Below are 55,937 nucleotides of genomic sequence, written 5' to 3'. Positions count from 1 at the left end.
TTTTTCCGTCATTGCGAGCCTGCCGACAGGTAGGCGAAGCAATCTCGTCTTTTGCCTTTTACGTCTCACGTCTTACGTTATTACATCATATTAGAGACTGCTTCGCCACATCGAGTGGCTCGCAGTGACGAATTGTTGGATTTCTACGCTGTCGCTCTGTAGCACTGTCGCTCTATGGTACTATGATGGCGAGATTGCTTCCTCCTCGCTTCGCTCGGAGTCGCAATGACGGAGAGGGGGTATCCTCGCAATTACGGAGAGGTGTTCACCATCCACGAATCACCATTCACCAGTCATCAATTAGAGACTGCTCCGCCCCAGATTGCCACGCTATCGCTCGCAACAGGGGGGCTCGCAGTGACGAGTGTATATCTCTTTATTTTTCGGAACTTCTAAAGATTGGACATATAAGGGAATACTCTGAAGAAGTAATACAACAGACAAGACAGATGCTATTGGGGATACTGAAATTGATACTTAAGCAATTTCCAACTCCCTTTAAGAGAGCTGCATACAAAGGCAATGCATTTATCTACAGGCATGTCCCGTGCAAAGCAGATTTTAATAAATATGCCTAATCAAGGAGGGTTATTGAAAGTGAAGGGGTCTATTATGAGTTAAAGGAAAGGCTAAAACAAATGAGAGAGCAGCTAAGTAGGGTAGAATTGAGAGGGATAATGAATTGTTAGAGGAGTTGATAGGAGAAAAAATTCACGGACAAAAATTTTTATCTAATACGTGTACTTGACAAAAAACATCATTTTCGGGTAATTTTAAATGTTGAGGATGGGCCTATAGCTCAGTAGGTTAGAGCGCACCCCTGATAAGGGTGAGGTGGTTGGTTCGATTCCAACTAGGCCCATTCAGAACGGGGGTGTAGCTCAGTTGGGAGAGCGCCTGCTTTGCACGCAGGAGGCCATGGGTTCGAATCCCTTCACCTCCATTTTTTATTTAATCTTTCGGTCTTTTTTAAAGGGCAGGTAGCTCAGTCGGTAGAGCAGGGGCCTGAAAAGCCCCGTGTCGGCGGTTCGATTCCGTCCCTGCCCATTTATGACCTTTCTGATGTTTGACAAAAATTAATATGAAATTTTAAACTATTTAAGTAAGTTAGTTTAGGGCCGCTAGCTCAGTCGGCAGAGCACCGCCCTTTTAAGGCGGGTGTCGTTGGTTCGAATCCAACGCGGCTCATAAAACTGTCCCCATCGTCTAGCCAGGCCTAGGACATCGCCCTTTCAAGGCGGTAACAGGGGTTCGAATCCCCTTGGGGACGTTAAAAAGCCGTGGATTAAATCCACGGCTTTTTTTATTAGCTTTTTATTGGACTGGAACAAATCCTGCTTTTTTGGATTTACAAATGGGGCATCTATAATCCTCAGGTGTTTCTTCGAAAGGAGTTTGAGGAGCAACTTTGTTTTTAGGACATCCTTTTTCTGGTTCGTATATGTATCCGCAATGTGTGCATCTGTATTGTTGATTTTTCTTGCAATCAGATTTTTTTTCCATTTTTCCCTCCAGCTTTTATCTCACTTGGAATATTCTCAAAAAGTAATTTCGACGCTTATCAGAGATAAGTAAGCAATTTAAAATTTTCAGATTACCTCACCGTCCCTTTGTACTATTTGCAATGACAAGCTAAAAAAGGTTTCCTAATAAAAATCGCTTAAATTAGATTTTAGGCTTTTTCCATTGTACCTGTTTTTCCACAATTAGGACATTTCTTAGGTTTGCACCTTCCTTCCTTTGTCGCGCCACAATTACTGCATTTGAAAACTGCCATTTTTTCACCTCCTTTTTTTATTTATATATTTTATATATAAAATATCATTGCTGTCCAAAATAATCTAAACTCATAAAAAACATCCGCATAAAATAAGACTTTTGGACAAGAAAATTTGCTTTTTCAAAATCAGGTTACCCCCTTTCTTTTTATTTGCTGTCCAATTAAACAAGTCTAAATTTTAACTGTTCTATTTGAGGCTCAATTTGCAGTGTCTCTGTCGGTTTATTTATCCATTCCCATAAATTCCTATATGTAAATAGGTTTAGTCTCAACAATGCAACTAGATTACTTAATGACCATCCAAATGTTGATAACTCCTTCAGATACTTCAGTATCAGTATCGCTATTAATGCCGTCCATATCTGTATCTTAAGTGCATTCGCTGATGTCCCTACAAAGGTTTTTACTCTTAGATTTTGTTTCAATGTCTTAAAAAATCTGCCCTGCCATCTGTCTTTGTATATCTCTGATATGGTCGTTGCACCAAAGTTCAGTTGGTTCGTGAGTAGCACAACTGTATCTTTTGTTTCCTTATCCATGACCTCTATCCTCCGTAGCTCATATGGACAGTCTTGCTCTGCATAAAAACCCTTAAGCTTGATTATCTCATCCCGAATTATGTTTCTGTTCTTTGGCACTGGTAGGCTCTTTATCACTTTATAAGAGGCGTTGTCCTTTAACCTTGTTACAAAATATACCCCCTCCTCTGTCCATCTACCAAATAAAGCATAGTCAACACACCCTCTGTCTATTACTACTATGTCACCAGAACAAAATTGAAGTCTCCTTAATATGTTTACTTCGTGCACTTTACCTTCTGTTATATGCGCATATTCAGGTAAATATCCTGAGTGGTCAAGTAGTAAATGCAACTTTACCGCACCTTTAGTCTTTCTGAATTTTGCCCAGTCAAATACTGTTGCACACAACTCTATTACAGATGCATCAAAGCTCATTAGCTTGTTCTTAAATCTGAATTTCCTCTTGCCAGTAAATTTAGACTGACATCTCTGAAGAAGCATATAAAATACTGCTTGAAAGAGTTCCCACGGTCTGTGTTCATTTGCATAGGCAAGGGTAGAGCTCTTTGGAGCTTCTTTTATACCAAGATGCCTTAACTTGCCAACGCAACTGGCAAGTCCATTACATATCTCTCTTAGAGAATGCGCCTGCCCAAGTTGACAAAATAACATAGCTACAAATTGCCCCCAACTCGTAAACCCTTTTGCTCTACGCTCAGCTTCTGTCTGCTTTGACTGACTTCTCAAATTCTAATCTTGGAAAAAGGGATAGAATTTGACTGAAAATACTGCTATACTTATTCATATACATCTCCGATCTGGGTCTTTAATTTTTAAGCTAAATGTTTATCTATTTTACCCAGATCGGAGCTTTTTAAAAAATTTATTTTGGACAAGAGTGATAAAATATCTCTTTTTATTTTAAAATAAATTTAATATGTTATTGCAAGCTAAGTGATTATTGCTCAAAAATAATAGACGCTTTTCACTGCAAGAGCTCCTGTTTGTAATCATTTGCTTATCAAAACATGTCCACTTTTTTCTCCCTTAGAATCTTTACTGCACTAAGAGCACTTATTTCCTTGTCTCTTACCTCAAGCATAATGTCAGCCTCTTTGTTGTATAATTTGCCTATGAATTCTCTTAAGTCTTTCTCATCAATACTTTCTCCATGAACGCATTTTGAAACATCTCCGTTGCTAAAGTCAATCATTGGCGGCATATCCTTCCATGTTAACATAGCATTATCTAAAGCTGAATCAAAATCTAATTTTCCTGAATTGCAATTATAATGAAATGTATCAAAAACAATGGGAATTCCTGTAGCTTCATGAATTACTAAACATTCATCTAAGCTGAATAACCTATCATCATTTTCAATCACAAGTCTATCTCTAAGATTTTCAGGTAAAAACTTATAATTTTTAATAAATCTCTTGATACTTTTTATCTTATCTCCATAAACTCCGCCAACATGAATCTGTATTTTATGTTCAATATCAAGCTCCATTTCCTCCAGTAATTCGCTGTGATAAATAAGTTCTCTGACACTGTTTTCAAAGACTGCTTTATTTGCTGAATTTATAACTACAAACTGACCAGGATGCATACTTACTCTTATTTTGTTATTTTTAATAAAAGCTCCAATTTCCCTAAGAATTCCTCTGAAGTCTTTCTTCCAGTTGAATTTATTCATTGGATGGGAGGCAAAGGGGATTGTGTGAGAGCTTATCCTAAAAAAGAAGATTTCATTTAAAACATTCCACTTCAGTGTCTCTAATAAACAGTTAAGATTCTCTTGTGTGATATGATAAAACTTTTTATCCAGTGAACTAAGCCTAATTGTTTTGTTTGCTTTGCATCCTGTAAATCTTCTTGTTGAAACATAGCCAATTCTTATCTTCACAGTATCTCCAGATTTTTGTATTTTTCTCTAAAAATCTTCGCTCCCTCTTTACTGCTTAGCACAGTGTCTTTTATGTCTTTAAAGTAAAATTCAAGTTTACTTTGATGCACAGTTTTAATTTTGCTTACCTTTTCAAGATTTATAAGATAGGAACGATGAACTCTTTCAAAGTTTTCGCTGGAAAGCACACGCTCCAAATCAGATATTTTTGCAGGATAGTAGTAGAACTCCTTTGCAGTTCTTAATACACAATCCTTAAGTTCAGCCTTTATGTAGTAAATCTCTGATGAAAAAACAATTTTGTATGAACCATCAAAGTCCTTTATTAAAAATGACTTGCCCCTTCTTTTCATATAGCTTTTTGCTCTCTCAACAACTCTTTTTATCTCCTCAGTGGAATAGGGCTTAAGGATGTAGTAAATAGCACCAATTTTGAAAGCATCAAGAGCATAATCAGGAAAGGCGGTTACAAAAACTATGAAAATGTTAGGATTGATTGCATTAATTTTTTGCGCAAGCTCAAGTCCTGAAATTTCTGGCATTTTAATATCAACAAATGCAATATCATAGTCTTTGTCCTTGCTTAACTCATCCAATAAACTACTTGCTGAGGTAAATGCAGAGATGATAAACTCTCCAACTCTTCTTAGTTCAATCATAAGTCTTTCAACTGCCAAAGGTTCATCATCAATAACCAATACCTTCATTTCTTTTTAAACCTCATTTTAAACTCTGTCTTGTCAGAAATTTCCCATGTTAATTTTCCATCAAGCAATATTTGGAGTCTCTCAGAGAGATTTTTAAGACCTGTGCCAAGTTTAAATGAGTCAATTCTTTTTCCGTCATTAATAACGATTATTTCAACTTTTTCTCCATCTACCCTTGCTTTAATTTCAATATTAAGAACTTTATCAGTTAAAAGTCCATGTTTTATAGCATTTTCAACAAGAAGCTGAACAGAAAACTTTGGCACCTTTATTTCAAGAGCCTCAGATTCCTCTGGATATACTACTTTGATTTTTGAGCCAAATCTCACATTTTCCAGATAAACATAATCCCTTATGTTTTCAAGCTCCTCCTTAAGTGGAATCAGTGAAGCCTCTTTCATGAGCCTTCTTAAAAAATGACTAAGCTTTATCAGAGCCTCAATAGCTCTTTGCTTGTCAATCTCTATGAGGGCAATGATTGCATTAAGAATATTATGAATGAAATGAGAGTTTAGCTGGGTCTCAAGGCTTTTAAGTCTGGTTTCAAGAAGCATTTTTTCAATCCTTTCCTTGTTTGCCTTCATTCTTACTATAAAAAAAAGAAGAAGACCAATAAGATAGTTAAGAACACCAGTTAAAAGGGAAAACAAATAAGTTTTTTCTGTGACAATCTGAGGCACGGATATTTTTAAGCCTGATGTTATCCATAGAGCTGAGATAAATCCAAAGGCACCAGCAAAAAAAGAGAAAAATGCTGAGAGAACCCACCAAATAGCTTTACTTTTAATCTTTGGAAGTATAAAATTATTATTTAAGCTTACAAGGGAAAAGGACATTAGTCCAAGACAAATTCCAAGTATTAATCCTGCAATCAATCCTTGAAGGCTTGAAATTCCTGAAACTTCATATATAATGAAACAAAATAGACTTGAAATAACAATGCTTAAAAGAACAATAGAAATCCAATCCCTTAAGCTTATCTTAAGCTCAAACTCCCTCAACATCCAATCCTCTCATCAAATTTAACACACCAATGCTAACTCCAATCCAACCCTGATAAGCAAAGCTCATATCTCCAACAAGATAAAGATTTTCAAAGGGTGTGAAATTCTGCGGAATTCTCCAGAATGTATTGTCTCTTGTTATTGGAATTCCACCCTGAGAGACTCTTCCAAGATATCTCTTAAAAGTTATTGGAGTGGAAAGAAAGCAGTGGTCAATGTTATCTTCTTTCAGGTTCAAGTATTTATAAAGAACCTCCTTCATCTCTATAATTTTTTCAAGCTTAGCCTTATCATACTGCTCTTTACTAAGATGTATCCAATTTTTCAAAGGAACATGAGTTGAGACTGTGAAAATTGTCTCTTCTCCACATGGCATAAAAGAAACAAAGTAAGTGCTAAATTCCTTTGTTTTCGGATTGGTCTTAGGGATAAGATAAAAATAATGCTCAGGTATGAAGTTTTTTAAAACTCCATATAAAACACATGCACCCTTGTCTGAATTTTTTTCTTTAAATTTCTCCAAATACTTTTTGATTTTTTCATCCTCAATAATTTCAAGATTTTCAATAAAAGGAAAAGCAAGAACAATTTTATCATAACATTCTGAGCCATTTTCAGTATCAATAACAAATTTTTTGCCTGAAATTCTGATTTTTTTTACAGGAGTTTGAAGGTAAACTGGAAAACCATTAAAAAGTTCTTCAATCATTGTTCCCATTGGCTTTTCAGGATAGGCAATTCCAGTGAATGGATATCCAAGTGCAAGAAACATAGTGAGGGCATTGACATTTTCAATATTTGCTTGCGCTGTAACGAGAACATGGGCTCTTATAAAATCAAGATAATCCTGATTTAGAGAGTTTCCATAAAAACATTTAAGCACCTGAAGTGCAGGCAAAAAATAGTATTTTGATAAAGGAAGCAGTTTAACGAAGCTTTTTAAAGACTTAATAGGTTTATGTATATTTATAAACGGAATTTTTCCTCCTAATATGGTATCTGTTACATTCCAAACCTCTTTCCAGAATTTTTCATGTCCCTTAATGGGAAAAGCTCTATTTACTTCATCAATCGTTTTTTCTAAACTTAAATATCTTTTTACATGATATCCTTTTCCAATTACAACAATTGAAGGATCAGCAATTCTTCCAGAAAAGCTTTTACCAAGCTTTTTAAGTACTCTGTCAACAGGATATCCCTCAAGAAGTCCTGGCAGTGTAGTTGCTCCAATGTTAAAGAGTCTGCCTTCTCTTTTAAAACTTCCTGAACATCCACCAATATTTTTAGATTTTTCAAAAACTTCAACTTCCAATCCCTTCTTGCTTAGTAGAGCTCCAGTAAGAAGCCCTCCTATTCCAGCTCCAACAATTCCGATTTTCTTCATTTTTCCCGTATTTTTTCTTTTTGTTTTAATTTATCTTTATACATTAAAAGATCAGCCTGATTAAGTAAATCTTCAAGATTTGGATCTAAGTTAGGATTAATTTCTACAAGACCATATGCAAAACTTACAATTTCACCCCACTTCATCAACTTTTGAATAAAAAAATTTTAAAATCAATGAGTTATAATTTTTAGATTAGCCTACAAAATTCTCTCGCACTTTCGTAAGTTCTGAAAATCTTATCCCCTACTCCCAATATTCTAAGTATCTTTTTATGTTCCTCCTTAGCTTTGCTCATAATCCTTATTTTCTCCCCCTCTATCTCAAAACCTCCTATCCCTATCTCATAAAATTTGTCCAAACACTTCTTCAGACTGTTTTCTTTGCTCTCCCTTAACCATCCTTTCTCCTTCAACTCATCCATTAGCCTGTTTAACACTGTCTGGGCTACCACACATAAAAATATATGCGTCCTTACTCTCCTGTCTTTATAATGATATATCGGTCTTATCTCTACAAAATCCTTTAACTGCTTGAATGCATCCTCCACTGTCTGTAATTCCTTATACTGCCTCTCTATCTCTTCATCTTCTTCCTTTATTAATGTCGTCTGCAAAATATACTTCCCACACATATCATATGCCTTCTTTATAGCTTCTTGCTTTGCTATTATCTGAAATCTGCCTTCTTTGTATCTGAAATTATAATAATTCTCAGCTCCACTTTTTGTCAGTTTCCTCTGCGCCCTCCTCAGTATTTTCTCCCTGTCTCTTAGCTTTCCTCTTTCTACCATCTGCCTTACTTTTTCCAATGCCTCCCTGCCCCTTTTAAGTATACTTTCCAATGTCTCCCTGTCATGGCTTTCTCTGTATTCAGACCCACATAGTACATATCTGCTCTTTACCCCTTCCTCTTCACTTATATAGATGGTCACTGGCAACTCCTTCTGAAATATATCTAACTGTATACCCTTCTGCACTACCATTTTCTTTGCTTCCCTAAATCTCATCGCTAATATGTAGTTTATCCCCTCTCTCTCAAGATACTCTATATTCTGTAATGTCACCATCCCCCTGTCTCCTATAAATACTGCCTCCTTGATGTCGTATCTCTTCTTTAACTGACTTATTAGTCCCTTTACTGTCTCCTTATCTGATATGTTGCCTTCTATAACATCAAAATGCACTGGAAATTTATTCTCGTTCAAACATAAACACAACAATACTTGCTTTTTATCGGGCTTCCCATCCCTTGAGTATCCATATCTTGCGAGCCCCAGAGGTCCTTGACCCTCAAAATATACTGAGGTAATATCATAAAGCAACAACTTTGTCCCTTGTGCTCCCGTCTTATAAAAATCATCTAACACATTATCCATCTTCTCATACAACTTGTCCATTGCCCTGTATATCTCATTTACATGCATATCCTCTTCCCTTAAATCAAACAGTTCCATAAAACCACTTCTTCGTATCCATCCCACTGATGCATACTTACTCCTTGGCTCTATTATCCTGTTAAGCACTACTGCCAAAAGCAAATCTCTTACCTTCTTTGGAAAATGCCTTAACCATCCCAGAAATCCTATCTTCATCATAAATCCTAACAGTATATGCCCTACTGAAGTTGCATCCTCAAAAAACTTGTCTTTGTCCACTACAACCTTTTTCTCAGGTGACTTAAGCAGTTGCCTTATTTTGGAAATAAGAGGCTCACCTAAGTGAGTGATATTGGCAATTTTTTCATGCCTAACCTTTTTAGTTTTTTTGTCTCTGTAAGCTTTAGATATTTCGTAGGTTTTGTATTTTTTACCTTTTTTTTGTTGACCAAGATTCTTTTACGAACATAGTTACCTCCTTTTTATTTAGCATACAAAAATTAGACAAAAAAGTCAATATTTAATGGAATAAATAAGCAAAAATAATAAAGTTAGATTAGACTACAAAATTGAATGAAAAAAGATATAACTTATTGAATTATAAAGCTTTTGATATTTTTAAAGGCTGAAAATTGATGAAGTTGGGTTTCAATATCCTTTTTCATTTGATTTTTTATTCTTTCCATAATTTTTTCTGCATCTGAAATATTTGAATTTATAAAAAGAATTACAAATTCATCTCCTCCTAATCTGAAGACATAGTCATAATTTTTTCTTATATTTTTCTGTATAAGATGAGAAAAATTTTTTAGCATTCTATCTCCTTCAATGTGACCATATGTGTCGTTGATAAACTTTAGGTTATTTAAATCAAGTAAAGCAAGAACGAGCTTGTAATTTTGTCTTTTTGCTATTGTGATTTCTCTGTTAAAAACTGAGTGAAGATACCATCTATTGTATACTCCAGTTAAGGGATCACATAAAGCTAATCTTTGTAACTTCAAATTTAATTCTTTTAATGAATTTGTTGCTACTTCAAGTTGTAAATTTTTCTTGTAAAGTTCTCTTTGGGTGTTTAGCAATTCATTATTTAATCTACTCATTTCCTCAAGAACTTCAAGGTACTTTTTTTGAAAAAAGCTTTTTTCCTCTTCTGTTCTTTTTAACTCCAAACGGCAAAGATTTATTTTTTCATTCTCTAATCTTAAAAATTCCTGTTCAAGTTCATTGTTAATAAGTTCGTCCTTTCTTATTTCAAAAAATATTTTGTTATCAGAAATTTTTTTACGAAGGATGTATGCATGGGAAGAACCTGAGTAATCATTTATAGAAAGCATACACTCACTCTCATCTTTGAGTAGGATATTAAGAAGTTGGTCAAATAAAGTTTTGCAGAGCTTCTCAATTATTAAAGAAAGGGTATTTCCATGTGTATCATCTGCAAGTAATAGGGAGTCTTCTATTGTCTTAAGTACTTTTCCTTCATTAGATATAAGAAAAATGCTTGTTTTATTCCTATCTTTCATTGTTCATTCTCCATTGAAAATTTTACATCCTCTAAAGTTACTGCATATCCATCAGCTCCTAACTCTTCATGTAGAGTATCGTTTATAACGAAAGGTCTACCTCCAACAATAATTTTTGTATCCTTGATACTATCATTAGCTTTTAATTGTAAAATCAATTCTCTTAGAGCCTGTAAATTTTTATCATAAGTCACTGAAAGTAAAATAATTTTTGCATTTTTCTTTTTAGCAAACTCTATTATTTTATCTGCTGAGGAAGAGACACCAAGATAATGAGTATTGTAGCCTTCTAATTCAATAAGGTCACAAATCATTCTAATACCCATTTCGTGCAGTTCTCCCTTTACACTAGCTCCTACAATAGATTGATTTTTATTGCTTCCACTTAGTATATAAGGATACAATCGTAGCGTGATTAATTGAGTGAGAGCTGTAATGTAATGCTGTTCCGCAAAGGTAATTTCTCCTAAATCCCACATAAAACCAGCTTGATATAGGGCATCTCTGTTTTAAATAAATCTCCTTTATGCTTATGCCTTCCTTTATTAATCTTTTTATAAATTCAAAAGCCTTTTCTTTTTCTTTTTTTAAAGCAAGTTTTAAATATTCCTCTCTGTAATCCTTGAATGTATCAAAAGCATATAATCTTGACATTAAAGCGTTATTGCTTAAAATTATAGTTGATAATTCAATGATTCTATTGCTTTCAATGCATATTTTGTTTTCATACTTTTCATTAAGACAATCGCATAGAGCTTTAAGCATTGCACAAAATTTTTCTTCACAAATTTCATATTTCTTAATTTTTCTTTTAAGGACATTAAAAAACCCTATCAAAAGAACTGGAGAATTAAGACGAATTGCTTGAATAATACAGGATGCGCAATTGTTGAATAAAAATCTCAGCTTAATCCTTTTATCTTCAATTAATTCATCCTTATAATCAATTTTTTTTACAAAATTGTCAAGGGTTAATAAATTTTTTTCCATTTTAAATCCTTATAACACGCATACCTCTCTTGTCGGTTCAGGAGAGGGTCTTCCAAAAAGATAACCTTGACCAAGGCTGATGCCAAGAGAAGTAACAACTTCAAGTTCTTCTTTTGTCTCAATTCCTTCTGCAAGAGTTATTATTCCTAAGTCATTTGATATATCCACTAAGGCTTTTACAATTGACCTTTGATGAGGATTAATATCAATATTTCTTATGAGTTCCATGTCAATTTTCATGTAATCAGGTTTAAGTTCCTTTAACATTAAAAGACTTGAAAATCCTGAACCAATATCATCTAATGCTACTTTAAGTCTATTTCTTCTGTAATGATCAAAAATGCTACATAGATGGCTTATGTTTTGGACTCTTTCAGTTTCAATAACTTCAAAGACTATCTTTTCAGGGCTCATTTTTGTCCCTTTTATAGCATTTATTGTTGTTGAAAGACAAAACTCAGGATTATATATAGAGCCGGGATTAAAATTTATAAAAAGATAAAAATCTCCCAAACCGTGTTTTTTAGAATAATTAATTGCTTGTATTCTACATTGTCTGTCAAGATTAAATAGCATTTTCGTTCTTTCAGCTAAGGTAAACATCTCACGAGGATTCATTATGCTTCCATCTTTTTTTAATCCCCTTGCAAGACATTCATATCCATAAATTTTGAAATTCTTCAAATCAATGATTGGCTGAAAATAAATGATTATTCTTTCATTATCCAAAATCCACTTTAAGTCTAAGCCTTTGAAAAGGGAAATCCAATATGATAAAGGTTTAAACTTTGGAAGTTTCTCTATGTTGATTTCATCTCCTTCTTTAATGGGAAGAATATGGATATTTTCAATTTCTACTTCAGTGAAAGAGTTGTCGTTTAAAATACTATTTATAAAAAATTCCATACTCCTTGTTTTTAATTCTAAATGTTTTTCAAATTTTTGAATTTCAAAAACACTGCCTAACAAATATACAATCTTTTGAAGCATGTAAGGATGAGAAGCTGTAATTACTAATTTGTCAATTCCATCTGGTATTTCTGGAGTTGTAGTGCATACTTTACAATCCATACTTTTCTCCTTTTACATTTAGAATATTCTATTTTTTCTTTGCAGTTACCACATAAAGGGGGTCTGAAAAAAGCGTGCATCCGAAATACTTGTCATCAAAGGGTCTTCTCCATCCTCTGTATGAGTAAGTAGCGTAGTCAGTGAATTTCTCATTTTTTCTTAAAAGCTCTATTACATAACCCATCCTTTCAAATTCATGCAGATCAATCCATAATCTTATTACTTTCGGTGGAAAATATCTGTTTGAAAAGCTAAAACTTACTCCACCACCTTTTTTAAGCACTCTTGCTATTTCATTAACTATTTCAATAGGATGAGTTATATATTCAACAGAAAGGTCACAAACTATCCAATCAAAGCTTTCATCAGGAAATGGAAGCACGGGTTCTTTGTTTATATCCTTTACTACAAAATCTTTAAGTATTTTGTTATTTTTCATCTCCTCTGAATTTAGTCCAAGCCCTGTAACTTCAAGATTAAGCTCCTGTGGAAGGTGTGATTCATAACTGCTCATTAAGTCAAGCACTTTAGAGTTGGCAGGAATAATTTTTCTGTAAAGCTCAACAAGATTTGCATGACACTGTCTGTCTATATGATATGTAAAGCGAGGCTCTTTGTAGAAGACTTCGTCATCGGTTTCATCTTCTCTAAGGAAGCTTTCTCTTTTTTCAATTTCAAAGTCTGTTGATTTGCCCTCAATGGGCACTTGCATTCCTGGTCCATATTCAAAGGGTAGATTACACCAAGCTCTGCATTCTCCGCCTGCAATTGGTGCAATTTCAATGATATCAACAATTTTTCCCTTAAGATTGATATCATACTTAGCAATAGGATTGTTAATATCAATAAGAAGCTTAGAGTCGTATATATTAACTACCCTTGCAGGATTCATATTTTCTGGAAAAACATTTGCTAATCCCACAAAAAAACCAAGAGGATAAAATCTGCCCATCTTAGGCTTTAACGTAAAAAGAAAAGGTTTTATTGGACGAAAACTATCATATGGCACTTCAAAGATATTGCCTTCATTGTATTTGAAAAGTTCACCTGCTTTGAAATTTAAATTGAACTCATCACCAACTTTTTTTCCTATTAAGTTTTCTCTTAATTTCGCAGGCATGACATCCCAGTCTCGCCACATGTTAATTTTGCACAGGTAATTTTCCTTATGTTTACCTATCCATGAATTCCAAGAAAATTCAAAGGCTGTAATTACTTTACTTTTTTCCTTTACCTGTTTCATAGCACACCTCACAATTTTTTTAAAATCTAACCTTTAAAAGATGTAATTTTGTATGCATTTTTTGTAACTTTATGCAAAGCCCAAAAATAGCGATAGACACTCATCACTGCGAGCCCCCCTGTTGCGAGCGATAGCGTGGCAATCTGGGGCGAAGCAGTCTCTGATTGGTAATTGGTGAAAGTGAGTGGTGGATGATGAATGGTGAACACCTCTCCGTAATTGCGAGGATACCCCCTCTCCGTCATTGCGACTCCGAGCGAAGCGAGGAGGAAGCAATCTCGTTTTTATATTCCCCGTCACAACAAAGAGAGATCACTTCGGCTTGCTAAAGCAAGCCTCGTGATGACGGGAAAAAGTTACTTCGCAAGCCTCGTGATGACAAAAGAGGGGTCATTGCGAGGGACGAAGTCCCGAAGCAATCTCGTTTTTTCCTTTCAACAAGGAATGGATTGCTTCGACATCCTTACGGATGCCTCGCAATGACAGCAAAAAATACTTAATTTTCAAATGGTTATACCAATTATTGGATTTCTATCTCTATTTTTATGCAAAGATGCAAGAATGCATTTTTTCAGAAATTTTGTTATAATTTTTAAATGCAATGAAAAAAATTTTCCTAATTTTCCGCAATAAAAAGTTTTTGCTTATTACTCTTTTGATTCTCATATTCATGGTTTCAGTCCTCATTTATATCTCTATTCCAAAGGAAAAAACATATACAGTTAAAAAGCAAAAGATTGTGAGGGCTGTTTTTGCAACAGGATATTTAAAAGCAAAAGACCAAGTTACCCTTAGAGCTGAAGGTTCTGGCTATGTTGATAAAATTTTTGTAAAGGAAGGAGATTTTGTAAAAGCTGGCTCAATATTAGCTCAAATAAGAAATGAGGTAATCCCTCGGCAGATTGAAGAGGTGAGTGCTCAATATGAGCTTGCATACAAAAGAGCAAAAGAAGGCTCTGACTACATTGAAGGACTTAAGGCAAGAATAATTCAAGCAGAAGAAAATTACAACAAGGCAAAGCTTGATTATGAGAGAAAAAAGGCACTGTATAGTGAAGGTCTTGTTTCTCAGAAAGAATTTGAAACAGCAGAAAAAAACTTGATATACACAGAAAAGGAGCTTAAGATAGCAAGAACAGTTTACAATGACAGTTTAATAGCTTTAAAAAAAGAACTTGATTCTCTTTCAGCAAGAAAAAAGGGACTTGAAAAGGAACTTGAAAAATATACTGTTAAAGCTCCTTTTGATGGATATATTTTAAGTGTTCTCGTTGATCCCGGAGATTATGTTGATCCTTTTAAAGAAAACAGACTCTTGGTAATTGGAAATAAAAATGAAATAGAGGGAGTTCTTATTATTGATGAAGAGTATGTTCCACTTATAAAAATTGGACAAAAAGTTTTGGTTTCCTTTGATGCCTTTCCAGATAAAAACTTTGATGCAACCATTAAAAGTATTGACCTTGCCTCTGAAAGAACTTCAAGAACAGTAGAGGCAAAAATTGATTTAAAAATAACTGATAGCATTCCTCTTAATTCGGTTTTTGAGGCAAGTATAATTCTTGAGGAAAAGGAAGCCATTGTAATTCCTAAGGAAGCTTACAAAGATGGCTATGTTTGGATAAAAAATGGACTTCGTAAAACAAGGCAATCTGTTCAGATAGGAAATTTATATCAGGGATTTTACGAGGTAATTTCAGGACTTAGCGAAGGGCAGACTATCTTAATAAAATGAAACACATCATTTTTATTGCCCTTAAACTTATACTTGCAAGAAAAAGGCAAACAGCCATATCAGTTTTAGGGGTAGCACTTGGAATCACCGCATTTGTTGCCATGAGTTCATTAATGTTCGGATTTCAGAAGTATTTTATTGAACAGGCAGTAAACATTGAACCCCACATTGAAGTAAAACCAAGAAAGGTGTTTTCTGAAACAAGGGTTCTTGAAAAAAGTTATCCATCTGGAACGATATTTGAGGTTTTGTCTTCAAAACCAAAAGATGTTAAAGATAAAATTATTGATTATAAGTTTTTGATTGATAAATATTCAAAGGACTCTCTTATTGAAGGTGGAGCACCACATCTAAAAAGTCAAATCATTATAAAGTTCGGCTCAGTAGATGCAACAGCATCGGTAATTGGAATTAATCCTACTCAAGAAGTTAAAGCAACATCAATAGAAAGTATGCTTGAAAATAAAAGACTCTACACTTTAATACAAGACCCTCAGAGCATCATTTTAGGAAAAATTCTTGCACAAGACATCGGAGTTAAAAAATTAGGTGATAAGGTAATTGTTGTTGCACCAAGCGGAAACATATTTGTTTTGAAGGTCGTTGATTTTTTTTACTCTGGAATAGTTGGCATTGACAAATCAAGGGCTTATGTGAACATAAAGACTCTTCAAAAGATACTTGAGGTTACAGATCAAGTCAATGAAGTTGTATTTAGGGTGAGAGACCCAAAATTGGCTGAAAAGGTAGCAAGAAAAATGCAGGATGAACTTCCAAAATACGAAGTCAGAAGCTGGCAAAGGTCTTTGGCTAATGTTCTCAGACTCTTTTTAGTTCAAAATATCATTACCTTCATGATAGTTTTTGCAATTCTTACTGTGTCAGGTTTTGGAATTTTCAATATTATGCTGATGACAGTGATGGAGAAAAGAAGGGAAATAGCAATTCTTAAGGCAATTGGCTATGAGAGAAAAGAAATTGTTTATGTTTTTCTTTTTCAGTCCCTTCTCATAGGAGTGGCGGGAGCAATTTTTGGAATTTTGGGTGGTTATCTTGTTCAGCTTTATCTTGAATCAGTTGACATTACTGTTGAGGGAATTCTAAAGAGTCGTGGCTTTATACTTGATAAAAATCCGCTTTATTTTTTGTATGGAAGCCTCTTTGCTATTGGATTTGCTGTGCTGGCAAGCATTTATCCTGCATATAAGGCAGGCAAACTCAATCCTATTGAAATATTCAGAGCAGGAGCATGAAGTTAATTGAGCTCAGAAACATTAAAAAATTCATAAAAGATGAGTTAATTCTCAAAGATATAAATCTTGAAATCAATGAAGGAGACTTCATAAGCATAATTGGAGCCTCAGGCTCTGGTAAAAGCACACTTCTTTATATTATGGGTTTACTTGACAGTCCTTCTGAGGGGGATGTGATATTCAGAGGTGAAAAAATTGATCCAAACGATGAGAAAAAAATCTCAACATTAAGAAACAAACACATCGGATTTGTTTTTCAGTTTCACTATCTTATCAATGAGCTTACTGTTCTTGACAATGTTGTCCTTCCAATGATTAAAGCTGGTACAGAAAGGGAAGAAGCAGAGCAAAGGGCATTAAAGCTTTTGGAAATTGTAGGGCTTAAAGGTAAAGAAAAAAGAAAGCCATACATGATATCAGGTGGAGAGGCTCAAAGAGTTGCAATTGCAAGGGCTTTGGCAAACAATCCTGATGTCATCATGGCAGATGAGCCAACTGGAAATCTTGACTCAAAAAACACAAATCTTGTCATGGAGCTTTTTCTTGATTTAAACATACAAGGTGTAACAATTGTTATGGTTACCCATGAATATGATTTGGCAAAAAGAACAAATCGCATAATAGAGATGCTTGATGGAATGATTATTCGTAGCTTTACTCCCTAATCTATTTTTTAAGAGTAATATGAGCTATTTTTATAGAAATTATTTGTTAGCTTTTCATTGCTTTGGCTTCATTAAGATGCCAAAGCAATCTCTAAGAAAGAGATTGCTTTGTCGCTATTGCTCCTCGCAATGACGAAGTGGGAGGTCATTGCGAGGAGCAAGATTTTTTCCTGTCATTGCGAGGCTCACCGTATGTTTTTTTGTCATTGCAAGCCTAACCGAAGTGAAGCGTGGCAATCCCTTTGTTGTATGTGAAGAAAAAGGCGATATTGCTTAAGGACTAACGTCCTTCCAAATTACAAATAAGAGAATTCGTAATTATAGGAAATAATCTACAACTAAAACGAATAAAAATTTAAAATCCATCATTCACAACTCACTATTCACCATGCACTAAGCACCAACCACTAATTAGAGACCACTTCGCCTCATGTGGAGGCTCGCAGTGACAAAATAAAGCAGGGGTTTTCAGCGACAAGTTTCTGCCTATTTTAGGGTTTTCAAATATTTGAAAAAATAGGCTTTTAATATGATAGAATTTAGTAGATAGTAGAATTTAAACATGAGGTTATGAGATGGAAGAAGTTTTAGTTATAAGAACCATTGAGGATTTTGAAAGAATTTTGATAGAGAAACCTGAGTGGAAGGAAAGGATAAGGAAACTGATTCTTACTGAGGAGCTTCTTGAGCTTCCTTCCAAGTTTGAGAAATTTAAGGAAGAAGATTTCAAACCACTCAAACAAAAGGTTGACAGAATTGAGCAGGATGTTGAGATTCTTAAAAAAGATGTAAAAGAACTTAAGCAAGATGTGGCTAAATTAAAAGACGATGTTGGAGACTTAAAAGGTAAGTTTTTAGAGCTAAAGGTAAGAGACAATGTGGGTGCATTTTTTGGTAAATTGTTAAGAAAAGCAAAACTTGTAGATTCTGCTGACCTTGCTGACTCTCTATATGAAATATTTGAAAAAGGTTTAATAAGCGAAGCTGACATAGATGAAGCATTGAGAGTAGATGCAGTTGTGAAGGGATATTTAAGGAAGGATAAAGAAAAGAAAGTGATGGTAGCAGTTGAAGTTTCTAATGTTGTTGACAAAAATGATGTGCTGAGAGCTAAAAAAAGAGCAGATATTATATCAACAGCATTCAAGGTTGAATGTATTTCAGCGGTGATTGGTGAAGATTTTACTGAAGGTGCAAAACAGACTGCTGAGGAAGTAGGAGTTCTCTTAATTTAATTTCATATAATGCTGTTCATGCAAAAAGTTAAGCTCTGAATTGAGAGATTATCTTTAGTCATTTTGAGTAAAGCAATCTCTAAACATTCGTAAAACGTAAGACGTGAGACGTAAAAGGCAAAAGACGAGATTGCGTCGGCATCCTTACGGATGCCTCGCAATGACGTTGTAGTATGTCATTGCGAGGATATCCTCTTCTCCGTCATCGCGTCCCTCTTCCTGTCATTGCGTCCCTTTTTCCGTCATTGCGAGCGAAGCGAAGCAATCTCGACTTTGTCTTTTAATAAGGAGTTGGATTGCCACGCCTCACCTTCGGTGAGGCTCGCAATGACAGGAAAAAAATAAACGGTAAGGCTCGCAATGACAGAAAAAAATAAACGGTGACGCTCGCAATGGATAAAAAAAAGACATTGAGATTCACAATGACCACACTCCTCTCGTGATAAATTAATGAAGTCTTACCATGCATTATCCATTGAGATTCGCAATGACCTCTCTTCTCGTCATTGCGACTCCGAGCGAAGCGAGGAGGAAGCAATCTCCGAGTTTTTTATCTTTACTTAATAGACCACATAACAAATGGTAAGCCAAATCAAGACTGCCCTGTGGAGTGTTAAACTTTTTTTGGGAGGCGACGATATAAATAATTAAGACAGCAGGGTGGAAGGGAGGTGAAGAGAGGTATCTACCCGATAAGCTGTCAGCCCACAGGAGGTGGGAATAAAAAATAACATGGAGGTTTAAACCATGGCACTTAGAATTAATTTTAACGCAGAATCAGCAGTAACACACACAGCCCTTCTAAGAAATGAAAGGGCAATGAACAAATCCCTTTTGAGGATTTCAACAGGTCAAAGAATCCTTTCTGCAGCAGATGATGCAGCAGGACTTTTTATTGCAGATCAGCTAAATTTGGTTGGAGCTGCACTTGATCAAGGTAACAGAAATATTCAGACAGGTATAAGCGCGCTTCAGATTGCTGAGAACAACGCTGCACAGATTTTTGAAAAACTTCAGACAATCTACACAAAAGCACAGTCTGCAGCAAACGACATCAATGACCCAAATGCAAGAGCAGCACTTCAAAGAGACATTCAAAATCTTGTTGATTCTATTCAGAAGCTTGGAACTGATACTGAGTATAACGGAATTAAACTTCTTGATGGAACATTTGCAGGAAAAGTAATTCATTACGGTGCAAGAGCTGACCAGACCATTACAGTCGGTATCTCTGACTTAAGAGCTCAAAGCATCGGAGCACATGTTGTTAAGCCTGATAATTATCAGTATACATCTTCAGCTACTTCAGCGTATTCCGCTTTGATTGTTAATAACTGGCAATATGATCCATCAGCTGATACGGTCCGAGTCAATGGAGTTAACTTGGTTAACACTGGACAATTATCTTATACAGGTGCTGTTGATGCTAAGGCAATAGCAGATACCATCAATCGTAATGCACAGTTACAGCAAACAGGAATATCTGCCAGGGCAGTCAATCAAAGCACAGCCTCAGCTGAATGGTCAAACATCAGCTCAACAGGAACTACCACAATTAATTTCTATGTAGGTGGTTCCACAACGGCAGCTATTACTATTACCATTGGTGCAAATCAGACATTAACCCTTGAACAAGCTATTTCCCAAATTAATACTCAGGCATCATCGGCAACTTTAAATATAACTGCCTCTCAGGAAGGAAATAAGCTTGTCTTGAAAACTTCAGGAGAAACTATCGGAATACAGGTTGTAAATAACTCAGGTGCGAATATAAATCTTGGTCAATTCTTAGGTGTTGGTACTGTAAATGTTGCAGATGGAGCTACAGGTTCAGCTGTTCAGGTTGGAAAGCTTATCATTACAGGAACTGACAGCTATTCCTACGACTTCACTGGTATATCTACCGCATCTGCAGGTCTTGGAGTAGCAGCATCAGGCAATGCATCATTCTATAACTTAAACACAATCAATGTTACAGACAATACTGGCGCTGAACTTGCAATTGAGATTGCAACCAAAGCACTCCAAAAAGTTGACACAGTAAGAACCCAAATCGGTTCTGTTATGAACAATCTTCAGGCTATATGGGATGGACAGAAGACAGCCTATGACAATACAAAGGAAGCTGAGAATGTCATTCGTAATACAGACTTTGCAGCTGAGATGAGCACGTTTACAACAATGCAGATAAGGATGCAGGCAGGTATGGCAATGCTTGCACAGGCTAACTCCTTACCTCAGCTTGTGCTTCAGCTTCTGAGATAATTAGATTTGAAGCTCTTTCCCCCTCCGTATGGAGGGGGGTTTTAAAAGGAGTTGACAATGAAGCTGGACAGGATAAATGCAAATGAACAGATTTTAATAAATCCATTCAGACAATCGCAAAGGTCTGTTGAAAATTTTGAGATATCAACTTCTTTGAGCAAGACTACTGATATTGAATTTTTTAGAAGACAGGATAAAGGTTTAGATGCACAGAGAACTGATTTATTAAAAATTTCTCAAGAGGAATTAAAAAAGCTCGTTGAAGAGCTAAGGCACAAATTCAGTATGCTTGAAAAATATTTAAAAATTGACATTGACAGAGAACTTCAAATGCCAATTTCAAAGATTATTGATATGAGAACAGAAGAAGTCATAAGGCAAATTCCACCTGATTATATAGTTGAACTTTTGAGAAGACTAAATGAACTAAAAGGCGTTTTTGTATCAAAGGAGGTATAAAATGGCAGACCTTTATATAAGTGGGCTTACAGGAAAGTTAGACACTGGCACAATGATTGACAGCATTTTGAAAGTTAAATCTCAGCCTTTGCAGGTTCTTGCTCAGAAAAAAGCAGTGCTTCAGACAAAATCTGCAAGTCTTTCAAATCTTCTGGGAGTTTTGAAGGACTTTCAATCAACCCTTAACTCTATTGACACAAGTAAATTTGCCCAGAAAAAGGCAACAGTATCTGATACAAATATTTTGTCTGCCACTGCCTCAAGCTCTGCTCCTAATATTTCAATGAATGTAAGTGTATTAAAGCTTGCCCAGACTGAGATAAGGGCTTCATCTCAGGGTGTTTCATCTTTGAATACCACTTTTTCCTCATCTGGAACTTTGACTATTAATTACAGAACAAGTGATACAGCAAGCGAGAGTTTTCAGATAGACTATTCAGCAGAAGATACTTTGAATGATTTGGTCAGCAAAATAAATTCTTCACAAAGCAGAGTAAAGGCATCTGTTTATTATACAGGCAATGACTACAGGCTAATGCTTACTGAGGCTGACCCTGTAGGCTCAAGTCTTGAGACAACTGCTACAGATTTTGCAATTAACGCAACAGGGCTTCCCACAGAGCTTGGTGATTTAAATGATACAATTCAGAATGCACAGAATGCAGAGATAAAAATTGGCAATTCAGAAAATACTATAAAAAGTTCAACTAATACATTTACTCAGCTCGTTTCAGGACTGGATGTTACAGTCAAAACAACTGGCACAGCTCAGATTAGCATTTCTGATGATTATTCAGCAGTTGACAGCACTTTAAATAAGATAGCAAGCTCATATAATTCTGTCATATCCCTTGTAAACTCACTTACTGGTAAAGGTGCTCAGTTTCAGGGAGACAGCTCTGTTTCACAAATAAAAAACTCAATGTTGGCTGCAATACAGCCACTTTTTAATGCGGGTCTTATTAACTATTCAGAAAAAGACGGCACAATATCAATAAATACAGATAGGCTTAATGCTTTGAAAGAATCAGACATCAGCAAAGTGCAAAGTTTGGTGGAACAAACAGTTTCAAATCTTAAAAAAACAGTTGATGCAAGAGTAACTTCCTTAAGCAATATTGTCTCTACAGCAGATAATCAGATACAAAAAATTGACAGCCAGATTTCTCTTATGCAAGAGCGGCTTGCAAAGGAAGAGGAAAGGCTTCGTAAAGAATTTGCCCAGCTTGAAAATTTTATCAATAAAATGGATGAGATAAGCACAAAGCTTCAATCATTTATCGTATCATTATCAGAAATGACAAAGGGAGGAAAATAATGCAAGTAAATGATGCATATCTTCAAAGCAAAGTCTTTGGTGCAGATGGATTAGAGCTTATTATAATGCTTTATGATAAAGCAATTGTGTCGCTACAAATTGCAAAAGAGGCAATCGAGGCTGGAGTAAACAATCCTGATAATCTCAAAAGAAAGGTTGAAGGGCTAACAAAGGCTACAGATATCATTTACTACCTCAATGACATTCTTGACAGGCAGAGGGGTGGAGAGATTGCAAAAAATCTTGGGACAATTTATTCAATTTTGGCAGATGAGCTTGTAAGGGCAAATCTTTTCAATGACTTAGATATTATCTCCAAAAGCATCACAATACTGCAAAATCTCAAAACCGCTTGGCAGGATGTAAGAAAGCAGTTGCAGGCTGAAATTTCACAGGAGAGGAAAACCGTTGCAGCCTCAATCTGACATAAGAACACTTCTCATTCAAATAGAACTCGCACTTGAGGAAGGCAGATACGAGGATGCAAATGTGATGCTTGGAAGCATTGATATGGAGAGCTTGAAGGCTCTTTCACACGAGGAAATTGTAGCTGTAGGCAGAGTTCTAAATCATTTAAAGGAAACTGCAGAGAAAAAAAGGGACGAGCTTATAGGTAAAATGAAAGAGATTCAGGCTGGTAAAAAATATGCTGAATAGTTCTATGCCCTGTCACAGGAGCGCCTTGAAATCAGCTCCCATGTTTCCTCATCAATTTCATCTTTGTATTGGGATATTTTGAATTCTGCTCCGCAATCCTTGCAGAGAAGCAATACTCTGCTTCAGTAGAAAAATATGAAAATCTCGCTTCCGCAGTATCTGCATTTTGCATTTTTAATGAGCCTTTTTCTCAATTTCTGCCCCTTCATCCATTCTTCTTGCAAGTTCAATCCAGGGATAATTCTGAAGTATTTTTACAAGGCTGTTTAGCTTGCCAGAGTTTATAAATTCAATTTTCTCCTGCTCATTAAATACTCCATAAAATACTGTGGTTTCATAAAGGGCTTTTCCAAGATAGTTGTTTTGCGGTTTAAGTACATCACCGGGTCTTGTGTAAAATGGGTCTTCACCGGGCTCGCAAGATTTATCAAAAACATTAAACTGTCTGCAGGCAAGGGGTCTCATTGGATAAATTGAGCATGCATTATTGATTAGAAAAGGGCATGGCTCACCTTTTTTATGTTTGATTAATGAGCTTTTTATCTGTGTGCGAAGCGGTTCTTTTACTTTTTCCATAACAAACCAGTAAATGCCAACAATCTCAATGGGATAGACAGGAATGTCTTTGTGAGTCATGCAGCAGTTGCTACAGCCTTTTCTGCAGGCAAGGTTTTTTCCTTGTTTTTCAGCTGTCTTTATATCTTTTGCAACACCCTCATCCATAATTGCATAAGCATTTAAAAGTAAAGGCAACCAATGATGGAATTTTTCATCCTTTGGATAAGAAAGCCTGAACTTATTCTTTTTCAATCCTTATCCTTCTTGCTCCCTTTAGTTTTTTAAGCAGAGCAGGGTCATCAATCAGTCTTCCAACAAGGTTTACCTCACTTGCAGGGACAGGGTCGTCTCCTTTGCTTATGGGTGTTTTTCCAAAGAATATGGCAAGAGCCTCGCCGGGAGGCCAATAGCCTATGTCTCCAACTTTTACACGAGTTGTAGCAGTTGAATCAAGCGGCATTTTTATGCCAATGGAGAAGTAAAATTCATCTCCCCATTCATTTATTTCGCTTTCAATGGGAAGGGCATTGTAAATTTTTTCGGCACACTCTGTGTTGTCAAGCTCTGCTTTTATTTCTTTGCCATCAATAATGATTTTGATTCTATGCATTTTTTATTTTTTCCTTCTGCTTGTAAATCAGAATTGGCGATGCCTTTTTTTCAACAACTTCATCATTTATGATGCACTCTGTAATTCCCTTCTCCGATGGAATGATGTACATGACATCAAGCATTATGTCTTCAAGAATGCTTCTTAAAGCCCTTGCACCAGTTTTTCTCTCTATAGCTTTTCTTGCAATTGCCCTGAGGGCATCATCTGTGAAGGTGAGCTTCACGCCATCTATGCTAAAGAGCTTTTGATATTGCTTGACGAGAGCATTTTTAGGTTTGGTAAGTATCTCAACAAGTGCGTCCTCATTTAGCTCATCAAGGGATGCTACTACTGGAAATCTTCCGACAAACTCGGGAATCATGCCGTATTTTATTAAATCCTCAGGCTCAACATGGGCAAGAATATTTTGCTCTTGCATTTTTGATGTCTCGGACATAAATCCAATGGTTCTCTTTCCTATCCTTCTTTTTATGATATCCTCAAGTCCAACAAATGCTCCACCGCATATGAAAAGTATGTTTGTCGTATCCAGCTGTATGTATTCTTGATGGGGATGCTTTCTTCCACCTTGAGGAGGTATGTTTGCCACTGTTCCTTCAACTATTTTTAAGAGTGCTTGCTGAACTCCTTCTCCAGATACATCCCTTGTAATGGATGGGCTATCAGATTTTCTGCTGATTTTATCTATTTCGTCAATGTAGATTATTCCTATCTTTGCTCGCTCTAAGTCAAAATTAGCATTCTGAATTAGCTTAAGCAAAATGTTTTCAACATCCTCTCCAACATATCCTGCTTCTGTAAGAGTTGTTGCATCGGCAATTGCAAAGGGAACATCAAGAAATTTTGCAAGCGTCTGAGCTAAAAGAGTTTTTCCTGTACCTGTCGGACCTATCAGCATTATATTACTCTTTTGTATCTCGTCTGATGGTGTTCCTTTGAATATTCTTTTGTAGTGATTGTAAACCGCAACTGAAAGAATCTTTTTAGCCCTCTCCTGACCAATTACATAATCGTCAAGAAAATTTTTTATCTCCTGCGGAGTTGGTAATTTTGAGGGTTTATTTTGAATTTCTGCAAGTTTTTCCTCTTCAAGTATTTCATTGCAAAGGGATATACATTCATTGCAGATATAAACACCATTTCCTGCAATGAGTTTTTTTACTTCTTTTTGGGATTTACCGCAGAAGGAACATTTGTAAATCTCATCATTTTTCTTTGCCATGTTTTTCCTGTTCCTCTCCTTTTAAGGATGTTATTACTTCATCAACAATTCCATACTCCTTTGCCTCAATTGCAGACATAAAGAAATCTCTTTCTGTGTCTCTTTGAATTTTTTCAATAGGCTGTCCTGTATGTTTTGAAAGTAGGGAATTTAGAATGTCCTTCATTTTGAGGATTTCCCTTGCATGAATCTCAACATCTGTTGCCTGTCCGTAAAATCCTCCGATTGGCTGATGTATCATTACGCGGGAATGGGGAAGAGCAAATCTTTTTCCCTTAGTTCCTGCTGCAAGAAGTATTGATGCCATTGAAGATGCCTGTCCAATGCAGTAGGTGGCAATGTCTGGTTTTACATATTGCATTGTATCGTATATTGCAAGTCCGCTTGATACCATTCCACCGGGAGAATTGATGTAGATGTGGATGTCTTTTTCAGGGTCCTCAGTTTGCAGAAAAAGTAGCTGGGCAATTACAACATTTGCTATCTGGTCATTAATCTCAGTGCCGATGAATATTATCCTGTCCTTAAGAAGTCTTGAGTATATGTCATAGGCTCTCTCTGTTCGTCCTGTTTGTTCTATAACAATCGGGATAATACTCACTGTGATGCCTCCTCTTTTTTGACTAATTTAGCTTTCTGTTTTAATAAATCAAGCACTTTTTGCTCAAATACGCTGTTTCTGATGGGTTCAAGGGAGCCATATCTTGACATGTAATACTGAACTACTGCATTAGGTGCAATTGCGTATTTCCTTGCCATTGACATAATTTCCTGCTTCATATCTTCTTCTGTTACTGTGACTCCTTCCTTTTCTCCGATAATTTCAAGCAGGATATACAACTTTATATTTCTCTTTGCCATTTCTGAGATTTCATTCATTTTTTCAGTGATATCAACGCCCATTGCTTCGTATTCTTGGGCAAGTCTTTGTATCTCTGCTTCTATTAGCCCTTCAGGTAACTCAAAGTCGTGGGTTTCAAGAAGTTTTTTGAGGATATCGGATTTTTGCTTTGTATCAATTTGGTCTTTTTTGGCGTTTTCAAGGCTTTCTTTGACATAATTCTTAAGTTGCTCCATATTTTCAAAGTCGAGTTCATTTGGAAGTTCTTCGTATGGAATGTCTACTCTTCTTTTTACTTCCTTAACAGTAATCTGAAATGTAACTTTCTGCCCGGCAAAATCAGCAATTGACTGCTCTGGAAAATCAATAGTTACGCTAAAGCTATCGCCCTTCTTTTTTCCTTCAATTGCCTTTGAAAATTCCTCAGGAAAAGGACCTGCACCGAGCTTGAAAACATAATCCTTTGCTTCTTTTCCATTGTCAGCAGTGTAATCTATTATTACAAGGTCTTCTGGTTTGGCAGGCTCTTCAGTTGGCTCATATGTTCCCCTTTCCTTTGAAAGCCTTTTGAGAACATCTTCAACTTCTTCATCCTTGACTTCAGCAGAGATGTCTTCTATTTCAATATTTTCATAATTGAGGTCTGAGATTTCTGGTCTTGTTTCAACGATAAGTTCAAAATAAAGTGGCTCATTTCTGCGAATATCAATAGCATCTTCAGCCATTGGAGGAAGAACGGGCTTGAGATTTGCCTCTTTTATGGCATCGCTGTATGCTTGGGATACAAGTTTTTCCAAAACATCTGATTCTGCGTCTTTTCCAAATTTCTTTTCAATTATTGAAAGCGGAGCTTTGCCCGGTCTAAAACCCGGAATTTTTGCCTTTTTTTGGATTTCTTTTAGGACTTTTTGGATTTCCCCTTCTACAACATCTGCAGGAATTTCAATTTTTAATCTTTTTTTGGTGGCTGAAATTTCTTCAATTCCCTTTAACACATTTCCTCCTTGCAAATAATAATTGGTTTAATTTTTAGTTTAAAAGCCATAAAGCTTTTTTGTCAATGAAATGCGGATTCTTCCAAGAAAGAGATAGATACTTGTCACTGCAAGCTCCTGTTGCGAGCGATAGGAAGCAATCCTTTTTTCCCTTTCAATAAGGAATGGGATTGCTTCGGCATCCTGACGGATGCCTCGCAATGACGAAGAAGGTAGTCATTGCGAGCGAAGCGAAGCAATCTCGGTTTTTATGACTTATAAGGAGAGATTGCCATGCCTGTCAGCAAACTCCAATGACAACGAAATGAAGCCCCTTGCAATGACGAGTTGGTAGGATGCCGCGTAGGGGCAAATTAAAAAGAGTTTTATAAAAAATCGCTCAACATAGGTATAATAAAAAATGTTGCGGAGATTAAGAGGAATACTGAAAAAGGAATTCAAGGAACTACTTCGTGATCCCCTTTATCTTACATTTGCCCTTATTGTCCCAATAGTTATAGTTTTGCTTATGGGATACGGATTAATTCTTGATGTAAAAAATATAGCAATAGCTTTCATTGATAATGACAGATCTCAATTAAGCAGAGAATATCGTTACTCTTTTACTAATTCTGAGTATTTTCGCCTTTACAGTCTGATTGACTCATATAAAGATGCTGAAGAACTTATTAAATCTGGGAAATGTAGAATTGTTGTGGTAATTCCGCCAGATTTCTCGCGTAAGCTTTATTCAGGAAAGCCTTCTCAGGTTCAGATTTTAATTGATGGTTCATTTCCAATGAGAGCAGAGGTGATGAAAGGTTATGTATCTGCAATCAACAATCAGTTCAATGAAAGGCTTCTTAAAGAGTATGCTAACAGAGTTGGTAGTTCTGGAATAGATTTTCCAGTAACAGCTGAAATGAGAGCTTGGTATAATCCTTCCCTTGAAAGCAAAAATTTTATTCTGCCGGGAGAATTAGTCACGACTCTTATGTTTTATTCAGTGCTTTTGGCATCCCTTGTCGTTGTCAGGGAAAAGGAATCTGGAAGCATATTCAATCTATACTGCAGTCCTGTAAAAGCATGGGAAGTCGTTTTTGGAAAAGCAATCCCTTACATCTGCATTGCCTTTGTTACATATTTGATTATATTCGTGCTTTCGGTTGGTTTGTTTCAGACAAAGTTTATTGGAAGTTTTACTCTTCTAACATTGGCAACTATTATTTATCTTTTCTGTGCAGTAGGAGTTGGTATTTTCATATCAATTCTTGCTAAAACTCAGATATCAGCCATGCTAATTGCTTTCATTGGAACTATAATTCCAGCTTATCTTTATTCTGGATTTTTCTCACCAATTACAAGTATGTCAGCCTCAGCACAGTTTATAAGCAAAATTATCCCTGCATCTTACTTTATGGGAATTGTGCGAGGAGTTTACTTAAAGGGAATTGGGTTTGAAAGTTTTACAGTTGACCTGATTTCAATGACTGCTTACGCAACAGCTGTTTATTCAATTGCAATACTGTCATTCAGGAAAAAAGTAGAATGAGAATTTTTTCTCTCATAAAAAAGGAAATTCTTCATCTAATCAGGGACAAGGCTTTAATTTTTATTTTATTCTGGGCATTCACTGGTGCTGTTTACACTGCTGGAAGTGGTTTTACAATGGAGGTAAAGAATTTCCCAATTATCATCTATGACATGAGCAAAACAAACGAAAGCAGAGAATTGGCAAGCAGATTTCAAAAGCCATATTTTAAAATCCTATCTTATATTGAAAACGACAAGGAGCTAATTAAATGGCTTGATTCAGGAAAAGCATCAATGGCAGTTGTTATTCCGGCTGATTTTAAAAGAAAGATTGATAAAAGCGGAGCAAAGATTCAGATTATTATTGATGGAACAATGTCAATGTCTGCAACGGTTGCAGTTGCCTATGCATCAGAGATAATCTATGATTATTCAATTGAAATCCTTGAAAGAAAAATTGGAGTTACAGGAAAGTTTATCAAAAATTTGCCAATCATTGATGAGAGAACAAGAATTGAATTTAATCCAAATACTTTAAGTTCTTGGTTTATGAGCATGCTTGAGTATTTCAACATGATTACGATGATTTCCCTTTTGGTAACAGCTGCTGCAATGGTAAGGGAAAAGGAGCAAGGAACAATTGAACAGCTTCTTGTAACACCTGTAAGAACTTGGGAGATATTTATTGCAAAGATTATCCCTACAGTAGTTTCAATTTCATTGCTTTCTTTGCTTACAATTTTTGTTATTCTTAAAGGTGTTTTTGGAGTTCCTATTCGTGGAAGCATTCTATTCTTTTACCTCGTAATGCTTTTTTATGCATTCACTATTTCAACTTTGGGCTTAGCAATTTCAACAATTGCAAGAAATCTTGCACAGGCAATGATGCTTATGCTTGTTATTTTAATTCCAATGCTATTTTTATCAGGAGCATGGACTCCGCCTGAGTCAATGCATCCGCTGATGAGATATTTAAGCCTTATCTCTCCAATGAGATATTTCATTGACTTCGGCTACAGTGTTCTTTTTAAAGGAAATGGTATAAGTTATGTATGGCATGATATTTTGGGAATAATTATTCTTGGTGCAATTTTATTTGCCTTTTCGGTATATCGTTTTAGAAAATCCTTTGCTAAGTAGATTTCTTTATATAATCAACGAAAGCTTCCTGAAGGGGAACAGGGATTTGGGAAATTTCAAAATTCTCAATTTTAGCATTTTTCAACATTTCATTTAGCTTATTTTTTGTCTCTTCAGGCTCAAAGCTTCGTATAAAAATTTTGTTTCCGTAAACTGAGATATCTTTGAAGGTTTTCAATAAAATTTCATAGGCTTCTGCAAATCTTGGTGTTTTCAGTTGAATTAGGCTTCCTGAAAGTTTTTCAGAATTTTTCTTGATTTCTTCAGGAGTTCCTTCTGCAATTTTTCTTCCCATGTGCATTAGACAGAGGCTATCGCAGTATTCAGCTTCATCCATGTAATGGGTGGATACGATAACTGTTACATTTTTTTCCCTTGAAAGACTGTATATGATTTCCCAGAAACTTCTTCTTGCAATTGGGTCAACTCCACTTGTTGGTTCATCAAGAAAAAGAATAGGTGGTTCATGAAGAAGCGCACAAGCAAGGGCAACTCTTTGTCTTATTCCAAGAGGAATGTCCTTTGTAAACCTGTTTTCAAAGCCTTCAAGCCCGAGCATTGATATGATTTCTTTAAAATTTGCGTTTTTTGCACTATAAAGTCCTGCATAAAGTTTCATATTTTCAAATACTGTCAAGTCTCTGTAAAGCGAGAATTTTTGAGACATATAGCCAATTATTGACCAAACCTTATCCCTTTGCTTTTTTACATCATATCCTGCAATACTGATTTTGCCATCTGTTGGCTCAAGCAGTCCGCACATCATTTTTATAAGTGTTGTCTTTCCAGCACCATTTGGTCCAAGAAGTCCAAGTATTTCTCCCTTTTTTACAACCAGATTTACAGAGTCTACCGCCTTAAACTTTCCAAATTGTTTTGTAACATTTTCGCATATAACTGCTGGAGATTGCTCTTTAGTTTTTACAGACACAAATAATGACTTCAAAGGCTTAATTTCTGAAACTCCAGACACTTCTTTTATAAAGAGCTCATCCAATGAGCCAAGTTCATCGGGCTTTCCTTCAAGTAAAATTCTTCCTTCATGCATAAGGGCAACTCTGTGGCATCTTTCAGCCTCATCCATATATGATGTTGTAAGTAAAACAGTCACTTTTCTTTCTCTTACAAGGCTGTGTATTATGTTCCAGAAATCCTGCCTTGAAAGAGGGTCAACTCCTGTTGTTGGTTCATCAAGAAGAATTATATCTGGAAGATGCAGCAGAGTGCATACAAGTGCAAGTTTTTGCCTCATTCCTCCTGAAAGGGCTTTTGCCTGCCTTTTAAGAAATGGAGAAAGTCTTGTGATTTCAAGCAAAGTATTTTTGTTTTTTTCAAATATTTCTTCAGGAATTAATCTTAAGTCTTTAAAAAATTCAATGTTTTCCTCTATTGAAAGGGAATCATAAAGATTAAGCCCAAGTCCCTGAGGCATATAACCGATAAAGGCTTTGACTTTCTCAGGCTCTTTTGTTACATCTATACCATTTACAAATGCTTTTCCTTCATCTGCCTTTAAAACTCCAGCAAGTATCTGAATTATTGATGTTTTTCCTGCTCCATCAGGTCCAATTAATCCAAAAACTTCACCCTTGTTTATTGAAAAAGAAACGCCTTTTACTGCTTTTACTTTTTTGTAGCTTTTGCTAAGATTTTCAACTTTAATGACAGGATTTATTTGGGCTTTATCCAATGAGCTGACTCTTTCCACTTTATTACTACATCAGCTGGCATTCCGGGTTTAAGAAGACCTTCAGGATTTTCCACTGAGACTTCAACTCCGAAAACAAGCTTTACTCTTTCTTCCTTTGTCTCAACATTTTTAGGAGTAAACTCTGCTTGTTCATAGATTTTTGTTACTTTTCCATTGAAATATTTATCTGGATATGCATCTATGTAAACCCTTGCGGGAAGTCCAAGTTTGAGTTTTCCTATGTCTGGTTCAGGAACATATACTTTTACATAAAGTCTGCTTAAATCAACTAATACATAGACAACGCTTCCGGGATTAACAACCTCTCCGACTTCAGCTAGTCTGCTTAGCACAACTCCGCTAATTGGAGAATAAAGCTTTGTTTCATTTAAATCTGCAAGCACCTCTTTAAGCCTTTGCTGTGATGCCCTGTAATTTGCTTCAGTCTGTGATATGGCTTTTGACAATGCCTCAACCTCTGCCTTTGCTGATTCATACTGCATTTTAACCCTGTCAAACTCGCTTTTTGATACAAGTTCTTCCTTAAGAAGACTGCTGTAACGCTCAAAATCTTTGCTTGCCTTTTCATAATTTGCCTTAGCTTTCATTAAATTTGCCTGAGATTGTAAAATTGCGTAATAGGCTGATTGAGAATTCTCCACGGCAGTCTTATACCTTGCATTCAGCTGTTCAGAGTCAACTTCACAAATAAGCTCACCCTGAGATACCCTGTTTCCTTCATCTTTGTAAAGTTTGAAAATCCTTCCCTGAATTTTCGGTGCAACATTTACTTCTCTTCCTTCAATCCTTCCACTTAAAATGATTAATCCTTCAGGGATTTTCTCAGACTTTGATATGATCAGGTAAGCTAAAACAACTAAAAAGCCAAGAATAACAATGAAAGCTGCGAGTTTTTTGAGTTTAGTTTGCATTCCAAATATTATAATTTGAAATTTGTTGTTAAATCAATTTATCATTTAATTAAATTGAGCGATTTTATATTTTGTTAACCTGTCATTGCGAGCCTCACCGAAGGTGAGGCTCGCAATCTCATAAAGAAGAGATTGCTTCGCTCGCAATGACGATTTAGAAGCGAACAATTTAGCATTTAATTTATTAAGCGAATACATAAGGAGGCATAAGATGGAGATTCCGTTGAAGAAAACACCTGAAACCCCTGAAGAAAGAAAGGCTCTTATTGCTGAAATAATAAAGCAAGAGGAAGAGATATTTGCTATGAGTTTGGGTTTTTTGCAAAAATTCATGGTAGAAAAGCTTTTAGAAAAAGGATATTCTCTGAATGATATTGAAATTAATAAAGGTTATGAAGTGATTGTTTCTGAGACTGAGAAATTCGTAACTTCTGTTGATATTTTGATAAGGCTTGATGGGAAAACAGTATTTGCAATTAAATGCACTCCCGCATCAATTGATTCATGGCAAAGATTTATGCTTGCCTTTTGCAGAACAGTTGAGCCATATCAGATTCCCTTTGCATTTATAACTGACAGCGAAGAAGGAAGACTTATGAACATTCTTACCGGTGAGGTAAAGGAGACAATGGATTTCCCATCTAAAGAGGAATTAATGAAAGAACTGTCAAATCTGAAATTCATTCCCTATAATGAAGAAAAATTGCCTAAGGAAAGAAGAATACTTTATGCCTTTGATGCAATAAAATGTTGTCCAATAAATGTTAATGTAAAATGCGGACTGTCAGATTAGCACTTTGCCAGATAAATCCTACTGTTGGCGACATTAAGGGAAATACTGAAAAAATTCTCTCATTTATGTACGAAGCTACAAATTTTGAACCTGATATTGTTGTCTTTCCTGAGCTTGCACTTTCAGGCTACATTCCAGAGGACCTTCTTTTCTATCCTTCATTCATAAAAAGAGTGAGAAATTCTCTTGATAAAATTAAACAAAACATCAAAAATTTTATCGTAATTTTAGGTTTGCCATTTAAAGAAGATGACCTTTACAACTCTGCAGTCCTTATTTCAGAGCAAAAGCTTATAGATGTTTATCATAAAGTTTATCTTCCCAACTATAGCGTTTTTGATGAGATGAGATACTTTAAAGCAGGATGCAGAGCTCCTGTTTACAAGTATGATGGAGTATTGTTTTCTGTTAATATATGCGAAGACATTTTTCATTCAACATTTCCCACTCCAATTCAGGCTCAAAAAGGTGCTGAATTGATTATCAACATTAGTGCATCACCTTTTTATGCAGGCAAATTTTCAAAAAAACTCAAAATGCTTTCAACAAGAGCCTATGACTTAGGAGTTTTCATTGCTTATCTGAATGCTGTTGGTGGACAGGATGAGATGGTTTTTGATGGAAGAAGCATTGTTTTGTCACCTGAAGGAGAAGTTATAGCATCAGGTAAAGCCTTTGAGGAGGATTTGATAGTCATAGATATTGACCTTGATGAGATAACAAGAATAAGAATGAGAGAGCCAAAAATAAGATGGGAGAGGCAAAATTTTGCTGAGGCTGAAGTAGTAAAAATACCTTTAAAAAGAAAAATAAAGCAATTGCCTTTGCCAATGCATAAAAAAGAAAATTTTAATCTCTCTTTTGAGGAGGAAGTTTTTAAAGCTCTTGTTACTGGTGTAAGGGACTATGTGAGGAAAAATGGATTTAAAAAAGTTTGTCTTGGCTTAAGTGGTGGAATAGACTCATCATTTGTTGCACTTATTGCAACTGAGGCATTGGGAAGTGAAAATGTTACAGGAGTTTTTATGCCTTCAAGGTATACATCAAAAGAAAGCAGGGAAGATGCCTATCAGCTTGCAAAAAATCTTGGAATAAATCTCATTGAAATTTCAATTGATGATATATTTGAACAATACCTTCATGAGCTTTCAGATGTATTTAAAGGGCTTCCTCAGGGTGTAACAGAAGAGAACATTCAAAGCAGAATTCGTGGAAATATTTTGATGGCTCTTTCAAATAAATTTGGCTGGCTTGTTCTTACAACAGGAAACAAATCTGAGCTTGCAACAGGTTATGCAACCCTTTATGGAGATATGGCTGGAGGATATGCAGTTATAAAAGACCTTTATAAAACTCAGGTTTACAAAGTAGCAAAATGGGCATCTAAAGGAAGAATTCCTGAAAGGGTATTTACAAAGCCACCTTCAGCAGAGTTAAAACCGGAGCAGACAGACCAAGATACTTTGCCTCCTTATGAGATTCTTGATAAAATTTTATATTTTCAAATTGAAAAATGCATGGGACAAGATGAAATTGTTGAGCAAGGATTTGATGAAGAAACAGTAAAAAAGGTTTTGAAAATGGTAAAAAGGGCAGAATTTAAAAGAAGACAAGCAGCACCCGGAGTTAAGCTTACACCAGTGTCTTTGGGTAAGGATTGGAGATTTCCTGTCACAAACAAATTTAAATGGGAGGCTTAAAATGAAGGGCTTGTTTGCAATATTTATGTCAGCCTTTATAATTTTATTCTCTATTAATACAGCTTTTGCACAAACTCAGACACCAATACAAAGCAAAGACAAAGTTCTTCAGTATGCAAAACCTAAAAAACCTGTTAAAATAAAACTTCATAGAGACAAAAAAGGTGAATATAGCTGGGACATAACTGGTGAAAATGTTGATGATATAATAAAGGCAGATAAAAGACTTAGACAACTTTTAAAGGAAGAGTAAAATGGCTGGAAGACTTTATATTGTATCAACTCCAATTGGAAATCTTGAAGATATTACACTAAGGGCACTTGATACATTAAAAAAAGTTGACTATATTGCTTGTGAAGACACTGAACACAGCCTTAAGCTCCTTAATTATTATGAAATCAAAAAACCCCTTATAAGCTATTGGTCAGCAAAGGAGAAGGTTAGGGCTGAAGAGATTATTCAAAAGCTTAAAGCAGGATACTCAGTTGCCCTTATAACTGATGCTGGAACACCAGGAATCTCTGATCCCGGAGCAATTGTAATTTCAAGGGCAATTGAAGAAGATATTGAAATAATTCCAGTGCCTGGTCCAACAGCACTTATCACAGCCCTGAGCATATCAGGACTTGACACAACTGAGTTTACATTTATTGGATTTCTGCCTGTAAAGGAATCCCAAAGAAAGAAAAAACTTCTTAAGCTCAGCTCTGAAAAGAGAACCCTTGTATTTTATGAAGCCCCTCACAGAATACTTAACACCCTTGATGATATGCTTGAAGTTTTTGGAGACAGAAAAATCTGTATTGCAAGGGAACTTACCAAGATGTTTGAGGAAGTTGTAAGGGGCAGGCTTTCAGAGGTTATTGAAAAACTTGAAGAAGGAAAAATAGCAGGTGAATATGTAATAGTAGTTGAAGGTGAAAAGCATAAAGAAGTATCTTTGGATGAAGCCTTGCATGAGATAAAGGAACTCATGAAAAAAGGGAAGGGCAGAAAGGAGGCAGTTAAAATAGTAGCAGAATTATACAGTCTAAGCAAAAAAGAGCTTTACGAAAAAAGTTTGAAGATGGATGAAATACAATGAAAACAGCCTATTTAGTTGAGCGTCAAAAAATAGAAATTGTTGAAAAGCCAATTCCTTCAATAAAAGAAGGTGAGGTTCTTATCCGTGTAAAAGCAGCACTTACCTGCGGAACTGATTTGAAGGCTTATTTAAGAGGACATCCTTTAATTCCAATGCCGGGACCATTTGGACACGAGTTTTCTGGCATAATTGAAAAAATTGGAGAAGGAGTAGAAGGTTTTAAAAAAGGAGATGCGGTAATGCTTGTTCATACTGCTCCTTGTGGTGAGTGCTCATATTGCAGGCATGGACTTTTCAATCATTGTGAAATTTTAACAAAGGACATGATGCTTGGAGCTTTTTCTGAGTATATTGTTGTAAAAAATAGAGTTGTTAGGCAAAATATGTTTCATAAACCAGATGAAGTAGATTTTGAAGAGGCTGCCTTCCTTGAACCTCTTTCATGTATTGTACATGGTGTTAAGTCACTTGGAACAACTGCTGGAGAAAAAATTCTTATCATCGGAACAGGACCTGTAGGACTTTTATTTTTGCAGGTATTGAAAATAATGGGAGTAAAAGTTGCTGTTTTAGGCAGAAACAAAAATAAGTTAAATTTTGCTGAAAAACTGGGTGCAGATAAAATTTATTGCTCAAATGAGAATCCATTAGATTTCACTGATGGATTTGGCTTTGATAGAGTGATTGAATGCACAGGTCAAAAGGAGATTTGGATTAAAGCTGTGGATTTTGTCAGAAAGGGTGGAACTGTTTTACTTTTTGGAGGGCTAAAGGCTGGTTCAGAAGTTTGCTATGATGCAGGAAGGCTTCATTATGATGAGATAACGCTAAAAGGAGTTTTTCATTACATTCCCGATGATGTAAAGGAAGCTTTTCAGTTAATAAAAACCAAAAAATTGAAGCTAAAAGAGCTTATATCAGGGAAATTCAAGCTTGATGAAATATCTTTGGCTTTTGAAAAACTATCAAGAGGGGAGGGAATTAAGTTTTTAATTGAGCCATGAAAAAGATTAAAAGAGAGCAAATTGTAAATGTAGTTAAGGAACTTTACAAAAAAGCTACAGTTGAACTTCCTGAAGATGCAAGCCTATCAATTAAGCAGGCTTATGAGAAGGAGGAGGGCTTAGGAAAAGAAATTTTAAGACAAATAATTGAAAATCAAAAAATAGCATATGAAGAAAAAATTCCACTTTGTCAGGACACAGGAGTTGCAGTTATTTTTGTTGAGTGGGGAAGTGAGGTTTTATATGAGGATGGAGATATAATGGATGCATTTAACGAAGGGGTAAGATTAGCGGTTAAAGAAGGATATTTAAGGGCAAGTGTAGTTGATGACCCTGTTTTTATGAGGAAAAATACAAGAGACAACACTCCATGCATAGTTCATTTTGAAATTGTAAAAGGAGATAAAGTAAAAATTATTGTTGCTCCAAAAGGTGCAGGAAGTGAAAACATGTCTGCCCTAAGGATGCTTAAGCCTGCTGAAGGACTTCAGGGAGTAAAGAATTTTGTAATTGAAACTGTAAGAAAAGCTGGGGGAAATCCATGTCCACCAATAATTGTTGGAGTTGGGATTGGTGGAAATTTTGAAAAATGCGCAATTTTGGCAAAGAAAGCCTTGTTAAGAAAAATTGGTGAGCAAAATAAAAATCCTGATTATGCTCGTCTTGAAAAAGAGCTTTTGCAAGAGATTAACGCATTAAACATAGGTCCTATGGGAATTGGAGGAAAAACAACAGCCCTTGCAGTTCACATTGAATATCATCCATGTCATATAGCATCTTTGCCAGTAGCAGTAAACATTCAATGCCATTCAGCAAGACACATGGAGGCTGAGCTATGAAAAAAATAGAAACTCCCTTAACTGATGAAATTGTTTTAAGCCTTAAAGCGGGAGATATAGTTTCAATTAGTGGATATGTCTATACAGCAAGGGATGCTGCCCATAAAAAAATCGTTGAATTAATTAATAACAATCAGCCTTTACCCTTTGACATAAAAGGGCAGGTAATCTACTATGTTGGACCAACACTAGCACCACCCGGAAAAGTAATAGGCTCTGCAGGACCTACAACTTCATCAAGAATGGATTCATATACACCGCTACTTCTTTCATTAGGACTTAAAGGAATGATAGGCAAGGGAGGTCGCTCTCAAGAGGTAAAGGAAGCAATGAAAAAATACAAGGCTGTATATTTTCTTGCTACAGGTGGCGCTGGAGCACTTCTTAGCAGGCACATAGTTGAGGCAACAGAAATAGCATTTCCAGAACTTGGACCAGAATCAATAAAGAGACTGCTCCTTAAAGAATTTCCCGCTATTGTAGCAATTGATTGTTACGGAGGAGAGATTTTTTAGAGAGGTTAATGCTATTTTTCATCATATTTTTTATCTTTTATCTTCTTAATAACTTCTTCCACTTCTTTTTCTTCCAGCCATTGCTCTCTTTCTTTTGTATAGTCTCCGTATCCTTTTTCAAATTGCTGTATAAAACGAACCATACCTATTGGACCTAATGCTTTTGAGAGCGCTTCAATGCCTAATCTTTTTAATTCTGTCGGAGTCAGATATTGTCTATTCATTTTAATTAATCTCCAATAACCATATTAAAGGATTTGCTATTTTTACAAAAATTTTTTCCTTATTATGTGATGCCTTTTTAACCCAACTTCATCAATTTTCAGCCTTTAAAAATATCAAAAGCTTTATAATTCAATAAGTTATATCTTTTTTCATTCAATTTTGTAGTCTAACCTAATTTTATTATTTTTGCCTATTTATTCCCTTAAATATTGACTTTTTTGTCTAATTTTTGTATGCTAAATAAAAAGGAGGTAACTATGTTCGTAAAAGAATCTTGGTCAACAAAAAAAGGTAAAAAATACAAAACCTACGAAATATCTAAAGCTTACAGAGACAAAAAAACTAAAAAGGTTAGGCATGAAAAAATTGCCAATATCACTCACTTAGGTGAGCCTCTTATTTCCAAAATAAGGCAACTGCTTAAGTCACCTGAGAAAAAGGTTGTAGTGGACAAAGACAAGTTTTTTGAGGATGCAACTTCAGTAGGGCATATACTGTTACTGTTAGGATTTATGATGAAGATAGGATTTCTGGGATGGTTAAGGCATTTTCCAAAGAAGGTAAGAGATTTGCTTTTGGCAGTAGTGCTTAACAGGATAATAGAGCCAAGGAGTAAGTATGCATCAGTGGGATGGATACGAAGAAGTGGTTTTATGGAACTGTTTGATTTAAGGGAAGAGGATATGCATGTAAATGAGATATACAGGGCAATGGACAAGTTGTATGAGAAGATGGATAATGTGTTAGATGATTTTTATAAGACGGGAGCACAAGGGACAAAGTTGTTGCTTTATGATATTACCTCAGTATACTTTGAGGGTCAAGGACCTCTGGGGCTTGCAAGATATGGATACTCAAGGGATGGGAAGCCCGATAAAAAGCAAGTATTGTTGTGTTTATGTTTGAACGAGAATAAATTTCCAGTGCATTTTGATGTTATAGAAGGCAACATATCAGATAAGGAGACAGTAAAGGGACTAATAAGTCAGTTAAAGAAGAGATACGACATCAAGGAGGCAGTATTTATAGGAGACAGGGGGATGGTGACATTACAGAATATAGAGTATCTTGAGAGAGAGGGGATAAACTACATATTAGCGATGAGATTTAGGGAAGCAAAGAAAATGGTAGTGCAGAAGGGTATACAGTTAGATATATTTCAGAAGGAGTTGCCAGTGACCATCTATATAAGTGAAGAGGAAGGGGTAAAGAGCAGATATGTACTATGTGGGTCTGAATACAGAGAAAGCCATGACAGGGAGACATTGGAAAGTATACTTAAAAGGGGCAGGGAGGCATTGGAAAAAGTAAGGCAGATGGTAGAAAGAGGAAAGCTAAGAGACAGGGAGAAAATACTGAGGAGGGCGCAGAGGAAACTGACAAAAAGTGGAGCTGAGAATTATTATGATTTCAGATACGAAGAAGGCAGATTTCAGATAATAGCAAAGCAAGAAGCTATAAAGAAGGCATATGATATGTGTGGGAAGTATATTTTGCAGACGACATTAATGAAGGAAGAAGATGAAGAGATAGAGAGGCAGTATAAGGAATTACAGACAGTGGAGGATGCATTCAAGCAGTTAAAGGATTTTGTAGAGATAAGACCGATATATCATTATAAAGACAGGAGAGTAAGGACGCATATATTTTTATGTGTGGTAGCCCAGACAGTGTTAAACAGGCTAATGGATGAGTTGAAGGAGAAAGGATGGTTAAGGGAGAGCAAAGAAAACAGTCTGAAGAAGTGTTTGGACAAATTTTATGAGATAGGGATAGGAGGTTTTGAGATAGAGGGGGAGAAAATAAGGATTATGAGCAAAGCTAAGGAGGAACATAAAAAGATACTTAGAATATTGGGAGTAGGGGATAAGATTTTCAGAACTTACGAAAGTGCGAGAGAATTTTGTAGGCTAATCTAAAAATTATAACTCATTGATTTTAAAATTTTTTTATTCAAAAGTTGATGAAGTGGGGTTTAATTATACAATTATCAGTTGTCAGAAAAACATCAACTTTATCCCAAAAATAGCGATAGAAATCCAATAATTGGTATAACCATTTGAAAATTAAGTATTTTTTTGCTGTCATTGCGAGCATCCGAAGGATGCGAAGCAATCTCTACTTTGTTTTTCAATAAAGCCTTATTAGAGACTGCTTCGCCCCAGATTGCCACGCTATCGCTCGCAACAGGGGGCTCGCAGTGACGAGTGTCTATCGCTATTTTTCGGTTACCTTTCAAGGTTAGGCTCGCAATCTCTTTGTTGTATGTGAAGAAAAAGGCGAGATTGCTTAAGGACTAAAGTCCTTTCCAATTACAAATAATAGGATCCGTAATTATATATAATTAAAACAATCCAAAATCTAAACTCCATTATTCACAATTCACTACCCACCATGCACTAATCACCAACCAACAATTAGAGACTGCTTCGCCCCATCGAGGGGCTCGCAGTGACGATATGAAGCAGAGGCTCGCAGTGACTAAATAGGGCGTCATTGCGAGGAGCGATAGCGACGAAGCAATCTCTGAAATTGCCACGCTTTAGCTCGCAACAGGTAGGCTTGCAGTGACGATATGAAGCAGAGGCTCGCAGTTACAGAGAAGTGAAGGCTTACAGTGACGATTACCATGCTATCACTCATAAAAGAGTCTCGCAGTGATGCTTGTCTATCTTTATTTTGGGATTGATAGATATTTTGTCAACATCTATTCAAAAGTGCTATAATCAAAACAATTAAGGGATTTGGAGGTCAGTTATGGTGATTTTAGGGGTAAATGTTGATCATGTGGCAACAGTCAGGCAGGCAAGAAAAACATTTGAGCCTGACCCAGTTATGGCTGCGACATTGGCGATTTTAGGTGGAGCTGATGGAATAACCGTACATCTAAGGGAAGACAGAAGGCACATTCAAGATAGAGACTTACGAATTTTAAGGGAAATCGTTCCGTGTGAGCTCAATTTAGAAATGGCAGCAACTGAGGAGATGATTAACATAGCTCTGCAGGTAAAACCTGACATGGTTACCATTGTTCCAGAAAAAAGACAGGAGCTTACCACTGAGGGAGGTCTTAATGTATTGGAGCTAAAAGAGAATTTGAAAGATGCAATAAAAAGAATTCAAGATGCAGGAATTCCTGTCAGTCTTTTCATTAATCCTTCCAGAGCTGATATAGAATGTTCAAAGGAAATAGGAGCAGACATGGTTGAAATCCATACAGGATATTATTCTGATATGAAGGGTGAGAAGCAAATCAAAGAACTTGAAAGAATCAAAGACGCAGTTGTCTTTTCTACTTCAATTGGACTAAAAACGAATGCTGGGCATGGACTGAATTATTACAATGTCAAACCAATCGCTTCAATTAAAGGATTAAGGGGGCTTTACATCGGTCATAGTATTATAGCAAGGGCTGTGCTTGTTGGAATTGAACAAGCTGTGAGGGAAATGAAAAAATTAATCAAAGAGGCTCAGATGAATGTTTAATGTAGAAGTTGCTTATCAGACACTTTCCAATTATCTTATTGAATTAAAAGAGCTCATACAGGAAGTATCAGATTATCAATGGATTGTGGCGGAGATAGCCAAAATAGGTGCTGATAAAAACGGACATTATTGGCTTGAACTTGTTGAAAAAAAGGATGACGAAATCATCGCACAATGTAAGGCAGTCATCTGGAGAAGTCAGACTGAAACGATTAGAAATTTTCAATTAAAGACAGGTATGTCCCTTCAGTCCGGACTGAAAATTCTCTTTCTTGGAAGAGCAACATTTCATGAAAAGCACGGTTTTAGTATTTACATAAATCAAATTGATCCTTCTTTCACAATCGGCGAAATGGCATTGAAAAAAAAGGAAATAATAGACAGACTGACTCGTGAAGGCTTGATTGACAGAAATAAGCTTATTGAAGTCCCGATTGTCATTCAAAGAATTGCCATTGTGTCAAGTGCTACTGCGGCAGGATACGAAGATTTCTTGAATATTTTACATCACAATGAGTATCACTTTAAGTTTTATACTTATCTTTTTGACTCATTTGTGCAGGGAGAAGGAGCAGCTATTTCAATGATTGAGTCTTTAAAGCAATGCGCCTCTTTATTTAAAAATTTTGATGCTGTTGTGATAATAAGAGGTGGTGGTTCAGTGGTTGATTTGCATAGCTTTAATGACTACGAGCTTGCAAAGACAATTGCCCTGATGCCTCTTCCAGTTTTCACTGGAATAGGTCATACGAGGGATGAGACAGTTGCAGATTATGTGGCATCCAAAAGCTTTAAAACTCCTTCTGAACTTGCAAAATTTATCATCAGCAGGGCGTTTGATTACTATGCAAGGATTGAGGATTTGAGAAAAAGAATTCTAAACAGGGTTCAATCTCTTTTAAAAATTGAGTCAGGAAGAATTGACTCCATAAAGGACAGATTTATCTCATCCACAAGGAACAGCATTATAAGAGCCAATAATGAACTTAATATCAAGATCAACAGTTTTCATGCGGATATTCTTAAAAGAATGAACATTCACAGAGAAAGTATTCATTCATTGAAACATGAATTACATAGAAAGGCAACTATGAGATTAAGGCAAGAGGAGATTCTTCTGAACAAGGTAAAGCATGAAATAAAGCTTAAAACTTCTCACTTCTCCAGCAAAATTCGTTTTGACTTTAAGTCGTCTATTAGCAGTCTTTTAACTAAGACAAATAATCTAATTAGAATAGAAAACCTTCAGATTGACAGATTAAAGGAAAAACTCAATCTGCTTAGTCCTGAGAATGTTCTTAAGCGAGGTTACAGTATTACCTATCTCAACGGAAAGTTGCTAAAGAGTGCTGAAGATGTCAAGTTAGGTCAACAGTTACATATAAAACTATACAAAGGAAAAATCACAGGAAAAGTAACAGGTAAGGAGGAGGAAAATGGAGAACTTAAGCTATTCTAAGGCAATGAAAGAAATAGAGGAAATTTTAAAATATATTGAATCTCAAGAGGTTGATGTTGATGTTTTGGTTGAAAAGGTTAAAAGAGCTACTGAACTTATTCGCTTCTGTAAAAACAAACTGCATTCCGCTGAAGAGGAACTTCAAAAGACTCTCATAGAGCTTGAAGAGTCAACCAATCAGGAAACTGAACCCTTCTAAAGATTTTAAAAAAAGCTTTGCAAAATTTGAGGTATAGTAATTTTTCCTAAATTGCGATATCCTAAAGCTTCATTGCGAGTCCTTCCTCGCACTCGGCTCTTGACAGGCTACGCGAAGCAGTCTCTAAAAATTCGTAAAATGTGAGACATAAAAAGTAAGACATGAAACGTACTAAGTAAGGCGTAAAAAAGCAAAAGAGAGATTGCCACGCACCTTCGGTGAGGCTTGCGACGAAAGGCTATAAAAGGTTTTATGAAAAACGATCATTTTAGATTATAATAAGAAAGATTGTAAAAAAATTTAATCCACAGGAGAGGAATTATGAAACACTTTCTTTTTATTTTCATTGTTTTTTTATTGCTTCCATTGATTACCTATGCGGATGAACAAATGAACAAAACAGAAGATTTAAAAACCAAAGTTTTAATAACAGTTGAAGAGAAGCAAGAAATTATACCTGATTTGCTGACAGTGCCGGTTGAAATTTCTGCTTTAGGTGCAAAAGAATCTGATGTGCTTAACATATTAGGTGCAGTTGACAGGAAAGTTCGCAATATCGGTATTTCCTATCGCGGAGGAAATTACAATGTTTATAGAAACTGTTGGTGGGAAAAGGACAGACAAAAATGCAGTGGGTTTAAAGGTGAGGTGCGCTATATTTTTGAGTTAGTCTCACCTGAGGGACAATCAAAAATTTTTAATGCCCTTGAGCCATTTAAGGAAAAATATGGAAATGAAATGAGATATTCAATTTCAAATCCTTCGTGGATAGTATCTGAAAAAACGCTTAACCAAGAGGAAAATAAGCTAAAAATCACTATTATTGACAGAATAAAGGATTTTGGAAAAACTTTATCCTCAAAGCTTGAAAAACAATGTAAGGTTACATTGATTAATTACAATGTCCAGAGGCCAACTTTTCCATTTCCCGTTTACAAAGCTATGGCAGCTGAGTCAGATAGAGTTATACCTCCAGAGCCTCGCAGAGAAGAGAAAACGATTGCAGTTAATACAACAGTTGAATATGTTTGCAAATAAATTGTGCAATTCTCAAACGGTCATTGCGAGGAGCTTCAGCGACGAAGCAATATCGCTTTTATGAGATTGCTTCGGCATCCTAACGGATGCCTCGCAATGACGAAAAAAATACAGTGTGGCTTGCAATGACAAAGTGTGAGGATGCCTTGCAATGATGAATTTGGGAGGATTTCTCTCGATGATGAGATGGGAGGATGTATAGCAATGACCTCCTTTTCAGTCATTGCGACTCCGAGCGAAGCGAGGAGGAAGCAATCAAAGAGATTGTCACGCCTCACCAAATGTGAGGCTTTCAATTAAAGAGTAACAAAGGTTTTATAAAAAATTGTTAAAATTAGATGTAACTAAATCAAATTTGGAGGTTTGCTATGACTAAGGCAAAAGTAAAATGGGCAGGAGGAATGCAGTTTGTAGGTCAGTCAGGTACAGGACATGCTATTGTTATGGATGCTCATCCAGATTTCGGTGGTGAGAACAGCGGAATGAGACCAATGGAACTTTTGCTTGTAGGATTAGGAGGATGCAGTGGAATGGATATAGTCTCAATATTAAAAAAGAAGAAGCAAGATGTCAGGGGTGTGGAGATAAATGTACAGGGAAAACAGGCAGATGAATATCCTAAGAGATACACAGAAATAGAGATTGAATTTATTGTTACAGGTAAAAACCTCTCTGAGGATGCTGTAAAAAGAGCTATTGAGCTTTCTATGGAAAAATACTGTTCTGTCAAGGCAACACTTGAGCATTCAGCTAAAGTGAGTTTTTCATATAAGATTGTAAATTTAGATTAACTCCGTCCGTATTTATAATAAGCTGAACAGCTTCCTTCAGAGCTTACCATGCATGCGCCTACTGGATTTTCAGGAGTACATACTTTTGCAAAAAGTGGGCATTGAGGCGGTAGTTTAACTCCACGAAGAATTAATCCACATTGACAACCTTGAGGCTCTTTTGATGGTAACAACGGTATCTCGAAGATAACCTCTGCATCTCTATGGGCAAATTCCTTTTTTAGCTTAAGTCCGCTTTTAGGAATTAATCCTATTCCACGCCAGTTGCTATCGCATGTCTCAAAATATTTACTTATAAATTCAACAGCCTTTGGATTACCTTCGGGTTTTACAGCATCTGTATACTGAATTTCAACCTTTGGCTCATTATCTATAATTTGCTTAAGAAGCATTGCTACTGCATTTAAAATATCATCAGCATCAAAACCTGTTATTACACAAGATTTTTTATATCTATGAGGAATAAATTCATACACCTTGCTTCCTATGATTGTGCTCACATGACCAGGAAGTATAAAACCATCTAATTTTAATTCTTCTGTGTTTACCAATATCTCTAATGCAGGAGGTACTAACTTGTGGACTGAATAGATTGAGAAGTTCGGAATTCCCTTTCTTTCAGCCTCATGTATTGTTGCTGCTATCAGTGGCGAGGTTGTCTCAAAGCCCACTGCAAAAAATACGACGTTTTTATTTTTGTTTTCCTCTGCAATTTTCAAAGCATCCAGTGGAGAGTAAACCATTCTAATATCAGTGCCTTCAGCCTTTGCTTTGTAGAGAGAGCCATTGCTTCCTGGAACTCTCATCATGTCTCCAAATGTTGTGACAATTACCTCGGGTTGTTTTGCAATAAAAAGCATTCTGTCAATGTCTTCAATCGGAGTAACACATACAGGACATCCAGGACCGCTGAGAAGTTTTATGTTTTGAGGCAAAAGACTTCTTATACCATGCCTAAATATTGAAACAGTATGAGTTCCGCAAACTTCCATTAAATTAATCTGCCTTTGAATCTTATCAGCAAAAATTTTTATTAGTCTTACTATCTCGTTCACCTTTTCCTCCTACGGTTTTTAATATTTTAAATATTTTATCTTTAAGTCCCCTAAAATAGAAATAGAAATCTACTAAAATAGAGAGGCTCCTTTGTGTATAATAGTTTATATGGAAACAACAAAATCACCCATTGGGTGAACTATTATACACAAGGAGCTTAAGATATGATAAAACAAACTCTGCTTAATTTCAAGTTTAAAAGAACAGATGAAAAGTTAACTCCCCATGCAGGAGCTACTCTTTTTACAGAATTCATGTTGGCTTTTGGAGTTAAAAAGCTTATTCAGAGGATAATGCCATCTCCGGGTTCAAACAGAGGATATGATGCTTGGCAATATATTCATCCCATCGTTCTTATGTTACTTGCAGGAGGAAGACACATAGATGATTTAAGAGAAATTGCTGAAGATAAAGCTTTAAGGGAGAGCACTGGCATGGGAAAAGTCCCATCAAGCTCTGCAGTAGGTGACTGGATAAGAAGAAGTGGCAATGGCGAAGGCATAGTTAAATTGAAAACAGTTATAGATGAAGCAAACAGGAAAGCATTGCAAATACATGAAGCGAAAGAATATACTCTTTGGTCAGCCCCTACAATAATAGAGACTGAAAAGTATGATGCAAAGATGACCTATAAAGGGGTGAAGGGGTACAAACCTATAGTTACCGCATTTAAGGAGTTGCCCATTATCGTTTATCATGAGTTTAGGCATGGGAATGTAGCGGGAGTTCCACTTCAAGCACTTTCACATGCATATGAACTGTTGCCTGAAGGAAAAAGGATAAAGCATGCCTGTCTTGACAGTGAGTTTTACACAGCAGAAGTAATAAATTTTCTCAGAAGCAAAGACACAACATTCAGTATAGTAGCAGATAAGACAGGGGCAGTGATGGATGCTATAAAGAGAATAAAGCATTGGAGAGAATTGAGGACAGAGGAAGGGATACTTACAAACAGGCAGATAGGGGAGACAGTGCATGTTATGAAGGGCACAGAGGCATTCAGGCTGGTTGTGCAGAGGTGGAAGAAAGAGCAGATAGATTTATTTGATAGCGAGCCTTATTGTTACCATGTGATAGCAACTGACAGAGAAAGTTAAGCAGAAGAAGTTGTATGGGAGTATAACAAGCGGGGGCAGATGGAGAATATCATTAAGGAATTAAAGAACGGGATAGGGATGGAGAGTTTACCCAGCGGAGAATTTGGGGGAAATGCGATGTGGTTTTGTCTTGGAGTGCTTGCATATAATGTTTTTGTTTTGAAGAGGGAGCTTATTTTACCGCAAGAGTATAAGAACAAGACTATAAGCACAATAAGGTGGTTTTTTATAGAGATAGCAGGGAAAATGGTAAAACATGGCAGAAGGCTATGGCTTCATGTATCAACCACAGTTGAGAAATTTAATCTTCTACTTCATATAAGAAAAAAAATAATGGCATTTGTATAAGAAGAGTATTTGCAAGATAAAATGATAAAAAAATAGAGCAATAAAAAACAAACACGGGTGAATATTGTCTAAAAAGGCAAGTTTGAGGTTAATTAATAGGTGAAAATTATAAAAAAGAGAGAAAAAAATAGGGAAAATTATTACGAAAAGGAAGAAATAGGAGGACATAGAGGATAATTTTAATAAAAAATTGTCCTGAAAAGGGTCAAAATAAATCTGTCAGTTTTCTATCTCTATTTTTGGGAGTCAATAAAAAATGTCAAAAAACAATTGTAAAGTGTTATATTATAAAAAAGCTTTTGGAGGTCAAAAAATGCTCGTACAGTTTAGCATTATACCAATAGGCGTAGGACCAAGTTTAAGCAAATATATTGCAAAGGCTATAAAAATAGTTGAAGAAAGCGGACTTTCATATAAGATGCATTCAATGGGAACGATATTGGAAGGCGAGTGGGATGAAATTATGAATGTCATCAAAAAATGTAGGGATGCTCTTATGGATGAAGTTGAAAGAGTTGTCATTGAGATAAAGATTGATGACAGAAAAGGAGCAAAATACAGAATTGAAGAAAAAGTTCGCTCAGTTGAAGAAAAGCTTGGAAAGCAGGTGAAAAAATGATGGAAGTAGAAAAAATTTATGTTGCAATTGATTTTAAGCCCTCTACCTCAACAGTCCTCTCATATGCAGTTTGGCTATCAAATATAATTGACTGTAAAAAAATGACCTTGTTCCACATTATGGAATACACCCTTACTCCACCTTCATATTTAATGCCATATATCAACAAAGAAAAAAACAAGATTGAGGAACAATTGAGCCTTCTTTCTAAAAAGCTTTCTAATTTCTCTATTGATGCTAACTACAAAGTTGTTTTTGGAAGGCTATTAGATAGCGTAAAGGAAGTTATAAAAAACGAAAAAGGTTTTATGGTGATGGGTTTTAAGTATCATATTACAAGACCATCAACTTCTGAGAGAATTCTCAAAGGAATGAAAATACCGACCCTTGTGGTCAAAGAGAGTCAGTTTAATGAAATAACCCCAGATGCTATAAAAATAAGGAAAATTTTATGTCCGATTGATTTTTCAGAAATTTCTATTAAAGCTTTAAATTTTGCAAAAGATATTGCTAATAAGTTTAATTTAGAGCTGACTGTTTTGCATGTAGTTCCTGAGCAGAAAATAAAAGGTATTGTTGAGGAACCTGAGCAGATAGAAAAATATATTGAATACCTTAAAGAGGAAGCCGAGGACAAAATTCGTAATATTGATAAGGATTTAAATTATCAAATCCTTTCAGGCATCCCTGCAGAGGAGATATTAAAGAGAGTTCCTCAATTTGACATTGTATTTATTGGCTCAAAAGGAAGGTCATACACAGAGTCGGTTTTAATTGGAAGTGTAGCTGAGGCGGTTATAAAGAATTCTAAAAAACCAGTTTTGCTTATGCATTGATTTTTGCTTTATAATACCTCTATGAAACCAAGAGTTATTTCAATAAACATAAGCAAAGAAAAGGGGACAACAAAGGAGCCAGTTCAAGAGGCTATTGTTGTAGAAAATTATGGTATTCAAGGAGATGCTCATGCTGGCTCTCATTGGCACAGACAAATAAGTCTTCTATCTTATGAAAGTATTCAAAAGATGAAAGACAAAGGTTTGAGCCTTAAATACGGTGATTTTGCTGAAAATATTACAACAGAGGGTATAGACTTATTGAGTTTACCTGTTGGGACAAAGATTCAAATAGGTGAGGTAATATTGGAAATCTCCCAGCATGGTAAATCATGTCACAGTAAGTGTCAGATTTTTAAAATTGTTGGTGATTGTATTATGCCTAAGGAAGGAATTTTTGCTAAGGTTTTAAAGGGTGGAAAAATAAAAGTAGGAGATGAGATAAAGAGACTATGAAATACAAAGTAGCAATAATAACTGTTTCAGACAAAGGCTCTAAGGGTGAAAGGGAAGATTTAAGTGGTCAGGTTATCAAAGAAATGGTTTCCTCTTGGGCTGAAGTTGTTTCTTACAAGATTGTGCCTGATGAGAAGGAGCAAATAAAACAAGCATTGCTGGAACAAATTAACAATGCAGATTTAATACTGACAAATGGTGGTACAGGGCTTCATCCCAGAGATGTAACACCAGATGCCACTCTTGAAGTAATTGAAAAACAAGTACCCGGAATTGCTGAGGCTATGAGATGGAGCGGTTTTTCAAAGACAAAAACAGCGATCCTTTCAAGAGCTGTTGCTGGAATAAGAGGTAAAAGTTTAATTATCAATCTTCCCGGCAGTCCTAAAGCTGTTAAAGAATCCCTTGAAGTTATCATGGATGCCCTTCCTCATGCTATTGACAAACTCAAGGGAGACCCATCTGAGTGTGGTAGATGAATGAAATTACTTTAACAGCTGCATTTTTGGGAGGTATAGTAACCTTTTTCTCGCCATGTATTTTGCCTCTTCTTCCTGTTTATGTCTCACTTTTTTCGGGAATTTCAACTGCCGAGCTTGTATCTGGAAGCTCTTCCAGATGGCGTATTTTTCTTTACACTTTAATCTTTATTGCAGGTTTTTCTACTGTCTATCTTGCATTAGGGGCTGGAAGTTCGTTTATTGGTAGTATTTTCTTTGAGTATCAGGATGTTTTGCGAATTATAGGTGGAGTTTTAATGATTCTGTTTGGATTGCTTCTTATTGGATTGATAAGGTCAGGTTTTTTTATGAAAGAGTTCAGACTTAGCATAAAACTTCAAAAATACGGTACACCTTTGGGTGCTTTTCTCATAGGAGTAGGATTCGCAGCTGGGTGGTCTCCATGCATAGGACCGGTGCTTGGAAGCATTTTAGTTTACTCTAGTATGTCTGGAAGTGTAGGCGAGGGGTTAAAGATGCTTGGAGCATATTCAGCGGGAATTGCAATTCCTTTTTTAATCTCTTCCCTTTTAATAAATACAGCTATGCGATATTTAAAAAAGTTTATGAAGGTTTTTATATGGGTAAATTATATAATCGGAGTTTTTCTAATAATTTTTGGAATTTTAAATGTATTTGACATCTCAATAATTTGAATTTTTGTCAGTCCTCTCTTTATAATACTTCAAAATGCCATATATGTCAGGAGGTTTTATGAATCAGAATTACGATTTTAAAAGTATAGAGACAAAATGGCAGGAAGAATGGCTCAACAGTAAACTTTTTGAAGTAAATGAGGAACAATCTAAGTCTAAGTTTTATTGCCTTGAGATGTTTCCATATCCCTCAGGAAGAATTCACATGGGACATGTCCGTAACTATGCAATTGGTGATGTAATTGCAAGATACAAAAGAATGAAGGGCTTTCAGGTGCTTCATCCAATGGGATGGGATGCTTTTGGTCTTCCTGCTGAAAATGCTGCAATAAAGCATGGTGTTCATCCTGCAAGATGGACTTACGAAAACATTGATTATATGAAAAAACAGCTTATAAAACTTGGACTCAGCTATGACTGGAGGCGTGAAGTCACAACATGTCTTCCTGATTATTACAGATGGAATCAGTGGATTTTCCTGAAACTTTACGAAAAAGGACTTGCATACAGGAAATCCTCTTTTGTGAACTGGTGTCCCTCATGTATGACAGTTCTTGCAAATGAGCAAGTTATTGATGGAGCATGCTGGAGATGTGACTCCCAAGTGGAGCAAAAGGAACTTGAACAGTGGTTTCTGAAAATTACTGCCTATGCTGAAGAGCTTCTTCAGGACTGCGACATTCTCACAGGTTGGCCTGAGAAAGTCCTTTCAATGCAGCGTAACTGGATTGGAAAAAGCGAAGGAGTTGAGGTTGATTTTCCAATTGAAGGAATGAGCGAAAAATTAAGAATTTTTACAACAAGACCAGATACTATATTTGGCGTAACCTTTATGTGTATCTCCCCTGAACATCCGCTTGCTGAAAGACTTTGTGAAGACAAGGAAGCTTTGAAGAAAATAAGACAGCTTCAGCGTCAACCTGATGTTAAAGAGGGAATTTTTACAGGTAAATATGCAATAAATCCTCTTAATGGCGAAAGGATTCCTGTATGGATAGCTAACTTTGTTCTTATGGAGTATGGAACAGGGGCAATAATGAGTGTTCCAGCCCATGACCAGAGGGACTTTGAGTTTGCTAAAAGATACAACATTCCAATAAAGATTGTTATTAAGCCTGTTGACAAAGAACTCACTGAGCCACTTACTGAGGCTTACGAAGAAGAGGGTGTAATGGTTAACTCAGGTGAGTTTTCAAGTTTGCCATCTTCTGAAGGCAAGAGGGCAGTTGCAGAATACATTGAAAACAAAGGGTTTGGTAAAAGAACAGTCAATTACAGGCTTCGTGACTGGGGAATATCAAGGCAAAGATACTGGGGCACTCCAATTCCAATCATTTATTGCGATAAATGCGGAATAGTCCCTGTGCCTGAAAAAGACCTTCCAGTGCTATTACCAGAAAATGTTACCTTAACAGGCAAGGGTGAGTCTCCGCTTAAATATGTTGAAGATTTTTACAAAACAAAGTGTCCTCGCTGTGGAGCAGAAGCAAGAAGAGAGACTGACACAATGGATACATTTGTGGACTCCTCATGGTATTTTGTCAGATACTGTTCTCTCAGAGAGGAGAATGCATTCAATAAAGAAAAAATAAGATACTGGATGCCTGTTGACCAGTATATTGGCGGAATTGAGCACGCAGTGCTTCATCTTCTTTATGCAAGATTTTTCACAAAGGTGCTGCGCGATCTTGGAATTCTTCCCTTTGATGAACCCTTTGAAAGACTTCTTACTCAAGGCATGGTATGCATGGAGAGTTATCGCTGTCCTCAACATGAATGGCTATTTCCAAAGGAAGTAAAAGATGGCAAATGCATCCATTGTGGAAGCCCTGTTCAGATAGGAAGAGTAGAGAAGATGTCAAAGTCAAAGAAAAACATCGTTGACCCAGATGAGATGATAGAAAAATTTGGAACAGACACTGTAAGAGTTTTTACACTATTTGCTGCTCCTCCTGAAAAGGACCTTGAATGGTCAAGTCAGGGAGTTGAAGGAGCACACAGATTTTTAAAAAGAGTATATTCACTTGTGTATAAACATCATCAATGGCTTAAAGACGCTAAGGCTGACTTAGAGGGCGTGGAATTTAATGAACTGCCTTCTGAGGCGATTCAAATTTTGAGCCTTATTCATAGAACAATCAAGAGAGTAACTTTGGATATTGAAAGAGAGTATCAGTTTAACACAGCAATAGCAAGGCTCATGGAGTTTATCAATGAAGTTTACTCCTTTGAGCCAAAGAAAGATGAAGAAAAGCGAGTATTTAAATTTGCCTTAAAGAATTTTTTGATACTTCTAAGCCCATTTGCACCTCACATGTCAGAGGAACTCTGGAGAGAGATTGGAGAAACAGGCTTTATTCTCAATGAGACTTGGCCCTCCTATGATGAAGAGCTTGCAAAGGAACAGATGATTGAGCTTGTTGTGCAGATAAATGGTAAAGTTCGTTCAAAGATAATGATTAAACAGGGCATGACAGATGAAGAGATTGTTAAAATTGCCCTTGATGATGAAAAAGTAAAGCAATGGCTTGATGGAAAGGAGATTGTAAAGGTCATTCCAGTGAAAGGCAAGCTTGTGAATATAGTTGTGCGGGGTTAATAGCTGGTGATTGGTGAATGGTTGATGGTGAACATTGAATGTTGTTTTTCTTGTAATCGGAAGGTTTTTTCCCAATCATTGGGGAAATTATTCTGTTTCATTGAGAAGGTTTTACTCCGTCATCTTAATATATTAGATATATGGACATTGCGAGATACTTTAATCTTGAAGCAATTCTGTCTTTTTATGAGATTGCCACGCCTTGCGAGCAGCGAAGGACTGCGTGGCAATCTCAGCAGGCTCGCAATGACAAAAAAAGTCAGTGAGACTAGCCATGACCACCCTTTTCGTTATTGGGTGACCTCCTCTTCGTCTTTGCAAGGTTTTCTCTTTTCGGTCATTGCGAGGGACGAAGTCCCGAAGCAATCTCAAAAAAGCAAGATTGCTTCTTCACGATTTGATGGAGTCGTTATGACATTTTATAATCGTGCAATTTAGATAATTTTTAAGAAAAGGAGCGATAGATGATAAAAAATTTTTTAAAGATTTTTATGATTGCGATTTTATTTATCAATGGGTGCGGTTATACTCTTCATACCAAGTCTGATTTACCTTTTCAAGAGATTTATCTGAGAAAAGTTGAGAATCAAACCCTTGAGCCCGGGCTTCAGGATAGAATGAGAAAAATTGCATATCAAAAGCTTGTTGAAAATGGCTTTACATTGACTTCTTCTGCAGAGAAAGTTTTAGATATTCAAATCACAAACTACAGGCTTTCTACTCTGTCCGAGGTAGGTTTAACTACTGTTGAATATCAAATTTTACTGAATATAAAAGCAACTCTTTACGATTCCAATGGAAGTAAGTTAAAGGAATTTCAGCCAGCTGCACCTTTTACAACATACTTCAGAGTAACAAGAGATTTACAATCAATTATTGCAAACAGAAACCTCGCAATTGAGAGTTTAATGAATGACATATGTGATGATTTAATGAGAAAGCTGATATTTCAGGATTTTTAGTTTAAAATAGAATGTTTCCTTCAATATCTAAAAATACCAATTAATCTCAGATATTTCATGCAGAGTACTTCGCAGCAAAAGTTTTTTATTGATTTTTTCTAATAAAATTTTCTAATTGATAGACAAAAATTATTTAATGAGTTAAAATTATAAAGAGGGGCAGAAATGACATCTACCAAAAATCTTACGATTAATTGGGATATTGACAACAAGAAACTTATTCCCATAAGGAATATCAACTATCCGAGATTGGAAATCAGCTTTGAAAGGGATTTTGCCTATCCCGATGTTTGGGTTTATGAAAGCGAGGAGTATAATTTTGAGGTTCTTAATAAGATTAACAAGAGGGTAAATTACTTTGTTATTTTTTTTGCAAGGAGATTTTTCAATATTCAAGAATTTTCAGACCTTGCTATAAAATTAGCTGGACAGAGCATCCTTCTTTTTAATCAGTATGATGATGTTTTTTACTTTTTGAGAAAAATGGTTATCCTTAAAGAATCCGCAGGATTAGTTACAGCCTCAAAAGCTCTAATTGAAGATGCGGGTACAGAAAATGAGAAACTCATTATTACCTCACATTCACAAAATGTCTCTGAAATGGCATACAGAATTGCCACGATGATGGATGAAAAAGACGAAAACATAAAACTTGCAGGCTTCCTTCATGATATTGGCAAGATTTGTATTCCTGCAAGCATTCTCTTTTCAAATAAAACATTTGATGATCAGCGAGTAAAAATTTTTCAACTTCATGTTCTATGGGGTGAAATTTTATGCGAGAAACTTTCTCAAGGCACCAATGAGAGTATATTATTTGAATCAATAGGTTTTCATCATGAGAGATTAAATGGACAGGGCTATTTAAGAGGAATTAAAAAGAATATACCCCAAATTGCTAAAATCATTGCAGTAAGTGATGTTTATACTGCATTGACTACTGACAGACCCTATAGGCTTCATTTTGACAAAGATGTTGCAATTACATATATTTCTTCAAAGGCAGGAGAATTATTTGACCCTGAAGTCGTAGAGGCTTTTAAAAAGATTGTATAAATAATTTTTGCCTAATTG

58 protein-coding genes, 5 tRNA genes and 1 pseudogene are annotated in these 55,937 nt (G+C 35.9%); 39 read left to right on the top strand and 25 right to left on the bottom strand.

The genetic code is table 11. The features are described 5' to 3' along the window. The first annotated feature begins 788 nt into the window (after positions 1-788). The 5 genes from ACYQ3P_RS00620 (at position 789) to ACYQ3P_RS00600 (ending at position 1,270) form a co-directional block, all read left to right on the top strand. A tRNA-Ile gene (locus ACYQ3P_RS00620) sits at positions 789-862 on the top strand. An 8-nt stretch (positions 863-870) separates the two neighbouring features. After that, positions 871-943 (top strand) — tRNA-Ala (locus ACYQ3P_RS00615). A gap of 31 nt (positions 944-974) precedes the next feature. Further along, a tRNA-Phe gene (locus ACYQ3P_RS00610) sits at positions 975-1,047 on the top strand. 68 nt (positions 1,048-1,115) lie between these two features. Then, a tRNA-Lys gene (locus tag ACYQ3P_RS00605) sits at positions 1,116-1,188 on the top strand. A gap of 7 nt (positions 1,189-1,195) precedes the next feature. Beyond that, positions 1,196-1,270, top strand: a tRNA-Glu gene (locus ACYQ3P_RS00600). 44 nt (positions 1,271-1,314) lie between these two features. On the opposite strand, the gene ACYQ3P_RS00595 is transcribed toward ACYQ3P_RS00600, so the two are convergent. The 14 genes from ACYQ3P_RS00595 to ACYQ3P_RS00530 form a co-directional block, all read right to left on the bottom strand. Continuing rightward, the gene (locus ACYQ3P_RS00595) at positions 1,315-1,503 is read right to left on the bottom strand and encodes a rubredoxin (protein ID WP_460176027.1); all 189 of its coding nucleotides are present in this window, start codon (positions 1,501-1,503) and stop codon (positions 1,315-1,317) included. A 169-nt stretch (positions 1,504-1,672) separates the two neighbouring features. Continuing rightward, complete coding sequence (locus ACYQ3P_RS00590; RefSeq protein WP_460176026.1) at positions 1,673-1,777, bottom strand: RCKP-type rubredoxin-like domain-containing protein; 105 nt, start codon at positions 1,775-1,777, stop codon at positions 1,673-1,675. 164 nt (positions 1,778-1,941) lie between these two features. Continuing rightward, positions 1,942-3,048, bottom strand: coding sequence for an IS4 family transposase (locus ACYQ3P_RS00585; RefSeq protein ID WP_460176025.1), 1,107 nt, complete (start codon positions 3,046-3,048; stop codon positions 1,942-1,944). A gap of 274 nt (positions 3,049-3,322) precedes the next feature. After that, on the bottom strand, positions 3,323-4,207 hold the full coding sequence (gene uvsE / locus ACYQ3P_RS00580; RefSeq protein ID WP_460176024.1) for a UV DNA damage repair endonuclease UvsE: 885 nt from the start codon (positions 4,205-4,207) through the stop codon (positions 3,323-3,325). Further along, positions 4,204-4,914: a LytR/AlgR family response regulator transcription factor gene (locus tag ACYQ3P_RS00575; RefSeq protein WP_460176023.1), complete on the bottom strand. Its 711-nt coding sequence runs from the start codon at positions 4,912-4,914 to the stop codon at positions 4,204-4,206. Before ACYQ3P_RS00575 ends, uvsE begins: the two co-directional genes overlap by 4 nt. After that, positions 4,911-5,918: a sensor histidine kinase gene (locus ACYQ3P_RS00570; RefSeq protein ID WP_460176022.1), complete on the bottom strand. Its 1,008-nt coding sequence runs from the start codon at positions 5,916-5,918 to the stop codon at positions 4,911-4,913. The genes ACYQ3P_RS00575 and ACYQ3P_RS00570 overlap by 4 nt, the downstream gene beginning before the upstream one ends. Further along, positions 5,902-7,302, bottom strand: a complete 1,401-nt coding sequence (locus ACYQ3P_RS00565) for a phytoene desaturase family protein (RefSeq protein WP_460176021.1) — start codon at positions 7,300-7,302, stop codon at positions 5,902-5,904. The genes ACYQ3P_RS00570 and ACYQ3P_RS00565 overlap by 17 nt, the downstream gene beginning before the upstream one ends. Then, positions 7,299-7,448 (bottom strand): hypothetical protein, encoded by a 150-nt coding sequence (locus ACYQ3P_RS00560; protein WP_460176020.1) that lies wholly within the window; start codon positions 7,446-7,448, stop codon positions 7,299-7,301. The genes ACYQ3P_RS00565 and ACYQ3P_RS00560 overlap by 4 nt, the downstream gene beginning before the upstream one ends. Positions 7,449-7,492: 44 nt before the next feature. Further along, positions 7,493-9,031: an IS1634 family transposase gene (locus ACYQ3P_RS00555; RefSeq protein ID WP_460178022.1), complete on the bottom strand. Its 1,539-nt coding sequence runs from the start codon at positions 9,029-9,031 to the stop codon at positions 7,493-7,495. Positions 9,032-9,270: 239 nt separating this feature from the next. Then, entirely contained in the window at positions 9,271-10,206 is a 936-nt protein-coding gene (locus tag ACYQ3P_RS00550) for a GGDEF domain-containing protein (protein WP_460176019.1), read from the bottom strand. Then, complete coding sequence (locus ACYQ3P_RS00545; protein ID WP_460176018.1) at positions 10,203-10,685, bottom strand: cobalamin B12-binding domain-containing protein; 483 nt, start codon at positions 10,683-10,685, stop codon at positions 10,203-10,205. Before ACYQ3P_RS00545 ends, ACYQ3P_RS00550 begins: the two co-directional genes overlap by 4 nt. After that, a complete protein-coding gene (locus ACYQ3P_RS00540) occupies positions 10,579-11,196 on the bottom strand; it encodes a hypothetical protein (RefSeq protein WP_460176017.1) in 618 nt (205 codons plus the stop codon). The genes ACYQ3P_RS00545 and ACYQ3P_RS00540 overlap by 107 nt, the downstream gene beginning before the upstream one ends. A 9-nt stretch (positions 11,197-11,205) precedes the next feature. After that, positions 11,206-12,267, bottom strand: a complete 1,062-nt coding sequence (locus ACYQ3P_RS00535; protein WP_460176016.1) for an EAL domain-containing protein — start codon at positions 12,265-12,267, stop codon at positions 11,206-11,208. A 28-nt stretch (positions 12,268-12,295) separates the two neighbouring features. Next, positions 12,296-13,510: a methyltransferase domain-containing protein gene (locus tag ACYQ3P_RS00530; protein WP_460176015.1), complete on the bottom strand. Its 1,215-nt coding sequence runs from the start codon at positions 13,508-13,510 to the stop codon at positions 12,296-12,298. A gap of 601 nt (positions 13,511-14,111) precedes the next feature. On the opposite strand from ACYQ3P_RS00530, the gene ACYQ3P_RS00525 reads away from it, so the two are divergent. The 9 genes from ACYQ3P_RS00525 (at position 14,112) to ACYQ3P_RS00485 (ending at position 23,097) form a co-directional block, all read left to right on the top strand. Next, positions 14,112-15,245: an efflux RND transporter periplasmic adaptor subunit gene (locus ACYQ3P_RS00525; RefSeq protein WP_460176014.1), complete on the top strand. Its 1,134-nt coding sequence runs from the start codon at positions 14,112-14,114 to the stop codon at positions 15,243-15,245. Beyond that, positions 15,242-16,498, top strand: a complete 1,257-nt coding sequence (locus ACYQ3P_RS00520) for an ABC transporter permease (protein ID WP_460176013.1) — start codon at positions 15,242-15,244, stop codon at positions 16,496-16,498. The genes ACYQ3P_RS00525 and ACYQ3P_RS00520 overlap by 4 nt, the downstream gene beginning before the upstream one ends. Next, positions 16,495-17,163, top strand: coding sequence for an ABC transporter ATP-binding protein (locus ACYQ3P_RS00515; protein WP_460176012.1), 669 nt, complete (start codon positions 16,495-16,497; stop codon positions 17,161-17,163). The genes ACYQ3P_RS00520 and ACYQ3P_RS00515 overlap by 4 nt, the downstream gene beginning before the upstream one ends. Before the next feature lie 575 nt (positions 17,164-17,738). Beyond that, positions 17,739-18,398 (top strand): hypothetical protein, encoded by a 660-nt coding sequence (locus tag ACYQ3P_RS00510; protein ID WP_460176011.1) that lies wholly within the window; start codon positions 17,739-17,741, stop codon positions 18,396-18,398. 747 nt (positions 18,399-19,145) lie between these two features. Beyond that, positions 19,146-20,663, top strand: a complete 1,518-nt coding sequence (locus ACYQ3P_RS00505) for a flagellin N-terminal helical domain-containing protein (protein WP_460176010.1) — start codon at positions 19,146-19,148, stop codon at positions 20,661-20,663. Between the two features lie 57 nt (positions 20,664-20,720). Then, positions 20,721-21,122, top strand: coding sequence for a flagellar protein FlaG (locus ACYQ3P_RS00500; RefSeq protein WP_460176009.1), 402 nt, complete (start codon positions 20,721-20,723; stop codon positions 21,120-21,122). Position 21,123: 1 nt separating this feature from the next. Further along, a complete protein-coding gene (gene fliD, locus ACYQ3P_RS00495; protein WP_460176008.1) occupies positions 21,124-22,440 on the top strand; it encodes a flagellar filament capping protein FliD in 1,317 nt (438 codons plus the stop codon). Further along, positions 22,440-22,865, top strand: coding sequence for a flagellar export chaperone FliS (gene fliS / locus ACYQ3P_RS00490; RefSeq protein ID WP_460176007.1), 426 nt, complete (start codon positions 22,440-22,442; stop codon positions 22,863-22,865). The genes fliD and fliS overlap by 1 nt, the downstream gene beginning before the upstream one ends. Further along, entirely contained in the window at positions 22,849-23,097 is a 249-nt protein-coding gene (locus ACYQ3P_RS00485; protein ID WP_460176006.1) for a hypothetical protein, read from the top strand. The genes fliS and ACYQ3P_RS00485 overlap by 17 nt, the downstream gene beginning before the upstream one ends. A gap of 2 nt (positions 23,098-23,099) precedes the next feature. Here the strand turns inward: ACYQ3P_RS00485 and ACYQ3P_RS00480 are convergent, their stop codons facing one another. The 6 genes from ACYQ3P_RS00480 to tig form a co-directional block, all read right to left on the bottom strand. Further along, positions 23,100-23,210 carry a hypothetical protein gene (locus ACYQ3P_RS00480; protein WP_460176005.1) on the bottom strand — a complete coding sequence of 37 codons (111 nt, stop codon included), beginning with the start codon at positions 23,208-23,210 and terminating at the stop codon, positions 23,100-23,102. Positions 23,211-23,271: 61 nt separating this feature from the next. After that, a complete protein-coding gene (locus tag ACYQ3P_RS00475) occupies positions 23,272-23,907 on the bottom strand; it encodes a YkgJ family cysteine cluster protein (RefSeq protein WP_460176004.1) in 636 nt (211 codons plus the stop codon). After that, positions 23,894-24,265, bottom strand: a complete 372-nt coding sequence (locus ACYQ3P_RS00470; RefSeq protein WP_460176003.1) for a cyclophilin-like fold protein — start codon at positions 24,263-24,265, stop codon at positions 23,894-23,896. Before ACYQ3P_RS00470 ends, ACYQ3P_RS00475 begins: the two co-directional genes overlap by 14 nt. Continuing rightward, entirely contained in the window at positions 24,258-25,490 is a 1,233-nt protein-coding gene (gene clpX / locus ACYQ3P_RS00465) for an ATP-dependent Clp protease ATP-binding subunit ClpX (RefSeq protein WP_460176002.1), read from the bottom strand. The genes ACYQ3P_RS00470 and clpX overlap by 8 nt, the downstream gene beginning before the upstream one ends. Further along, positions 25,474-26,091: an ATP-dependent Clp endopeptidase proteolytic subunit ClpP gene (clpP, locus tag ACYQ3P_RS00460; protein ID WP_460176001.1), complete on the bottom strand. Its 618-nt coding sequence runs from the start codon at positions 26,089-26,091 to the stop codon at positions 25,474-25,476. The genes clpX and clpP overlap by 17 nt, the downstream gene beginning before the upstream one ends. Then, a complete protein-coding gene (tig, locus tag ACYQ3P_RS00455) occupies positions 26,088-27,326 on the bottom strand; it encodes a trigger factor (protein ID WP_460176000.1) in 1,239 nt (412 codons plus the stop codon). Before tig ends, clpP begins: the two co-directional genes overlap by 4 nt. Positions 27,327-27,726: 400 nt before the next feature. Between tig and ACYQ3P_RS00450 the strand changes: the two genes are divergently transcribed. Together ACYQ3P_RS00450 and ACYQ3P_RS00445 are read left to right on the top strand one after the other, a co-directional pair. Next, positions 27,727-28,857, top strand: a complete 1,131-nt coding sequence (locus ACYQ3P_RS00450; RefSeq protein ID WP_460175999.1) for an ABC transporter permease — start codon at positions 27,727-27,729, stop codon at positions 28,855-28,857. After that, the gene (locus ACYQ3P_RS00445; RefSeq protein WP_460175998.1) at positions 28,854-29,978 is read left to right on the top strand and encodes an ABC transporter permease; all 1,125 of its coding nucleotides are present in this window, start codon (positions 28,854-28,856) and stop codon (positions 29,976-29,978) included. The genes ACYQ3P_RS00450 and ACYQ3P_RS00445 overlap by 4 nt, the downstream gene beginning before the upstream one ends. Here the strand turns inward: ACYQ3P_RS00445 and ACYQ3P_RS00440 are convergent. Together ACYQ3P_RS00440 and ACYQ3P_RS00435 are read right to left on the bottom strand one after the other, a co-directional pair. Beyond that, on the bottom strand, positions 29,971-31,686 hold the full coding sequence (locus ACYQ3P_RS00440; protein WP_460175997.1) for an ATP-binding cassette domain-containing protein: 1,716 nt from the start codon (positions 31,684-31,686) through the stop codon (positions 29,971-29,973). The two genes, ACYQ3P_RS00445 and ACYQ3P_RS00440, sit on opposite strands and share 8 nt — an antisense overlap. Then, a complete protein-coding gene (locus tag ACYQ3P_RS00435; RefSeq protein ID WP_460175996.1) occupies positions 31,650-32,600 on the bottom strand; it encodes an HlyD family secretion protein in 951 nt (316 codons plus the stop codon). The genes ACYQ3P_RS00440 and ACYQ3P_RS00435 overlap by 37 nt, the downstream gene beginning before the upstream one ends. Before the next feature lie 211 nt (positions 32,601-32,811). On the opposite strand from ACYQ3P_RS00435, the gene ACYQ3P_RS00430 reads away from it, so the two are divergent. From ACYQ3P_RS00430 to ACYQ3P_RS00400, 7 genes are read left to right on the top strand one after another with little or no spacing between them, the layout of a single operon-like run. Continuing rightward, a complete protein-coding gene (locus ACYQ3P_RS00430; RefSeq protein WP_460175995.1) occupies positions 32,812-33,393 on the top strand; it encodes a hypothetical protein in 582 nt (193 codons plus the stop codon). Then, positions 33,375-35,093 (top strand): NAD+ synthase, encoded by a 1,719-nt coding sequence (locus ACYQ3P_RS00425; protein WP_460175994.1) that lies wholly within the window; start codon positions 33,375-33,377, stop codon positions 35,091-35,093. Before ACYQ3P_RS00430 ends, ACYQ3P_RS00425 begins: the two co-directional genes overlap by 19 nt. A gap of 1 nt (position 35,094) precedes the next feature. After that, on the top strand, positions 35,095-35,346 hold the full coding sequence (locus tag ACYQ3P_RS00420) for a hypothetical protein (protein ID WP_460175993.1): 252 nt from the start codon (positions 35,095-35,097) through the stop codon (positions 35,344-35,346). A gap of 1 nt (position 35,347) precedes the next feature. After that, positions 35,348-36,178 carry a 16S rRNA (cytidine(1402)-2'-O)-methyltransferase gene (rsmI, locus tag ACYQ3P_RS00415; protein ID WP_460175992.1) on the top strand — a complete coding sequence of 277 codons (831 nt, stop codon included), beginning with the start codon at positions 35,348-35,350 and terminating at the stop codon, positions 36,176-36,178. Next, on the top strand, positions 36,175-37,182 hold the full coding sequence (locus tag ACYQ3P_RS00410) for a zinc-dependent alcohol dehydrogenase (RefSeq protein WP_460175991.1): 1,008 nt from the start codon (positions 36,175-36,177) through the stop codon (positions 37,180-37,182). The genes rsmI and ACYQ3P_RS00410 overlap by 4 nt, the downstream gene beginning before the upstream one ends. After that, on the top strand, positions 37,179-38,021 hold the full coding sequence (locus ACYQ3P_RS00405) for a fumarate hydratase (protein WP_460175990.1): 843 nt from the start codon (positions 37,179-37,181) through the stop codon (positions 38,019-38,021). The genes ACYQ3P_RS00410 and ACYQ3P_RS00405 overlap by 4 nt, the downstream gene beginning before the upstream one ends. Continuing rightward, positions 38,018-38,536 carry a Fe-S-containing hydro-lyase gene (locus tag ACYQ3P_RS00400; RefSeq protein WP_460175989.1) on the top strand — a complete coding sequence of 173 codons (519 nt, stop codon included), beginning with the start codon at positions 38,018-38,020 and terminating at the stop codon, positions 38,534-38,536. The genes ACYQ3P_RS00405 and ACYQ3P_RS00400 overlap by 4 nt, the downstream gene beginning before the upstream one ends. A gap of 11 nt (positions 38,537-38,547) precedes the next feature. Here the strand turns inward: ACYQ3P_RS00400 and ACYQ3P_RS00395 are convergent, their stop codons facing one another. Then, positions 38,548-38,760 carry a hypothetical protein gene (locus ACYQ3P_RS00395; protein ID WP_460175988.1) on the bottom strand — a complete coding sequence of 71 codons (213 nt, stop codon included), beginning with the start codon at positions 38,758-38,760 and terminating at the stop codon, positions 38,548-38,550. Between the two features lie 258 nt (positions 38,761-39,018). On the opposite strand from ACYQ3P_RS00395, the gene ACYQ3P_RS00390 reads away from it, so the two are divergent. Then, on the top strand, positions 39,019-40,680 hold the full coding sequence (locus ACYQ3P_RS00390; RefSeq protein ID WP_460175987.1) for an IS1634 family transposase: 1,662 nt from the start codon (positions 39,019-39,021) through the stop codon (positions 40,678-40,680). 95 nt (positions 40,681-40,775) lie between these two features. On the opposite strand, the gene ACYQ3P_RS00385 is transcribed toward ACYQ3P_RS00390, so the two are convergent. After that, on the bottom strand, positions 40,776-40,934 hold the full coding sequence (locus tag ACYQ3P_RS00385) for a hypothetical protein (protein WP_460175986.1): 159 nt from the start codon (positions 40,932-40,934) through the stop codon (positions 40,776-40,778). Between the two features lie 584 nt (positions 40,935-41,518). On the opposite strand from ACYQ3P_RS00385, the gene ACYQ3P_RS00380 reads away from it, so the two are divergent. From ACYQ3P_RS00380 to ACYQ3P_RS00360, 5 genes are all read left to right on the top strand, one after another. Beyond that, positions 41,519-42,247, top strand: coding sequence for a pyridoxine 5'-phosphate synthase (locus ACYQ3P_RS00380; RefSeq protein WP_460175985.1), 729 nt, complete (start codon positions 41,519-41,521; stop codon positions 42,245-42,247). Beyond that, positions 42,240-43,706, top strand: a complete 1,467-nt coding sequence (gene xseA, locus ACYQ3P_RS00375) for an exodeoxyribonuclease VII large subunit (protein WP_460175984.1) — start codon at positions 42,240-42,242, stop codon at positions 43,704-43,706. Before ACYQ3P_RS00380 ends, xseA begins: the two co-directional genes overlap by 8 nt. Next, on the top strand, positions 43,684-43,905 hold the full coding sequence (xseB, locus tag ACYQ3P_RS00370) for an exodeoxyribonuclease VII small subunit (protein WP_460175983.1): 222 nt from the start codon (positions 43,684-43,686) through the stop codon (positions 43,903-43,905). Before xseA ends, xseB begins: the two co-directional genes overlap by 23 nt. Before the next feature lie 321 nt (positions 43,906-44,226). After that, the gene (locus tag ACYQ3P_RS00365; RefSeq protein WP_460175982.1) at positions 44,227-44,943 is read left to right on the top strand and encodes a hypothetical protein; all 717 of its coding nucleotides are present in this window, start codon (positions 44,227-44,229) and stop codon (positions 44,941-44,943) included. Positions 44,944-45,311: 368 nt separating this feature from the next. Beyond that, positions 45,312-45,734, top strand: coding sequence for an OsmC family protein (locus ACYQ3P_RS00360; protein WP_460175981.1), 423 nt, complete (start codon positions 45,312-45,314; stop codon positions 45,732-45,734). On the opposite strand, the gene hypD is transcribed toward ACYQ3P_RS00360, so the two are convergent. Continuing rightward, on the bottom strand, positions 45,731-46,789 hold the full coding sequence (hypD, locus tag ACYQ3P_RS00355; protein ID WP_460175980.1) for a hydrogenase formation protein HypD: 1,059 nt from the start codon (positions 46,787-46,789) through the stop codon (positions 45,731-45,733). The genes ACYQ3P_RS00360 and hypD overlap by 4 nt on opposite strands. Before the next feature lie 165 nt (positions 46,790-46,954). On the opposite strand from hypD, the gene ACYQ3P_RS00350 reads away from it, so the two are divergent. From ACYQ3P_RS00350 to ACYQ3P_RS00305, 10 genes and pseudogenes are all read left to right on the top strand, one after another. After that, positions 46,955-47,887: a transposase family protein gene (locus ACYQ3P_RS00350; protein WP_460175979.1), complete on the top strand. Its 933-nt coding sequence runs from the start codon at positions 46,955-46,957 to the stop codon at positions 47,885-47,887. Positions 47,888-47,908: 21 nt separating this feature from the next. Beyond that, positions 47,909-48,235: pseudogene (locus ACYQ3P_RS00345) on the top strand (transposase); the annotation flags it as partial. A gap of 313 nt (positions 48,236-48,548) precedes the next feature. Continuing rightward, positions 48,549-48,854, top strand: coding sequence for an MTH1187 family thiamine-binding protein (locus ACYQ3P_RS00340; RefSeq protein ID WP_460175978.1), 306 nt, complete (start codon positions 48,549-48,551; stop codon positions 48,852-48,854). After that, complete coding sequence (locus ACYQ3P_RS00335) at positions 48,851-49,690, top strand: universal stress protein (protein ID WP_460175977.1); 840 nt, start codon at positions 48,851-48,853, stop codon at positions 49,688-49,690. Before ACYQ3P_RS00340 ends, ACYQ3P_RS00335 begins: the two co-directional genes overlap by 4 nt. A gap of 21 nt (positions 49,691-49,711) precedes the next feature. Beyond that, positions 49,712-50,146: an MOSC domain-containing protein gene (locus tag ACYQ3P_RS00330; RefSeq protein WP_460175976.1), complete on the top strand. Its 435-nt coding sequence runs from the start codon at positions 49,712-49,714 to the stop codon at positions 50,144-50,146. Next, on the top strand, positions 50,143-50,625 hold the full coding sequence (locus tag ACYQ3P_RS00325; protein WP_460175975.1) for a MogA/MoaB family molybdenum cofactor biosynthesis protein: 483 nt from the start codon (positions 50,143-50,145) through the stop codon (positions 50,623-50,625). Before ACYQ3P_RS00330 ends, ACYQ3P_RS00325 begins: the two co-directional genes overlap by 4 nt. Next, positions 50,622-51,302 (top strand): cytochrome c biogenesis CcdA family protein, encoded by a 681-nt coding sequence (locus ACYQ3P_RS00320; RefSeq protein WP_460175974.1) that lies wholly within the window; start codon positions 50,622-50,624, stop codon positions 51,300-51,302. Before ACYQ3P_RS00325 ends, ACYQ3P_RS00320 begins: the two co-directional genes overlap by 4 nt. A gap of 58 nt (positions 51,303-51,360) precedes the next feature. Next, entirely contained in the window at positions 51,361-53,901 is a 2,541-nt protein-coding gene (leuS, locus tag ACYQ3P_RS00315) for a leucine--tRNA ligase (RefSeq protein WP_460175973.1), read from the top strand. Positions 53,902-54,365: 464 nt separating this feature from the next. Continuing rightward, on the top strand, positions 54,366-54,863 hold the full coding sequence (gene lptE, locus ACYQ3P_RS00310) for an LPS assembly lipoprotein LptE (protein ID WP_460175972.1): 498 nt from the start codon (positions 54,366-54,368) through the stop codon (positions 54,861-54,863). Positions 54,864-55,028: 165 nt separating this feature from the next. Beyond that, positions 55,029-55,919 (top strand): HD-GYP domain-containing protein, encoded by an 891-nt coding sequence (locus tag ACYQ3P_RS00305; protein ID WP_460175971.1) that lies wholly within the window; start codon positions 55,029-55,031, stop codon positions 55,917-55,919. Positions 55,920-55,937 lie beyond the last annotated feature (18 nt).

It is taken from the genome of Thermodesulfovibrio hydrogeniphilus (assembly GCF_054657355.1).
This window is presented reverse-complemented; position numbering and strand designations above follow the sequence as displayed.

What these genes read in the sequence shown, in the direction of transcription:
- ACYQ3P_RS00410 (WP_460175991.1), top strand. Translation starts at nt 36,175, where the DNA reads ATGAAAACAGCCTATTTAGTTGAGCGTCAAAAAATAGAAATTGTTGAA.
- ACYQ3P_RS00470 (WP_460176003.1), bottom strand. Translation starts at nt 24,265, where the DNA reads ATGCATAGAATCAAAATCATTATTGATGGCAAAGAAATAAAAGCAGAG.
- ACYQ3P_RS00425 (WP_460175994.1), top strand. Translation starts at nt 33,375, where the DNA reads ATGCGGACTGTCAGATTAGCACTTTGCCAGATAAATCCTACTGTTGGC.
- ACYQ3P_RS00545 (WP_460176018.1), bottom strand. Translation starts at nt 10,685, where the DNA reads ATGTGGGATTTAGGAGAAATTACCTTTGCGGAACAGCATTACATTACA.
- ACYQ3P_RS00550 (WP_460176019.1), bottom strand. Translation starts at nt 10,206, where the DNA reads ATGAAAGATAGGAATAAAACAAGCATTTTTCTTATATCTAATGAAGGA.
- ACYQ3P_RS00530 (WP_460176015.1), bottom strand. Translation starts at nt 13,510, where the DNA reads ATGAAACAGGTAAAGGAAAAAAGTAAAGTAATTACAGCCTTTGAATTT.
- ACYQ3P_RS00525 (WP_460176014.1), top strand. Translation starts at nt 14,112, where the DNA reads ATGAAAAAAATTTTCCTAATTTTCCGCAATAAAAAGTTTTTGCTTATT.
- ACYQ3P_RS00445 (WP_460175998.1), top strand. Translation starts at nt 28,854, where the DNA reads ATGAGAATTTTTTCTCTCATAAAAAAGGAAATTCTTCATCTAATCAGG.
- fliS (WP_460176007.1), top strand. Translation starts at nt 22,440, where the DNA reads ATGCAAGTAAATGATGCATATCTTCAAAGCAAAGTCTTTGGTGCAGAT.
- ACYQ3P_RS00305 (WP_460175971.1), top strand. Translation starts at nt 55,029, where the DNA reads ATGACATCTACCAAAAATCTTACGATTAATTGGGATATTGACAACAAG.
- ACYQ3P_RS00405 (WP_460175990.1), top strand. Translation starts at nt 37,179, where the DNA reads ATGAAAAAGATTAAAAGAGAGCAAATTGTAAATGTAGTTAAGGAACTT.
- xseA (WP_460175984.1), top strand. Translation starts at nt 42,240, where the DNA reads ATGTTTAATGTAGAAGTTGCTTATCAGACACTTTCCAATTATCTTATT.
- ACYQ3P_RS00560 (WP_460176020.1), bottom strand. Translation starts at nt 7,448, where the DNA reads ATGAAGTGGGGTGAAATTGTAAGTTTTGCATATGGTCTTGTAGAAATT.
- ACYQ3P_RS00515 (WP_460176012.1), top strand. Translation starts at nt 16,495, where the DNA reads ATGAAGTTAATTGAGCTCAGAAACATTAAAAAATTCATAAAAGATGAG.
- ACYQ3P_RS00335 (WP_460175977.1), top strand. Translation starts at nt 48,851, where the DNA reads ATGATGGAAGTAGAAAAAATTTATGTTGCAATTGATTTTAAGCCCTCT.
- ACYQ3P_RS00430 (WP_460175995.1), top strand. Translation starts at nt 32,812, where the DNA reads ATGGAGATTCCGTTGAAGAAAACACCTGAAACCCCTGAAGAAAGAAAG.
- ACYQ3P_RS00365 (WP_460175982.1), top strand. Translation starts at nt 44,227, where the DNA reads ATGAAACACTTTCTTTTTATTTTCATTGTTTTTTTATTGCTTCCATTG.
- ACYQ3P_RS00380 (WP_460175985.1), top strand. Translation starts at nt 41,519, where the DNA reads ATGGTGATTTTAGGGGTAAATGTTGATCATGTGGCAACAGTCAGGCAG.
- ACYQ3P_RS00575 (WP_460176023.1), bottom strand. Translation starts at nt 4,914, where the DNA reads ATGAAGGTATTGGTTATTGATGATGAACCTTTGGCAGTTGAAAGACTT.
- leuS (WP_460175973.1), top strand. Translation starts at nt 51,361, where the DNA reads ATGAATCAGAATTACGATTTTAAAAGTATAGAGACAAAATGGCAGGAA.
- ACYQ3P_RS00510 (WP_460176011.1), top strand. Translation starts at nt 17,739, where the DNA reads ATGGAAGAAGTTTTAGTTATAAGAACCATTGAGGATTTTGAAAGAATT.
- ACYQ3P_RS00340 (WP_460175978.1), top strand. Translation starts at nt 48,549, where the DNA reads ATGCTCGTACAGTTTAGCATTATACCAATAGGCGTAGGACCAAGTTTA.
- ACYQ3P_RS00400 (WP_460175989.1), top strand. Translation starts at nt 38,018, where the DNA reads ATGAAAAAAATAGAAACTCCCTTAACTGATGAAATTGTTTTAAGCCTT.
- ACYQ3P_RS00590 (WP_460176026.1), bottom strand. Translation starts at nt 1,777, where the DNA reads ATGGCAGTTTTCAAATGCAGTAATTGTGGCGCGACAAAGGAAGGAAGG.
- ACYQ3P_RS00595 (WP_460176027.1), bottom strand. Translation starts at nt 1,503, where the DNA reads ATGGAAAAAAAATCTGATTGCAAGAAAAATCAACAATACAGATGCACA.
- ACYQ3P_RS00520 (WP_460176013.1), top strand. Translation starts at nt 15,242, where the DNA reads ATGAAACACATCATTTTTATTGCCCTTAAACTTATACTTGCAAGAAAA.
- fliD (WP_460176008.1), top strand. Translation starts at nt 21,124, where the DNA reads ATGGCAGACCTTTATATAAGTGGGCTTACAGGAAAGTTAGACACTGGC.
- rsmI (WP_460175992.1), top strand. Translation starts at nt 35,348, where the DNA reads ATGGCTGGAAGACTTTATATTGTATCAACTCCAATTGGAAATCTTGAA.
- ACYQ3P_RS00570 (WP_460176022.1), bottom strand. Translation starts at nt 5,918, where the DNA reads ATGTTGAGGGAGTTTGAGCTTAAGATAAGCTTAAGGGATTGGATTTCT.
- ACYQ3P_RS00420 (WP_460175993.1), top strand. Translation starts at nt 35,095, where the DNA reads ATGAAGGGCTTGTTTGCAATATTTATGTCAGCCTTTATAATTTTATTC.
- ACYQ3P_RS00320 (WP_460175974.1), top strand. Translation starts at nt 50,622, where the DNA reads ATGAATGAAATTACTTTAACAGCTGCATTTTTGGGAGGTATAGTAACC.
- ACYQ3P_RS00390 (WP_460175987.1), top strand. Translation starts at nt 39,019, where the DNA reads ATGTTCGTAAAAGAATCTTGGTCAACAAAAAAAGGTAAAAAATACAAA.
- ACYQ3P_RS00565 (WP_460176021.1), bottom strand. Translation starts at nt 7,302, where the DNA reads ATGAAGAAAATCGGAATTGTTGGAGCTGGAATAGGAGGGCTTCTTACT.
- ACYQ3P_RS00540 (WP_460176017.1), bottom strand. Translation starts at nt 11,196, where the DNA reads ATGGAAAAAAATTTATTAACCCTTGACAATTTTGTAAAAAAAATTGAT.
- ACYQ3P_RS00350 (WP_460175979.1), top strand. Translation starts at nt 46,955, where the DNA reads ATGATAAAACAAACTCTGCTTAATTTCAAGTTTAAAAGAACAGATGAA.
- lptE (WP_460175972.1), top strand. Translation starts at nt 54,366, where the DNA reads ATGATAAAAAATTTTTTAAAGATTTTTATGATTGCGATTTTATTTATC.
- ACYQ3P_RS00450 (WP_460175999.1), top strand. Translation starts at nt 27,727, where the DNA reads ATGTTGCGGAGATTAAGAGGAATACTGAAAAAGGAATTCAAGGAACTA.
- ACYQ3P_RS00505 (WP_460176010.1), top strand. Translation starts at nt 19,146, where the DNA reads ATGGCACTTAGAATTAATTTTAACGCAGAATCAGCAGTAACACACACA.
- xseB (WP_460175983.1), top strand. Translation starts at nt 43,684, where the DNA reads ATGGAGAACTTAAGCTATTCTAAGGCAATGAAAGAAATAGAGGAAATT.
- ACYQ3P_RS00500 (WP_460176009.1), top strand. Translation starts at nt 20,721, where the DNA reads ATGAAGCTGGACAGGATAAATGCAAATGAACAGATTTTAATAAATCCA.
- ACYQ3P_RS00535 (WP_460176016.1), bottom strand. Translation starts at nt 12,267, where the DNA reads ATGGATTGTAAAGTATGCACTACAACTCCAGAAATACCAGATGGAATT.
- ACYQ3P_RS00330 (WP_460175976.1), top strand. Translation starts at nt 49,712, where the DNA reads ATGAAACCAAGAGTTATTTCAATAAACATAAGCAAAGAAAAGGGGACA.
- clpX (WP_460176002.1), bottom strand. Translation starts at nt 25,490, where the DNA reads ATGGCAAAGAAAAATGATGAGATTTACAAATGTTCCTTCTGCGGTAAA.
- ACYQ3P_RS00325 (WP_460175975.1), top strand. Translation starts at nt 50,143, where the DNA reads ATGAAATACAAAGTAGCAATAATAACTGTTTCAGACAAAGGCTCTAAG.
- ACYQ3P_RS00360 (WP_460175981.1), top strand. Translation starts at nt 45,312, where the DNA reads ATGACTAAGGCAAAAGTAAAATGGGCAGGAGGAATGCAGTTTGTAGGT.
- ACYQ3P_RS00435 (WP_460175996.1), bottom strand. Translation starts at nt 32,600, where the DNA reads ATGCAAACTAAACTCAAAAAACTCGCAGCTTTCATTGTTATTCTTGGC.
- ACYQ3P_RS00395 (WP_460175988.1), bottom strand. Translation starts at nt 38,760, where the DNA reads ATGAATAGACAATATCTGACTCCGACAGAATTAAAAAGATTAGGCATT.